The 57,671-nt window shown below is 53.3% G+C and carries 48 protein-coding genes, 1 tRNA gene and 1 other RNA gene (1 of these 50 cut by a window edge); 37 read left to right on the forward strand and 13 right to left on the reverse strand.

From position 1 onward, the window contains the following. Positions 1-88 precede the first annotated feature (88 nt). The 5 genes from arc to prcA all read left to right on the forward strand — a co-directional run bounded on the left by arc (position 89) and on the right by prcA (position 5,342). The gene (gene arc / locus C4318_02055) at positions 89-1,822 is read left to right on the forward strand and encodes a proteasome ATPase (GenBank protein MER3453928.1); all 1,734 of its coding nucleotides are present in this window, start codon (positions 89-91) and stop codon (positions 1,820-1,822) included. A gap of 59 nt (positions 1,823-1,881) precedes the next feature. Further along, a complete protein-coding gene (locus C4318_02060; GenBank protein ID MER3453929.1) occupies positions 1,882-3,363 on the forward strand; it encodes a proteasome accessory factor PafA2 in 1,482 nt (493 codons plus the stop codon). Positions 3,364-3,477: 114 nt separating this feature from the next. Further along, positions 3,478-3,672 carry a ubiquitin-like protein Pup gene (locus tag C4318_02065; GenBank protein MER3453930.1) on the forward strand — a complete coding sequence of 65 codons (195 nt, stop codon included), beginning with the start codon at positions 3,478-3,480 and terminating at the stop codon, positions 3,670-3,672. A gap of 133 nt (positions 3,673-3,805) precedes the next feature. Beyond that, entirely contained in the window at positions 3,806-4,627 is an 822-nt protein-coding gene (gene prcB / locus C4318_02070) for a proteasome subunit beta (protein MER3453931.1), read from the forward strand. 13 nt (positions 4,628-4,640) lie between these two features. Then, positions 4,641-5,342, forward strand: coding sequence for a proteasome subunit alpha (gene prcA / locus C4318_02075; protein ID MER3453932.1), 702 nt, complete (start codon positions 4,641-4,643; stop codon positions 5,340-5,342). A 15-nt stretch (positions 5,343-5,357) separates the two neighbouring features. Here the strand turns inward: prcA and C4318_02080 are convergent, their stop codons facing one another. Continuing rightward, a complete protein-coding gene (locus C4318_02080; protein ID MER3453933.1) occupies positions 5,358-5,732 on the reverse strand; it encodes a hypothetical protein in 375 nt (124 codons plus the stop codon). 66 nt (positions 5,733-5,798) lie between these two features. On the opposite strand from C4318_02080, the gene pafA reads away from it, so the two are divergent. The 3 genes from pafA to C4318_02095 all read left to right on the forward strand — a co-directional run bounded on the left by pafA (position 5,799) and on the right by C4318_02095 (position 10,899). After that, the gene (pafA, locus tag C4318_02085) at positions 5,799-7,154 is read left to right on the forward strand and encodes a Pup--protein ligase (GenBank protein MER3453934.1); all 1,356 of its coding nucleotides are present in this window, start codon (positions 5,799-5,801) and stop codon (positions 7,152-7,154) included. Positions 7,155-7,321: 167 nt separating this feature from the next. Next, the gene (locus C4318_02090) at positions 7,322-9,415 is read left to right on the forward strand and encodes a hypothetical protein (GenBank protein MER3453935.1); all 2,094 of its coding nucleotides are present in this window, start codon (positions 7,322-7,324) and stop codon (positions 9,413-9,415) included. Then, positions 9,412-10,899 carry a hypothetical protein gene (locus tag C4318_02095; protein MER3453936.1) on the forward strand — a complete coding sequence of 496 codons (1,488 nt, stop codon included), beginning with the start codon at positions 9,412-9,414 and terminating at the stop codon, positions 10,897-10,899. Before C4318_02090 ends, C4318_02095 begins: the two co-directional genes overlap by 4 nt. Positions 10,900-10,947: 48 nt before the next feature. Here C4318_02095 and C4318_02100 read toward each other — a convergent pair whose 3' ends face one another. Then, entirely contained in the window at positions 10,948-12,966 is a 2,019-nt protein-coding gene (locus tag C4318_02100) for a hypothetical protein (GenBank protein ID MER3453937.1), read from the reverse strand. A gap of 174 nt (positions 12,967-13,140) precedes the next feature. On the opposite strand from C4318_02100, the gene C4318_02105 reads away from it, so the two are divergent. The 11 genes from C4318_02105 (at position 13,141) to C4318_02155 (ending at position 25,451) form a co-directional block, all read left to right on the forward strand. Then, the gene (locus C4318_02105; protein MER3453938.1) at positions 13,141-13,455 is read left to right on the forward strand and encodes a hypothetical protein; all 315 of its coding nucleotides are present in this window, start codon (positions 13,141-13,143) and stop codon (positions 13,453-13,455) included. A gap of 34 nt (positions 13,456-13,489) precedes the next feature. Then, complete coding sequence (tatB, locus tag C4318_02110) at positions 13,490-13,765, forward strand: twin-arginine translocase subunit TatB (GenBank protein MER3453939.1); 276 nt, start codon at positions 13,490-13,492, stop codon at positions 13,763-13,765. A gap of 70 nt (positions 13,766-13,835) precedes the next feature. Beyond that, positions 13,836-14,603: a twin-arginine translocase subunit TatC gene (gene tatC, locus C4318_02115; protein MER3453940.1), complete on the forward strand. Its 768-nt coding sequence runs from the start codon at positions 13,836-13,838 to the stop codon at positions 14,601-14,603. Positions 14,604-14,802: 199 nt separating this feature from the next. Continuing rightward, entirely contained in the window at positions 14,803-15,864 is a 1,062-nt protein-coding gene (locus tag C4318_02120; GenBank protein MER3453941.1) for a hypothetical protein, read from the forward strand. A gap of 106 nt (positions 15,865-15,970) precedes the next feature. Beyond that, positions 15,971-17,917 (forward strand): hypothetical protein, encoded by a 1,947-nt coding sequence (locus C4318_02125; GenBank protein ID MER3453942.1) that lies wholly within the window; start codon positions 15,971-15,973, stop codon positions 17,915-17,917. A gap of 47 nt (positions 17,918-17,964) precedes the next feature. Then, positions 17,965-19,674: a thymidylate synthase gene (locus tag C4318_02130; GenBank protein ID MER3453943.1), complete on the forward strand. Its 1,710-nt coding sequence runs from the start codon at positions 17,965-17,967 to the stop codon at positions 19,672-19,674. A 364-nt stretch (positions 19,675-20,038) separates the two neighbouring features. Further along, entirely contained in the window at positions 20,039-20,371 is a 333-nt protein-coding gene (locus C4318_02135; GenBank protein ID MER3453944.1) for a dUTPase, read from the forward strand. Beyond that, positions 20,319-22,022: an apolipoprotein N-acyltransferase gene (gene lnt / locus C4318_02140; protein MER3453945.1), complete on the forward strand. Its 1,704-nt coding sequence runs from the start codon at positions 20,319-20,321 to the stop codon at positions 22,020-22,022. The genes C4318_02135 and lnt overlap by 53 nt, the downstream gene beginning before the upstream one ends. Then, positions 22,019-23,431, forward strand: coding sequence for a hypothetical protein (locus C4318_02145; GenBank protein ID MER3453946.1), 1,413 nt, complete (start codon positions 22,019-22,021; stop codon positions 23,429-23,431). The genes lnt and C4318_02145 overlap by 4 nt, the downstream gene beginning before the upstream one ends. Further along, positions 23,412-24,374 carry a hypothetical protein gene (locus C4318_02150; GenBank protein MER3453947.1) on the forward strand — a complete coding sequence of 321 codons (963 nt, stop codon included), beginning with the start codon at positions 23,412-23,414 and terminating at the stop codon, positions 24,372-24,374. The genes C4318_02145 and C4318_02150 overlap by 20 nt, the downstream gene beginning before the upstream one ends. A 6-nt stretch (positions 24,375-24,380) precedes the next feature. Continuing rightward, the gene (locus tag C4318_02155; GenBank protein ID MER3453948.1) at positions 24,381-25,451 is read left to right on the forward strand and encodes a hypothetical protein; all 1,071 of its coding nucleotides are present in this window, start codon (positions 24,381-24,383) and stop codon (positions 25,449-25,451) included. Between the two features lie 79 nt (positions 25,452-25,530). Here C4318_02155 and C4318_02160 read toward each other — a convergent pair whose 3' ends face one another. Continuing rightward, a complete protein-coding gene (locus C4318_02160; GenBank protein ID MER3453949.1) occupies positions 25,531-28,131 on the reverse strand; it encodes a hypothetical protein in 2,601 nt (866 codons plus the stop codon). A 136-nt stretch (positions 28,132-28,267) separates the two neighbouring features. Between C4318_02160 and C4318_02165 the strand changes: the two genes are divergently transcribed. Both C4318_02165 and C4318_02170 read left to right on the forward strand, forming a co-directional pair. Next, the gene (locus C4318_02165) at positions 28,268-28,867 is read left to right on the forward strand and encodes a hypothetical protein (GenBank protein MER3453950.1); all 600 of its coding nucleotides are present in this window, start codon (positions 28,268-28,270) and stop codon (positions 28,865-28,867) included. A 483-nt stretch (positions 28,868-29,350) separates the two neighbouring features. Then, positions 29,351-31,102, forward strand: coding sequence for a hypothetical protein (locus C4318_02170; protein ID MER3453951.1), 1,752 nt, complete (start codon positions 29,351-29,353; stop codon positions 31,100-31,102). 56 nt (positions 31,103-31,158) lie between these two features. Here the strand turns inward: C4318_02170 and C4318_02175 are convergent, their stop codons facing one another. Beyond that, positions 31,159-31,785, reverse strand: a complete 627-nt coding sequence (locus C4318_02175; protein MER3453952.1) for a hypothetical protein — start codon at positions 31,783-31,785, stop codon at positions 31,159-31,161. A gap of 63 nt (positions 31,786-31,848) precedes the next feature. Here C4318_02175 and C4318_02180 point away from each other — a divergent pair, with 63 nt between their 5' ends. Together C4318_02180 and C4318_02185 are read left to right on the forward strand one after the other, a co-directional pair. Further along, complete coding sequence (locus tag C4318_02180) at positions 31,849-32,127, forward strand: hypothetical protein (protein ID MER3453953.1); 279 nt, start codon at positions 31,849-31,851, stop codon at positions 32,125-32,127. Positions 32,128-32,312: 185 nt separating this feature from the next. Then, a complete protein-coding gene (locus C4318_02185) occupies positions 32,313-32,606 on the forward strand; it encodes a hypothetical protein (protein MER3453954.1) in 294 nt (97 codons plus the stop codon). 104 nt (positions 32,607-32,710) lie between these two features. On the opposite strand, the gene C4318_02190 is transcribed toward C4318_02185, so the two are convergent. After that, positions 32,711-33,007 (reverse strand): hypothetical protein, encoded by a 297-nt coding sequence (locus C4318_02190; GenBank protein ID MER3453955.1) that lies wholly within the window; start codon positions 33,005-33,007, stop codon positions 32,711-32,713. Between the two features lie 108 nt (positions 33,008-33,115). On the opposite strand from C4318_02190, the gene C4318_02195 reads away from it, so the two are divergent. The 4 genes from C4318_02195 (at position 33,116) to C4318_02210 (ending at position 35,722) form a co-directional block, all read left to right on the forward strand. Next, positions 33,116-33,190, forward strand: a tRNA-Val gene (locus tag C4318_02195). Between the two features lie 25 nt (positions 33,191-33,215). Beyond that, positions 33,216-34,622 carry a 3-isopropylmalate dehydratase large subunit gene (gene leuC / locus C4318_02200; protein ID MER3453956.1) on the forward strand — a complete coding sequence of 469 codons (1,407 nt, stop codon included), beginning with the start codon at positions 33,216-33,218 and terminating at the stop codon, positions 34,620-34,622. Further along, entirely contained in the window at positions 34,622-35,302 is a 681-nt protein-coding gene (gene leuD / locus C4318_02205) for a 3-isopropylmalate dehydratase small subunit (GenBank protein ID MER3453957.1), read from the forward strand. Before leuC ends, leuD begins: the two co-directional genes overlap by 1 nt. A 21-nt stretch (positions 35,303-35,323) precedes the next feature. Further along, positions 35,324-35,722, forward strand: coding sequence for a hypothetical protein (locus tag C4318_02210; GenBank protein MER3453958.1), 399 nt, complete (start codon positions 35,324-35,326; stop codon positions 35,720-35,722). On the opposite strand, the gene livF is transcribed toward C4318_02210, so the two are convergent. Genes livF through C4318_02230 form a run of 4 tightly spaced genes read right to left on the reverse strand, consistent with a single transcriptional unit; the run spans position 35,685 to position 41,297 of the window. Then, positions 35,685-36,647 (reverse strand): branched-chain amino acid ABC transporter ATP-binding protein, encoded by a 963-nt coding sequence (gene livF / locus C4318_02215; GenBank protein MER3453959.1) that lies wholly within the window; start codon positions 36,645-36,647, stop codon positions 35,685-35,687. The genes C4318_02210 and livF overlap by 38 nt on opposite strands. A gap of 17 nt (positions 36,648-36,664) precedes the next feature. Continuing rightward, positions 36,665-38,785 (reverse strand): hypothetical protein, encoded by a 2,121-nt coding sequence (locus tag C4318_02220; protein MER3453960.1) that lies wholly within the window; start codon positions 38,783-38,785, stop codon positions 36,665-36,667. A gap of 9 nt (positions 38,786-38,794) precedes the next feature. Continuing rightward, positions 38,795-39,697, reverse strand: coding sequence for a hypothetical protein (locus C4318_02225; protein MER3453961.1), 903 nt, complete (start codon positions 39,695-39,697; stop codon positions 38,795-38,797). Positions 39,698-39,737: 40 nt separating this feature from the next. Then, positions 39,738-41,297, reverse strand: a complete 1,560-nt coding sequence (locus tag C4318_02230) for a hypothetical protein (protein ID MER3453962.1) — start codon at positions 41,295-41,297, stop codon at positions 39,738-39,740. Between the two features lie 19 nt (positions 41,298-41,316). Between C4318_02230 and C4318_02235 the strand changes: the two genes are divergently transcribed. The 6 genes from C4318_02235 to C4318_02260 all read left to right on the forward strand — a co-directional run bounded on the left by C4318_02235 (position 41,317) and on the right by C4318_02260 (position 46,982). Continuing rightward, positions 41,317-41,514, forward strand: a complete 198-nt coding sequence (locus C4318_02235) for a hypothetical protein (protein MER3453963.1) — start codon at positions 41,317-41,319, stop codon at positions 41,512-41,514. Between the two features lie 367 nt (positions 41,515-41,881). Further along, entirely contained in the window at positions 41,882-43,144 is a 1,263-nt protein-coding gene (locus C4318_02240) for an acyl-CoA dehydrogenase (GenBank protein ID MER3453964.1), read from the forward strand. Between the two features lie 2 nt (positions 43,145-43,146). Further along, a complete protein-coding gene (locus C4318_02245) occupies positions 43,147-45,246 on the forward strand; it encodes a hypothetical protein (protein MER3453965.1) in 2,100 nt (699 codons plus the stop codon). 47 nt (positions 45,247-45,293) lie between these two features. After that, positions 45,294-46,019 carry a hypothetical protein gene (locus C4318_02250; GenBank protein ID MER3453966.1) on the forward strand — a complete coding sequence of 242 codons (726 nt, stop codon included), beginning with the start codon at positions 45,294-45,296 and terminating at the stop codon, positions 46,017-46,019. Next, entirely contained in the window at positions 46,016-46,492 is a 477-nt protein-coding gene (locus tag C4318_02255) for a ribonuclease H (GenBank protein ID MER3453967.1), read from the forward strand. The genes C4318_02250 and C4318_02255 overlap by 4 nt, the downstream gene beginning before the upstream one ends. 88 nt (positions 46,493-46,580) lie before the next feature. Continuing rightward, positions 46,581-46,982 carry a hypothetical protein gene (locus C4318_02260; GenBank protein ID MER3453968.1) on the forward strand — a complete coding sequence of 134 codons (402 nt, stop codon included), beginning with the start codon at positions 46,581-46,583 and terminating at the stop codon, positions 46,980-46,982. 121 nt (positions 46,983-47,103) lie between these two features. Here the strand turns inward: C4318_02260 and C4318_02265 are convergent, their stop codons facing one another. The 4 genes from C4318_02265 to C4318_02280 form a co-directional block, all read right to left on the reverse strand. After that, positions 47,104-48,048 (reverse strand): hypothetical protein, encoded by a 945-nt coding sequence (locus C4318_02265; GenBank protein ID MER3453969.1) that lies wholly within the window; start codon positions 48,046-48,048, stop codon positions 47,104-47,106. A gap of 136 nt (positions 48,049-48,184) precedes the next feature. Next, an RNA gene (gene rnpB, locus C4318_02270) (RNase P RNA component class A) lies at positions 48,185-48,600 on the reverse strand. A gap of 49 nt (positions 48,601-48,649) precedes the next feature. Then, positions 48,650-50,167, reverse strand: a complete 1,518-nt coding sequence (locus tag C4318_02275; protein MER3453970.1) for a hypothetical protein — start codon at positions 50,165-50,167, stop codon at positions 48,650-48,652. A 79-nt stretch (positions 50,168-50,246) separates the two neighbouring features. Continuing rightward, the gene (locus tag C4318_02280; GenBank protein ID MER3453971.1) at positions 50,247-52,028 is read right to left on the reverse strand and encodes a hypothetical protein; all 1,782 of its coding nucleotides are present in this window, start codon (positions 52,026-52,028) and stop codon (positions 50,247-50,249) included. A gap of 78 nt (positions 52,029-52,106) precedes the next feature. Between C4318_02280 and C4318_02285 the strand changes: the two genes are divergently transcribed. The 4 genes from C4318_02285 to C4318_02300 all read left to right on the forward strand — a co-directional run. Further along, positions 52,107-53,531, forward strand: a complete 1,425-nt coding sequence (locus C4318_02285; protein ID MER3453972.1) for a hypothetical protein — start codon at positions 52,107-52,109, stop codon at positions 53,529-53,531. A 58-nt stretch (positions 53,532-53,589) separates the two neighbouring features. Continuing rightward, on the forward strand, positions 53,590-55,092 hold the full coding sequence (locus tag C4318_02290; GenBank protein MER3453973.1) for a hypothetical protein: 1,503 nt from the start codon (positions 53,590-53,592) through the stop codon (positions 55,090-55,092). Between the two features lie 134 nt (positions 55,093-55,226). Next, positions 55,227-56,159 (forward strand): hypothetical protein, encoded by a 933-nt coding sequence (locus tag C4318_02295; GenBank protein ID MER3453974.1) that lies wholly within the window; start codon positions 55,227-55,229, stop codon positions 56,157-56,159. A 17-nt stretch (positions 56,160-56,176) separates the two neighbouring features. After that, positions 56,177-57,671, forward strand: the 5' portion of a protein-coding gene (locus C4318_02300; protein ID MER3453975.1) for a hypothetical protein. It continues 671 nt past the right edge of the window; 1,495 of the gene's 2,166 nt are visible here — the first part of the coding sequence; it begins with the start codon at positions 56,177-56,179; its stop codon lies off the right edge, out of view.

A 57,671-nucleotide genomic window follows, 5' to 3' on the forward strand; every position in this document is an offset into this window, starting at 1 on the left:
CGCCGGGATGCCATCTGCGAAGCATATAAGGAGGCGGTAGATGGCAGGGGACTCGGCCAATGCCCGCTAGGAGGCATATGGAGGGGCCATGAATCCTCCGGACGATTACAGAGATAACGAGTTCGGCGGAGTCCATGGCACCCGCGGATCGGGCGGGGCGCCACGGTCCGATGGGTATGACCCCGCGTACGCTAGGATTCGCGAGCTTGAGCGGCGGCTTTCTGAGCTCAAAAGAGAAGCATCGCTACAGGCCGAACAAAACGAGAAGCTTTCGAAAACACTAAGAGAAGCACGTGCTCAGATCGCCGCCCTCAAGGAAGAGCTTGACAAGCTCACCAGTCCACCCTCAAGCTACGGGATTTTCCTGGGATCTTCAGACGACAAGACGGCCGATGTTCACGTCGCGGGGCGGAAGTTCCGAGTCGGAGTTGGCCCTGGCATAGACGTCAAGAAGCTCGTAGCTGGCCAGGAGGTCCTTCTCAACGAGGCCATGAACCTGGTTGGAGCGAGGGCTCTAGAGCCTCAGGGCGAGGTTGTCACAGTGAAAGAGGTTCTACAAGACGGGCGCTTGCTGGTGCTCGGTACCGGCGATGAGGAGCGGGTGTTAGCGGTCTCGGGTTTTCTGGCCATGGAGCAGCTTCGCGCTGGGGACCTTGTACGAGTGGATACAAAGAGCGGGCTGGCCTTAGAGAGGATGAAGCGACCCGAGGTCGAAGAACTCATACTAGAAGAGGTACCTGACGTAACTTATGCAGACATAGGGGGCCTTAGCTCGCAAATCGAAGCCATTCAAGACGCTGTGGAGTTGCCTTTCCTATACCCGGACCTTTTCCAGCGTTACAATCTGCCTGCGCCCAAGGGAGTGTTACTTTACGGTCCTCCAGGTTGCGGCAAAACACTCATCGCCAAGGCGGTCGCCAACAGCCTCGCTAGGAAGGTTGCTGAGCGGACAGGTGCGCGCAACGCCAAGAGCTATTTCTTGAATATCAAAGGACCCGAGTTGTTGAACAAGTACGTCGGGGAGACCGAGCGCCAGATCCGGCTGATTTTTCAACGAGCTCGCGAGAAGAGCGCCGAAGGTGTCCCCGTAATCGTGTTCTTCGATGAGATGGACTCTTTGTTTCGTATGAGAGGTTCCGGGATCAGCTCTGACATTGAAAACACGATAGTTCCACAGCTGCTCTCTGAGATAGATGGTGTCGAGTCGTTGAAGAACGTGATCGTTGTGGGTGCTTCTAACAGAGAGGATCTTATTGATCCAGCGATCCTGCGCCCGGGTCGCCTCGATGTAAAAATCAAGATCGAGCGGCCTAACGAGGTAGCTGCCAAGGAGATCCTTGGCAAGTACTTGGACGAGAGCATACCGATTCACGCTAAAGAGCTAGAACAGGAGGGAGGCGACAAGGCTGCGGTGATAGCTCACATGATCGAGGCGACCGTGGCCGAGATGTATGCTGAGTCCGACGAGAACAGGTTTCTGGAGGTAACCTACGCCAACGGAGACAAAGAAACGTTGTACTTCAAGGATTTTGCCTCTGGAGCGATGATCGAAAACATTGTACGGCGCGCTAAAAAAGAGGCAATCAAGCGGCATATCGAGACTCGGGAAGAGGGATTGAGAACCGACGATCTTCTTCTAGCGATCCGCCAAGAGTTTCGGGAGCATGAGGACCTTCCCAATACGACCAATCCAGACGACTGGGCAAAGATTTCTGGGAAGAAGGGCGAGAGGATCGTTTACGTTCGCACGCTTGTCGGAGAAGGGGAGCCAGGCAAAGGCGGCCGTTCGATCGAGCGGATCAACACAGGTCAATACCTCTGAGTCCCGATGCGGCTGGGTTTCGGGATGGATTTTCTCCTTTAGCTCGTGGATGGTGATAGGTGGCACTTCCAAAAGTTTTCGGAGTAGAAACCGAGTATGGAATCATCGTGAAAGGCGACGAGCGGCTGAATCCGGTGGCCGCCTCCACCTTGGTGGTTTCTTCTTACAGAGATCTCCTCTCTAAGTCGGCCGAGTGGGACTTTGACGACGAACACCCCGAGCGAGATGCCCGAGGGTTCGTAATGCCTCCGGACAAAGCACCGACAGTCGAGCCGTCGCTCACCAATGTCGTCCTGCCCAACGGGGCCCGGCTATACGTTGACCATGCCCATCCCGAGTACTCGACTCCTGAGTGCTCCGATCCTCTCGAATTAGTAGCCCATGATGCCGCAGGTGTGTTGGTCATGAGAAAGGCTGTCGCGAGACTAGAAGCGACCATGGACGACGGCCAGACTCTGCGTCTATATAAGAACAATTCGGATGGCAAGGGAAACAGCTACGGATGCCACGAGAACTACCTTGTTTCTCGGGATGTCCCCTTCGAGGATCTAGCCGAGAAGCTCGTCCCCTACTTTGTGAGCAGGCAGGTTATCTGTGGCGCGGGAAAAGTGGGAGCCGAGAACGGTACAGAGGAGGCACATTTTCAGATCTCCCAGCGGGCCGATTTCTTTGAGGAGCTGATCGGCTTGGAGACGACTATTCGCAGGCCAATCATCAACACCCGGGATGAGCCACATGCAGATCCGTCGCTCTACCGGAGGCTTCATGTGATAGTGGGCGACGCAAACATGTCACAGTTTGCGAATTTCGTCAAAATTGGAGCGACGGCTCTCGTGATTTTGATGATCGAAGACGGGTTTATTCAGAAGGATTTATCTCTTGATGACCCGGTCTCTGCTCTTCGAGCCGTCAGTCGTGATCTCACATGTAGACGCCCGCTAAGGAGGTCGGACGGGACCACGATCACTCCCGTCGAGCTTCAGTGGAACTACTACGAGCTGGCGGAGAAGTGGCGTGAAGGTCACGACCATCCAGCCTGGACTCCTCGAGTTTTAGACGCGTGGCGCCAGGCTCTCGAAGGCCTGGAGTCCGACCCTTTTTCATTGTCTGATCGCCTCGACTGGGTGGCGAAGCTTCGAGTTATTGAGTCGTACCGAGAGAGTCGAGGTCTGGATTGGAAAGATTCCAAGGTGGCTATGATCGACTTGCAATACCACGACATACGGGAAGATCGTGGGATTTATTGGAAGCTAGAGCAGTCGGGCGCTATCAAGCGGATGGTTGGCGATGAAACAATAAAAGGCGCGGAGCTCAATCCCCCCGAGACCACGCGCGCTTATTTTAGAGGGCGAGCAATTCAGCACTTTGGGCGGGCGATTGTCTCTGCTAACTGGGATAGTGTGGTGGTCGACTCTGGGAAGGCCACTCTCAAGCGCATCCCAATGATGAATCCGCACAAAGGAACCAAGTCTGCCGTTGGGCAGCTTTTTCAGCAAGCCTCTGATGCCGAGCATCTCATAGAGCTGTTGTCGGAGGGATGACCAGAGACGGTCTGGGAGGGCTCCAGAGGGCGTATTTGCTCTAGAAAGTTCGGGGGCGGCTGTAGAATCAAGGTGCCGCTCGCCTTGCGAGTTATACGTGGGGAGGCCGTTAGCATGGACCGAGAACGCCAGCAAAAGAAGCTTTCCAAACCTCAGGGAGGCGGCAACGACCCAGACGCGGGGCTTGTCATTGACACAAAAGAAACCCTCAAAAAAGAGACCGACGAGCTTCTGGATGAGATTGATGAGCTTCTCGAGGAAAACGCAGAGGAGTTCGTCAGGAACTACATTCAAAAAGGCGGCGAGTAGTAACCGTTTTGCTCCAGTTAGCCTTGCGATCTTTCAGCAGTGTGTGCTCCATGGAAGGCGCTGCTGCGTTGCGTAAGCTAGACACTAAAAATCCGATCCCGTGAGCATCCGACGCGCGTACGACTTTGAAAAGCTGACCGCAGCGGATCCCGCCGCCAGCTTCGTCTCGTTCCTGCGCAGCTTGGACCATACGGGCTCAGGGGTCGGTTTCGCTCCAACCGTCGCAACCACGCTTGGCTCGCGCGTGAGTTCCTCCGGGAATTCTAAGCTTCTGGCAAGCGAGACACCATCTGTTCTCGCGGGCACCACTGTTCTCGCTCTGAGGTACAAGAGCGGCGTCGTTCTAGCCGGAGACAGGAGAGCGACCGAGGGCTCCTTTATCGCTCACCGGTACATTGAAAAAGTTCATCAAACCGACTCGCACTCCGCCGTGGCAGTCGCGGGAGCGGCAGGGCCTGCCCTCGAGATTGTGCGGCTGTTCCAGACTGAGCTTGAGCATTACGAGAAGGTTCAGGGGACGAGACTTTCCCTTCCTGGTCAGGCCAATCGGCTGGCAGCGCTAATTCGTGGCCATTTTGAGTTGGCGCTTCGAGGTCTCGTAGTTGTTCCCGTGTTCGCAGGATTCGATGATTCGACCCGAACCGGGCGCATATTCAAGTACGACGTGACAGGAGGTAGGTACGAGGAGCGGGAGTTCCACGCCGAGGGGTCGGGAGGCAAACTAGCCCGTAGCTTTATAAAACAGGGGTTTCGAGTTTCGATGAGCGCAGACGACGCGATAGAGGTCGCCTTAGCGGCTTTGTACGAGGCGGCGGACGAAGACGCCGGAACGGGTGGACCAGATCTTGCGCGCGGCATCTATCCCACGATTGCCACCATAGACGCAGGTGGCTTCAAACGACTAGAGGACTCGGACGTAGCCAAGCGATTCAAAGCAATAATCAAGAAGTCTTGAGCGAGGACGAAAGGTGACCTTTCCGTTTTACGTGTCGCCAGAGCAGCTAACCAAAGACAAGGCCGAGTTCGCTCGAAAAGGGATCGCTAGAGGACGATCCCTCGTGGCCTTAGGGTACAAGGACGGAATTCTGATCGCTGCTGAGAACCCTTCTCGTGCGCTTCGCAAGATAAGCGAGGTATACGACCGCATCGCTTTCGCGGCGGTAGGAAGGTACAACGAGTTCGAGGCTTTGCGAGTGATGGGAATACGACTGGCTGACATGACCGGGTACTCGAATTCTCGTGAGGATGTCAATGGACGGGCGTTGGCGAATGTTTACGCTCAGCAACTTGGAACAATATTTACGACCGAACCTAAACCATACGAAGTGGAATTGCTTCTCGCCGAAATCGGCGATACGCCCGACAAGGACAGCATCTATCACGTTCTATACGACGGCTCGCTGCAGGACGAAAAGGGATATGCCGTCATTGGCGGCAACGCAGAACTTGTCGCATCCGAGCTGGAGGAAAAATACCAAGACGGCCAGGATCTTCAAGGTGCACTGAGAATCGCAGCCCGAGCTCTTGACAAGGGGGATACTTCGCGCAAGCTCGATGGCTCCGATCTCGAGGTTGCAGTACTCGATAGGACGGTGAATACGCATAGGAAATTCAGGCGGCTTAGGCCAGACGAGATCGCGTCGCTATTGGGAGATGTGCTCTCTAAGTAGGAGAGAAACTAACGATCAGTCGGGTATTCGTGTCAAGAACACAGTGTACCTGGAGAAGTCCACGAAGTTTACAAGGTCCTCCTCTGCTTTTTTGGCCTCCGGCGACTGGATGGCAGTTTGGACGTCGGCCAGGGTTTCGAACCACATCTCGACTACTCCGTCGAATGGAGGTTCTCCCTCAGGCGCTACCAGTGCCTCGAACCACTCAAAACGCTTGACCCCGGGCACTGCTCGCGCCAGTGGCTGGTTGTGCTCGATCCAATACCCCATAAAGGCTTTGTGCGACAAGTCCTTTCGTCGGGGAAGCAGAAGTATTGCTTTATACAAGGTATCTCCTGAGTCCAAAGCTTCCAAGGGGATGCCTTGACGGCAGTTAGCATTATTTTGCAATTAGCACGATTAGCCGAAAGGCTTTAGAGATAGATCTGGTCTCGGATAGTTTCAAGAGAGGCCACCTTGGAGCGCCGAATCTTCGGCCTGGAAAATGAGTACGGAGTCACGTGTATGCTGCGGGGCCAGCGGCGGCTGAGCCCCGACGAGGTTGCGCGGTATTTGTTCAGACGAGTCGTGTCTTGGGGCCGCTCTTCTAACGTGTTTCTCGAGAATGGCTCCCGTCTTTATCTTGACGTTGGGTCTCACCCGGAGTACGCAACTCCCGAGTGCGACTCCATTTATGACCTGGTAGCCCACGACAAAGCCGGCGAGAGAATTCTCGAGCACCTACATGTAACTGCCGAAGCTCGCCTTTCGGAAGAGGGTGTGCGGGGCCAGATATTCATTTTCAAGAACAACACTGACTCTGCTGGAAACAGCTATGGGTGTCACGAAAATTATCTAATGAGCAGGCATGGCGAATTTCAGCGGTACGCAGACAGCTTGATTCCTTTTCTGGTTAGCAGGCAGATCTTTGCAGGGGCAGGAAAGGTTCTTCAGACTGCCAGGGGTGCCATCTATTGCATAAGCCAGCGAGCAGAACACATTTGGGAGGGAGTGTCTTCGGCCACGACTAGGAGTCGGCCGATAATCAACACTCGAGATGAACCACACGCAGACGCCGAACGGTACCGTCGTCTCCACGTCATCGTCGGTGACTCCAACATGTCTGAGTATGCGACGTTTCTGAAGGTTGCATCTACGAGCATCGTATTGCGGATGTTGGAAAACAACTTCCCGATGAGGGAATTGACCCTCGAGAACCCCATCAGAGCTATAAGAGAAATCAGTCACGATCTCACGCTGACTAAAAAGGTCCGATTGGCTAACGGGTGGGAAGCCACTGCACTTCAGATTCAGCAAGAGTACTTCGAGCGGGCGTCCCGCTTTATAGAACTAAAAGGAGGAGATCCGGCCGAAGAGCACGCGATGCAAATGTGGGAACACTGCCTTATCCAACTCGAAAACGATCCGTTGAAGTTGTCTAGAGAGGTCGACTGGGTTACGAAGTACAACATCATTTCTGATTACCGACGCAGGACCGGCATTCCTCTGTCTCATCCCCGGATATCCCTTTTGGATTTGGCTTACCATGATGTGAGTCGCAAGCGTGGTATCTACAACCTCTTAGCGCGTAAGGGGCTTGTTGATCGTCTGGTAGCAGACCACGACATTGATAACGCGGTCTTTGAGCCACCGCAGACAACACGTGCAAGGCTTAGGGGAGAATTCATCAGGCGGGCGAAGGAGCGCCGTAGGGACTTCACGGTCGACTGGGTACATCTCAAACTCAACGATCAGGCACAGCGAACGGTTCTTTGCAAGGATCCCTTCAGGTCACACGACGAACGTGTAGAGCGCCTTATCAACTCCCTCTGAATGTCGAGGGGTGTGTAGCGGTATAAAGAGAATGAGGCTTGAATTGAGCGTGCGTTCCCGATCTTTCGGCTATCGCCGCCTTGTTCAAATTGTCCTAGTTGATAGAGGTTTTTAGCAGCTTGCTTATTGCTGTGTGCTGCAGGGTCTAAAAGCTTGGAGGTACGCCGTTGGCGAACAAAGCTGAGCGCCTCCTCAACCTATTGGCGATTCTGAGGGAGACAGGCCGCCCACTTACGGCAGGGGAGATCCGGGAGCGGGTTCCTGGCTACCCCGACTCAGATACTGCGTTCAAGAGATCATTCGAACGTGACAAGGCTGCGTTGAGAGAAATCGGGATCGAGGTAGAGAGCGTGGCGGTGCCTTCCGCTCCGGAAGGAGTGGGATATAGGGCTAATGAACTACGAAAACGCCTCGAGGACCCTGCTTTTTCGCCGGAGGAAAAGGCTGCAATGGCTGTGGCTCTTGGAGCTATTTCGGTTCTAGGTGGAGAAGACTCGGACGGAAATGCCGATCTAGCTCATGACTTGGTATATGGCGCGGTAAAAATTGGGTTCCACCCAGAGCCCGAGGTGGCGGCCGAAGCAACGGCGTACCTGAGGGTGCCGGCTGAGCGTTTGTCGACTCTCGTTGAGGCGATGCTGGAGGAACGAGTCGTAGAGTTCGAGTACGAAAAGGCCGATGGGTCGGTGCGCAAGAGAAAAGTGGAGCCTCACGGTATCCGCTGCGTAAAAAAGAACTGGTATTTGGCTGCCAGAGAGTTGGGCGATGAAACGCTCAAGGCATTTCGAATCGACCGCATCCGCTCTCCCATAAAGAAGAGTTCTCAACAGAGACTATTCAAAGTACAAAGCACTGCTGAGGTAGATCGAGTATTGCGAGGAGCACCGTGGGAGATAGGTGGAGGAAAACGGCGTTGTGCAAAAGTTGCGGTCGAAGCATCTAGGGCTAGCCTGGCCCAGCGTATTTTGGGTACCGAGGCAGACAGTGAAGACGAGTCGGGTCGTCACGTATTTGAGGTCACCTATACCAACCCTGAGCCGCTTTTGGAAGCGGTGTGCGGATTCAGGGAACAAGCAGAGATTCTAAGTCCTTATGAATTGAGGTCGCAGATGAAAGACAGACTTCTCGCTTCAAAAGCACGACTGGAGGAGTCTTCAAAGAATCCCGCGGCCGATAAGGCCGTGGAGTTAGCCGCCTCTGTTAGCGCCAAGATTGCGGCTTCTAACGCTGAGGGGGTTCGGGCAGGTGGGTCGGGTAGTCGGAGTAGCAAGCCACGGGAGGAGGCTGCGAATAGGGCAAGACGCCTCGTGAACATAGTGCCATGGCTGATCCGACACCCTGGCGCCTCGATCGACGAGGTCGCCGGCGTGTTCAAGGTAGAAAAGGAGGCACTTATCAAAGACTTGACTATGGTGACGCTCACGGGAATCTACCCTTATCTTCCACACAACCTTGTCGATGTGTCGTGGAGCGACGGGCGCGTACTTGTACGATCGGCCGACTACCTGGAGAGCTTTGCGAACCTGACTAGCGAAGAGGCGGTCGTGCTGTACTCCGCTCTGAGAGCGGCAGCCAGACTTCCTGGTCTCTCGGACTCTGCCGAGTTGCACTCTGGCATCGAAAAGCTTGCTAAAGCATTAGGTATCGAAGATTCGGGAATGGACATTCTTCCTGAGCGAACTGCCGAAGAAGCATTGGAGCTTTTGAGAAAGGCCATCAGTGGGCGGGAGACCGTAGATCTCGAATATGTGTCTTATTCTTCTGAGATTGAGTCTAGAAGGAAGGTGGACCCACTCCGTCTGTTCGTCTACGAAGGAAGGTGGTACCTAGAGGCGTACTGCCACTTATCTCAAGAAGAACGGATTTTCAGAGTTTCTCGCATAACTAATGCACAGCTTACGGGAAAACAGTTCAAGGCCAGGGGCGTTTCGCCTTTGCGCGGGCAGAAAGGGTTTGGAGAAAGTGCCGGCGGTCGCGGTCCAGGAGATACGGGATGGAAGATAGAGGGGATCAATGTAGAGGTTGTCATGGCGCCCGAGGTGTCCTCCTGGTTCACGCGCGCCTACCCCCTGGAATATAGCGTCCAGCTAGACAACGGCTGGTCGCTAGTGAAATTCAAGGCATCGAGTCGCAATTGGGCGATCAGGGTTCTGTTCGGTATCGCCGACCGGATAGTGGTGCTTTCTCCGGATTATCTCCGCTTGGAGCTCATAGAGTCCGTAAATCGCGCCCTAGCTCTCTACGGTGCTTCTTCAAGATGAAACTTTACACCCTTTTTGAGAAGAGCCTGGATATCAAGGTTCTGTCGAGAGATAACAGGCGATATGAGTACTTATTCTTCGATGTTCCTACAGGACTGACCATCTTGGAGGTGTGCTACAGAGTCGACGGTGATGCACGCGTGGATCTGGGATTGTTTGAGGAGACGTCGTCTTCGAGTCGTCCCAAAATTTCCTCGTTTCGAGGCTGGAGTGGAAGTGACCGGCGCTGCGTGGTGGCAGGCCGAGAATTGTCGACTCCTGGGTATGTCTGTAGGCCCATTAATCAGGGCCGGTGGGCGATCGCACTTGGGTTTCCCGACGAAGGAAAAGAGGTCCACGTACACGTAGAGGTGCGGGCGTCGTCTTCGGAAGAAGTCATCGCCGGTCTGGATGCCCCTATTTTGAAAGGCGGAATAGCCGACCTGCCAGCGGACTTAGAAGCGGCGAGAGACGCGGTGCAGAAGATACCGGGAGTGCCGATTTATAGAGAACTGCCGGGCCACCGCTTAGGGATGTTGTGCGGGGACTTTCATACACACAGCTGGCACTCCGGTGATGCAAAAACACCTGTCGTCGAGATGGTCGCTGCTGCAGAAACCCGGCGTATGGACTTTTTGGCTATTACCGATCACAACACCAACGCGCACTGGGCAGAGATCGATGCTGTTCAGCCGTACACATCTGTTGCCCTCATCAAAGGACAGGAAGTAACTACTTACTACGGACACTTCAACGCGTTCCTCCCAGGAAGGCTTGTGGATTTCAGAATCGAAAACGACAAAGATCTCTCCGATGCTCTAGAGGAAATGGACCACTCCTCAGGACTCCTCTCAATCAACCACCCAAAAGCTATCGGACCCCAATGGAAGCTTTCGTATCACGAGAGGTTCGACGCACTTGAGGCATGGCAAGCCCCGTGGCTGTGGTTCAATAACGAGTCGACGCGGAAGTGGGAGGAACTCCTACGCTGCGGAAGGCGTATCACCGCCATCGGAGGATCGGATGTTCACGATCTCAGAGCGATGCCGGTTCACCAATATGGATGTCCCGCAACCTGGGTGTACTCGCCCAGTGATCGAAGCCCTAGTGGAATCTTGGAAGCTGTACGGAGGGGGGCGGTCTCGGTTACAGCTACACCGGACTCTGCGATCGTGGTGTTGGAGCGTCGAGTTGGCAATGATTCCTCCGAGGGATGGATACCTGCTATGGGTTGGGAGATATCTGCCGAAGAAAGCTTGAGAGCCCGAGTCCTAGGGGGGCTAGGTAGACTCGTGTTGCGCGTTGTAGGCCAGAACGGTCGTGCGAAAGAGTGGATTTGCGTAGACGGTGATGGGGAGTTCTTACTGGAGAACCCTGCAGAATTCGGAGAGTGGCTTCGCCTAGAAGCATGGGGGAAAGGTGTCTATATTCCCGGACCGTTCGGACTTTCCGAGTCAACTCTTGTGTCGTTTAGCAATCCTGTCTTTATAGCGATCGATCGATGATTCACTGAGACTGTTACAGCCACTGATACCAGGCGGCTCGGGGTGAAATTATCCGCTGGCTAATGGAATCGCAAAAGTGAAAGTCGAGCCCCGGCCTAGCTGACTTTCGACCCATATTTGCCCCCCATGAGCCTCTACTAGTTTTTTACAGATGTATAACCCAATGCCTGTGCCGCCATGGCTGCGGGTGCTTGTGGAGTCGATCTGGCCGAAGCGTTGAAACAGTTTTGGCACGTCTCCGGAGTAAATACCAATTCCTCGGTCCGTTACCGCAATATGGGCTGAGTCCTCCACCCGCTTTAGGGAAACGGAGACTGCGTCCTCCGAGTACTTCATGGCGTTGTCCACCAGGTGTGCCAGAATCTGTTCGATTTTGGTGCGATCCACAGATGCCGTCAGCTTGTTGTGCGGAGAATCAAAGACAATCGTTCTGGAGGGGTATTGACTGCGCAAGTTTTTGATCGTCTTTTTGAGGTAGTCGACGAGATCTACTGTTTCAAGGTACAGCGGAGGCCTCTGCTGCTCTATAGCCGACACGAATAAAAGATCTTCGATCAAACGTTCCAGGCGAAGAGTCGCAGTGTCGATCGCTTCGACAGATTCTCTACGCTTTGATTGGGGCAGTTTGTCTCCCTTGGAGATTAGTAGTCGCGTATACCCCTTTATCAACGTGAGGGGAGTTCTTAACTCGTGCCCAATCACCGATACGAAGTCGGCTTTCATCTGCTGCAACTCTCGTTGCTCTGTGATGTCATCCATCACCAAAAGTTTTCCCGTAACCTCGCCCGACTCTCCACGCAGTTGAACCGCACGGGCTTTAAACGTCCGAGGGTTTGGCTTCGATATCGTCACCTCAATTGTCCCGTTGCCAGAGAGCAGGAGGTCTTCTAGCTCTCTCGGGCGAATTCGTCCCCTAACTGGTGCCCCAATGTCGAACGGGCCTGCCAAACTGAACAACTCCTGTGCTGTAGCGTTGACCGCAATGAATCGGTCGTTGTTGTCCACGACTATGATTGGATTCCTTATCGAAAAGATGATCGAGGAGAGCTCTGCTCTTCGGTCCTCAAGCTCTTGATAGAGGAGGGCGTTGCGCAGAGCTAGTCCGGCTTGGTAAGCAAAGCTCGACAGTAACGGAATTTCCCCGCTTGCAGGGATGCGTGCAGGGGGTAGCAATGCCACCATCAGTCCGGCGTTTGACCCTTCTCCTCTTAGAGGAACGAGCAAGGGAACCATGCCGGTTCTAGAAAGTGGCTTGAAGACCGGGTCGTCTTGAGGCTTGAGCACTAGGCGGGGCGCGTTCTCTCCCAGAACCGAGCGAAACTCTTCTCGCTCCATCGTCTCGGCGACGAGCTCCTTCTGAACGCCCTCAAAGATGCCGAGCTGCAGAACTCCCGTTCTCGTGTCGAATAAGGCGATGAAACCACCTTTGGATCCAAACAGATCCGAAGACATCTTGAGAACGTTTGCGAGAAGCGCGTCGATTTTTAGCTCAGTAGTTAGTTCTTTGGAAGTCTCACTGAATAGGCGCAGCTCGCGATCCCGGGCCTCAAGCTCCGACCGAAGATTTGTGAGTCGAATGGCAATACTTACCTGGTCCGCGAAGAGTTGCGCGAATTGGAGGTCGGTTGGGTTGAGTTGGCGGTGCGAGAACGCTACGAGACTGCCAACGATAGTCGCCCCATCTCTTACAGGAACTCCCAATCCCGATTCGAAGGGTATGGGTCCCGCAGGGAAAAACGGGCTCAAAAGATCAGGTGTAGGCGCTAATACCGGCTGCCCTGTAGAGAGAAGCCTCGCAGCCATTACCGATGCATCGACAAATCCCGCAGGCCTGGCCTCGTGCCTGCCAGCTAGCCGCAGAGCACCCTCAGAAATGTCAGCCATCCAGAGCTGGACAGCCTGGGCTCCGATCCCCTCAGCAAGATCTGCTAGAAGCGTTTTAATGACCGACTCGGGCCTAGTGGTCGAAGACAGTGCGCGGGCGGCCCTCAGTACGGCGTCAAGAGGATTGCTCCGTCCGCCGCCGTTAGAATTCGGTTGGGGAGTCGCTCTCCCCGTCGATGTCATAAGCCGATACCTAGCCTGAGTTTCAAGTTGCCGACCCAATTCGGGTTGTCGGCATTTCCAAGTCTCCCCTTGAAGCCAAGAGAGTTGTTCTCAAAGTCGGAGCTATCTGCGAGAAACCGTATCATACATCCAGGGACGGTTAGACGCTTAGTACGACTTCGAAGGTGAGGTGTCATGCCTGTACTGGCTTGGATCGGAATTATCGTCAGTCTGCTTGTAGTGGTTCCCGTGTTGTACTTCCTGGGGCGTGCGGTGGTCACCATAGTTGTAGCTAGGCGAGAACTCGAGCGCCCCAATCCTGCGGCTGGGGTGGTCGAGATCGCGGGTCCAAAGAAGGCGAAGAGGCCCTCCGAAGGTGGTAGGTCTCGGAAAGCCTCCGAACAGCAGGCCATGGAAGAAGCGCTCAAAAAGCTTGCTACTAAGTCGCGTCGTCGAGAGAGCAATAGGGGAAGTGGCGACTCCGGGGAGGGGCAGGTGCCGGGGGAGTGACTAGACCCCTAAAGCTAGGGCATCGGCAGGGAAGATGTTGAACGTCGGACCATTAGAGATTTTGCTGATTGTGGTCATAGCGCTACTGGTTATCGGACCTGAAGACCTTCCCGATGCCGTACGCAAGGTTGGCCGTTTCTTCGCAGAACTGAGGCGCTATGGCGAAGAAGTACAAGAAGAGGTGCGTGCGATCATAGAAGATGCGGCTAGTGGATTAGAGGATGATCTAAAAGCCACAGAACCGAGTGGGGGCTCGGATCTCAAATTCGATTCAAAAAACTTACCAGATTCCGGGGGTACGGGTGGCTGAGAAAGCCGGCGACTCTGGTTCGGGACCACTCCGTTCAAGAATTGACCCAACCCTGGAAACAGATTCACACATGACTTCTAGCGTTTCTGAATTAGATGGTTATGAAGACATTGCTTCCCTAGAAGCAACTCGTATGCCCCTTGTCGAGCATCTCAAAGAGTTGCGAATCCGCCTTATTAGAGCGCTGGTAGCATTTGTCGTTGCTTCCTTAATTGGGTGGGTGTTTTTCATCCCAATTATGGATGTGCTGCTTGCGCCTCTTCGTACCGCACTTGGAGATCCAGAGCGTCCACTAATCGCGATTGGGATTTTCGATCCGGTTGGAATGCGCCTGAAGATATCGGCGTTCGCAGGGTTGATATTGGCATCTCCCGTGATTTTTTGGCAAATTTGGAGGTTTGTGGCACCAGGACTTACGCGGAAAGAACGAAAGACGACGATCACCATAGTCTCGGTTAGCAGCTTGCTGTTTGCGTTCGGAGTCGCTGTTGCTTACCTGACCGCTGTTCCTGCACTTGTTTTTCTGCTCAAAATAGCTGGAAACACTGTAGAGCCTTTCATAACAGCCGATCGCTACATTAGCTTCATGTTGGCAATGAGCTTTGGATTCGGTGCGGCATTTGAATTCCCTCTTGTTCTCATAGCTCTCGTAGCTTTGGGTGCAGTCAGTTCCAGGCAGTTATTAGGAGCATGGCGAGTTGTCGTTGTTGCTATCTCAGTGGTGGCTGCTGTAGCGACACCAGGGCAGGATCCATTTTCGTTTTTTGCACTCTTTGCCCCGATGTGTGTTTTATATTTACTTGCTGTAGCATTTGCCCGCTTTATATTAAAAAAGTAATAACTGTGACGAGGATATTGAAACGCCTCAAATGAAAAAGAAACGATGTGGACGTACATTGGGATGGACTAATTTATCAGCACAAAAACGCCGGCGCCGTTATTTGGTTTTGAGTGCAAGTTTGGGCATTGCGATACTGTTAAGTATTGCCGGGTACATTATGTTTTGGACGAATCACGATTCGAAGAGCATCGACCGTTTGGTTTATAAGAGGGTTTCAGAATGGTACAAGCAAGGCGATTCTTATCGAGGTAGTCTAGAACAGTTGATTGATGACGCTAACCGCGCACAGTTAAGTGGCGATTCAAGAGCTTTGGAAGAAACATCTCGAAAGGCGGATATCTTAGGACGTGAGATATCAAAGCTACGGGTAAGAATATCACAGGCCGGTGTTTTTGAAAATGAGGATTTGGATCATCTTAAAAACCAATCAATACAGGTAGTTTCCTATTTGGCTGAAGCAGCTGAAAATATACAAGCGCTTTCCGCAATTCCAGCCTTTTTACAAAATGATTTTATACTACAAGCTCGGCGTTTTTTAATTTTGGCTGATACTTCCAGAGTGTTCATCGAAATGTTATGGCAACAAGGCTTTGGTGTAAGCAATAAAAAACTGTTATCTCGGGCACCACTTATAGATGATAATAGTTTAGGAAAATGGAAATGGTCTGAACGATTCGCAGATGGTTTAGGAAAGAACTTAGATCCTTGGCCTTTAGATGGTGTTTCGGCTTCAGGAGCATATACTGAAGCAAAGGGGAATGCCGCTGGATGGGTAGAAGCAGAAAGAAGCGCGGCATACGCAGCCGAGATTACGGCGAGTATTTCGGCGGCATGTGCCGAGCTCGAGAGGTTTGCGCGAGTCGATATTCGAGTGGCGGATAAAGCGGTTTTTCGACGGGCATTGGAGGCGAACATTCTTTTTGCGAACGAGGTCGCAAAGTCGGCAGCGCCGGCAGACTCGGTTCTCACCTTTGCTGCGGCGTGGCGGGGTACTCGCGGTTACCACGAGGCGTTCATGTCCGGGATTGTTGCTGACTCGCTGGGAGAGTTGCGAAGTCGGTGGACATTCAAAGCATACAGATTGGCTATGCTGGCCGGAACTAGCTGGAATCAAGGTCTTGAAATTTCCCAATCGCGGGGCATCCCTTTTGGATACGTTCCCAGTTGCACTGGGCGGCTGGAGATTCTACTTCTTAGTCCATGGGACGTTCGACAGGACCTGACTACGGTGATTCCGGGACCTCGAGCGGAGGGCTGACATCTCGACCGAGGGACGAACAGAACAAAGCCAACGCTTTCTGGAGTGGTTTGAGAAGCAACTTTCTTTTCCTCTCGATGACTTTCAGAAGCAAGCCATCGAGCATTTGTGCCAATCTCGCTCGGTTCTGGTAGCCGCGCCGACAGGCTCGGGGAAAACCATCGTCGCGAAGTTCGCAATTCAACTGGCCCTTTCGCGAGGGTCCAAGGCTGTTTACACATCACCGCTCAAAGCTCTTTCGAATGAAAAGTTCAGGGAGCTTTGCGAGGAGCTGGGTCCAGAGCACGTGGGATTGCTCACAGGAGACGTGAGCATTCGACCAAGGGCCGAGGTGCTAGTGATGACCACCGAAGTCCTGAGAAACATGCTGTATCAGAACGACCCGGAGATCGACCTTATATCGCACGTCGTTCTTGACGAAATCCACTACTTGCAAGATCCTGCAAGGGGATCGACATGGGAAGAAGTGATTCTCATGCTGCCTCGGCACGTACGTATCGTGTGCTTGTCGGCCACCATTTCCAACACGGGTGAGTTTTTGGGATGGCTTCGGGCCGTTCGGGGAGATGTTCAGTGTGTATCGAGGTACGACCGGCCGGTTCCGCTAGAGGTGCTTTACTGTTACGAAGACTCTAGAACTGGGAAGGCTCGGCTTCGGCGACTTTGGGCAAGGGGTTCGAAGACCAGACCTAATCCTTCGTTAGCCAAGGCCTTGTCGGCTAGGCACGGTCGGAGGGATCGTTACGCCCTCGTTCCGCACCGACTCGATGTATTGGACGCCTTATACGAAGCGGGTTTGATGCCAACCATTTATTTCATATTTTCAAGGCAAGGGTGTGAGCGGGCTGTGCAAATGGTGGCATCGGAGGGCATTTCCTTGTTGGGGGAAAGCGAAAGAAGAGAAGTAGAGAAAGTGGCTCTGGAAAGAACAGCTGCGTTCAGCGATGCCGAGCTTTCCGTACTTGATTTCGGGAGATTTCTTGATGGATTGCTTCGTGGCGTAGCAGCACATCATGGGGGCATGCTTCATCAGTTCAAGGAAATCGTAGAGATGCTTTTTTCGAGGGGCCTGTTGCGGGTGGTTTTTGCAACAGAGACGCTGTCATTGGGAATCGATATGCCTGCTCGCTCGGTGGTTTTGGAGAGCTTTTATAAATTCGACGGCATTTCTCACAAGTTGCTCACGCCTAGCGAGTTTACTCAACTGTCGGGAAGAGCGGGCAGGCGAGGCAAGGACGAGATTGGTTATGCCGTCGTAGTCCACTCTCCTTGGCTCCCCCTAGAGCATGTCGCATCCACAGCCCGTTCGACCAAGTTCAAACTCGTGTCGAGCTTTAAGCCTGGTTACAACATGGTCGCGAACATGATCTTTAAGTACCCGACCAAGGCTGAAGCTGAAAAGATCCTAGGAAGTTCATATGCGGCTTACCAATCCAGACCCGGCGGCCGAAGAGGCGGCCACTTTTTTCCCTCGGCCAGCGAGCTTGTAGCAGAGTTTCGTCGCTACCGTGAAGTTTTGGCTCGCCTTGGGTACTTGCGGGGCGAGTGGCAGCTTGCGGAAAAAGGTGAAATATTGGCGGGAATATATACGGAACGAGATATCGCATTCGTCGAATGGTTGGCTAGGTCGGAGGCGGATCACCATGACATTCCTGTGCTCTCGGCTATTATCTCGGGGTTCGTAAGCGATGAAGTTGGACCAGATGAGAGGGTCGACTACAGGTATTTCCGAAACCGAAAATTACGGGAGGAAGCTTCAAAGGTAGAAGAAGTGGTGTCGGATGTAACCAAGGTAGAACAAGAAATATTTTTCGCGCAGAAAACGCCTCTCCCTGACTTCGCCTATGCTTTGGCTGCAATGCGCTGGGCAAAATCCAATGATCCGACCGCGTTGCTTGAAACATCCAAAGGCCCAGGTGACGTCGTGCGGCACCTTCGGCGCATCATCGACTTAGCTCGGCAAGCGCACGAGGCGACCCGGAAGCGAGAGTTCGAGCTTTTAGCGATTGCGCTTGATGTGGGAATTGTTTCCTCTGCCGTTCCGGGTGAGTAGACTTTGCGACGACCTTTGCAACAATGTGAGAAAGGTCGGCTAAGAGGGTGGAGACTTCGACTAGCCAAGAGGAATTCACTTCCGAGGAACGGGCTATCCTGTCCCGGTATTTTACGAACATCGATGGACCCGTTTTTGCCCTCGTAAACCTTCCCGAGGTGGTAAAAGGAGCTCTGTTCGCTCGATATTCCCGCTCGGAGAAAAGCCTGAAAAGGCTATTCCTCGATGAGTTCATCAACGATAGAGGTAGCGGAGAGCGTGCACTTCGCGAGTATCTGGAAGGGGGGGATTCAGGTCGAGGGGCCGGTTACAACCAAGTAGGCGATGCAAGAGCACGTGACCTGTATGACAGGATCTTTACCGAGTATGGGGACGACTCGGTCGCTCAACTAGGCGGTGCTCATCTGGGCTGTGAAAACGTGTCCAATATTGCCACCAAAATTTTAGAGCGGGGGCGACTCATGGCTTACCTAGAGCAGTCTACCCGCTACATCCGGTACGACACCCGCCACCGCGGAAAGTTCCGGTACAAGTGCCCCCCAGAGCTTGATCTGCCGGAGATGAAAGATGCGCGGGGGATCTTTGAAGAGGTTTGCAAGGGGCTGTTCGAGCTGTACGCAGAGCTATACACGAAATTGTACGAACATTTCGAGCATAAGTACCCCAAAAGAGCCGATGAGCCAGAGGGCGCCTATCGATCAGCCGTGAGGGCGAAGGTGTGCGACTCGCTCAGAGGACTGCTTCCTGCTGCCACACTCGCCAATGTTGGCGTCTTTGGAAGTGGACAAGCCTATGAGCGGCTTCTTCTACGACTGCTTTCCTCGCCGGTGAGCGAGGCAAGGATTTTGGGGAAGGAGATTCTTCACGAGCTAGAGAAGGTGATCCCTTCTTTCGTAAAGAGAGTCGAGATGGAAGGAAGGGGGGTCGACTGGCGGAGATATTTATCGGAGACTCGCGATAGAGTCGCGGGCGCGGCCGCATTGCTCATCTCTTCCCACGGATTGAACGGTTCCAAGCAGGGGCAGGATGCCGTAGACAGAACACTCTTATTGAGTTCTCAACGACCTACTGTCAATCTGGTGGACTTCGACCCTGAAGGTGAGCGAAAGATCGCAGCTGCAATTCTCTTTGACCACACCCCAGTATCCATGCATGAAGCTTTCCGAATTGCTCAGGGACTTGGCGCGGATGCCCTTGCGTTGCTCATAGCAGAGTATGTTGGCTCCCGGCGAAACCGTCGCCACCTCCCTGGACGGGCCTTTGAATCTACGTATTACACTTTCGAAGTCGTATCTGACTATGGCGCTTTTAGAGATCTACAAAGACACCGCATTCTTACCATTGAGTGGCAGCCACTCTCTTCCAACCTCGGATTTTCAATGCCTGATGTCATAGCCGAAATAGGAGAGGAGAACCGCTGGAAAAGTGCGATGGAGTCGGCAGCAGACGCGTACTCTTTCATCGAGTCAGCGTCTAGAGTGGCTGCCTCTTATGTACTTCCCATGGCGTTTCGGTTGCGCTACCGTATGCAGCTCAATGCTAGAGAGGCGATTCACCTCATAGAGCTCAGAACATCTTCACAGGCCCATCCGGAGTACCGGGCGGTCTGCAGCGATATGGCCGAGCTTATTGGTAGGAGAGCGGGGCACTGGAACGTTTATCGAGCAATGCAGTTCAAAGGCGGTGATTTTGAAGATCTTGAGCGCAGGGAAGCAGAGATGCGGGCAGCAACGCGAAGGAAAGCGGTCGGGGGATGAGGCGCGCTTGTTTTGGAATCCTATTGACTGGTCGCGTGTTTTGTCAGCGGCAGGAGAGGACACACCAGCTCGGCGAAGCTGGTAGACGTCCTCTTTGGTTCCAAGAATGTTTGTCAATCATTGGGACTACTGGAGCTGAAGTCGCCTTGGAGGAGGAAGTTTAGTGGCGCGTTCAAGGAAGTCCGCAGCATCCAATTTTGATGATGATCTCGGGGACGCACGTGAGGACGTTGATCCCGAAGGCGGCGAGCCCGGCGACCTGGAAATAGAAGAAGACCTTTCAGAAGAGGATTTAGAAAACCTTGAGTTTGACGATGATATCGAACTTGACGAGGAGGTTATTGACGAGGACATAGAGGCTGATATCGAGAGCCTTGATGTCAAAGAAGATCTTGAAGAAGAGGTTGAAGAGGAAGAGGAAGAAGAAGAGGTTGAAGAGGACGAGGATAGAGAGCCTACCCTTGACGAGATTCTCAAAGAACGAAGCGGATTAGTTGAAATCGAGGGCGAAGAAGGGGACGAAGAAGAGGGCGAAGAAGACGACGAAGAGGAAAACGACTCTCTCACACGGCGAGTACTGCTAGGCGAGAAAGCTGAAATTGCAGAGGACGAGTTCGTATGCAAGTCATGTTTTTTGGTAAAGCATCGGACACAGCTGGCCGACTCTCGACGCCAGTTGTGCAGAGACTGTATCTGAGACTGGATCTCATCTGAGGAACATACTCAAAGACGCGCTCGGGTCGGTAGGAATACAGTCTTCTTCCCTGAGCTACGGATCGCTCAGGTTCAGGTTTCTGGATTCACTATTTGCCAAATTAGTCGTAAGCGCTGTCGCCGGAGCAGCTGTGGGCTTCGCTCTAGTGTGGGGAGGGCGGTGGTGGCTGGGAAGCGTTATAGGAATCGGGGCACTTTACACCTCGGTTAGAGGAGCATCTCGTCTTCGAGCCATTTCAGTCGGCCTGGTGTCCGGGGCCGCAGTGTTCGGAATCTCGAGCGAGTGGTCTAGGCTGTTCGGTGCGCACGCCTATTTGTCTCTCGTGGCCGCTCTATCGCTTTTCTGGGTGGCGTGCGTCGTCGTAGCCTCTTTTGCCCGAAGCGAAGTGCAGTCGCTTCTTTTGGGACCGTCTGCGATTGTCCTAGCCGAGCTGTTTCGAACGAGGTTTCCCCTCGGGGGATACGGCCTTGCCACGGTGTCTAATACCCAAATAGACGGCCCCTTGTCAAGAGCAGCAGTGGTGGTAGGGTCTGCCGGTGTCTCGGGGCTTGCAGCTGCTCTAGGGATAGCAGTTGTCACTTTATTGACTAAAGCGCTAAGCAGTGGATTTTCGAGGATAAAAGGACGAAGCAAGGGGTTTGTCTCCTCTGTAGTGGTTTCACTGGGATGTGTGATCATCGCTTTAGGACCATTGTTTTTTCCCGAAAGCAAAGTAGGAAGCCGCGGCTCGGTCGACGAATTGAACGACAACAGTTCGAGCAGGAAGTTGCGCGTTGCAGTTGTTCAGGTTTATGACGAGAATCGACCGCTCAGCGACGACGAGGAAGCTCGGGGTGCATTACTGACGTGGTTGAAGACCGAGACCGAGAAGTCAGCTGTAGCCCGTCCCGAGCTTGTTGTATGGCCCGAAGCATCCCTTGGATCCCATTTACTAGAAGGGGAATCGATGGCTGCAAGGGCCGTGAGAGAAGCGACCTCCAAAACGGGTGCTAGCCTCATCGCAAACGGTCAACCCCTCGGTGGAAGTCTCGATCGCTTCGTAAACAGAAACTACTTTTTTTCGTACACGGGACGCCTCGAGATGGTGTCAGACAAAGAAAAACTTGTTCCGTTTGGTGAGTATGTTCCATGGAGGTCTGCGTTACAACCTCGCATACGCTCACTTGAGCGGATACCGATAGATGGTGAACCGGGCCAGTGGAGACTATTTCGTCTAGGCGAGATAGGAATCGGTTCGGTTATCTGCTTTGAGTCGACTTTCTCTTACTACATACGAGAACGAGTTCGCGCCGGGTCGGAGATAATCGTAGTAGAGACCAATAACCGGTCATTCGAGACATCGAGCTTGTCTCGGCAACACGTTTCGGCTAGCCGTATGCGGGCAATTGAAACCAGGCGATTCGTCGTGCACGCAGCACTGTCTGGGATCTCGGCGGTGATAAGACCCGACGGATCTATTCTGGAAAGTGCCGGACTCTTCGAGCGGAAAGTCCTGTTAGCAGACGTGGAGCCTTCAGGAGCATTGACACCGTATGTGCGATTCGGCGACTGGGCGCCTGGGGGTCTAGCGGCAGCCAGCATGATCCTCGGACTGGGCGCTCGGAAGCGGCTTCGTCCCGAGGCGAAGCTGTGATCGACCGCCGATTGGATACGCCAGGAGCAACATCTGCTGGCGGAAGCGAACCCGTAGGAGGCAGAGCGGCGATTGAGTTCACTGAGAGGTCGGGCCTAAGAGAGAGGAACACTTGGAAGCGGCTTTTGGGACCGATTTTTACCTCGGCTGCTTCTGCAGTTGTACACCTCGTTTTCTTTTTTGTTTACTTTGACGGAGCACTTAGATCGGGCGGAGACACACCTGTATACGAAGAGTTGTCCCGAGGCTTCTGGACTAGCCACGGCATGACGCTAGGGGGAACGCCCTCGGCAACATACCCCCCTGTTTATCCGGCCTTTTTAGCGGCGTTGGCTCCCGGGAGCCGCCCAGGGGCGCTGCTGGCTACAGCTCAGTTGCTCGTTTCGGCCAGCATAGCCGGCGCCGTGTATTCGATCGCCAGGTATTGGTTCGGCGGTCAAGCGCCGCTCTTTGCCGGGATTCTCTCAGTCGTAGCGCCGCAACTACCGTTCTGGGCTGGATTTGTACTAAGTGACACTTTAGGTATCGCTCTCGGGATATGGGGAGTCTGGGGAGTAGTGGCAGCCCTAGCGTGCGCAGCGACAGAGCGAAAGCGCAATTGGAAGACTGTTTTGTTGGCTGCTGTAGGGGGGATCTTAGTTGCCTTGGCAATCCTTACCCGTCCCCTCAACGCTCCCGCACTTCTGTTCACATCAGGGGGATTGTTTTGGACAGTTCGCAACGGGAGATATTGGCCAAAGTGGGATGCCTGGGACTCTGTCAATAGGGCTAAGCTCAGCATTGTGCGGCTGGGATTGGTCTTCTTTATCGCTATGTCGCTTCCGATAGCTGTTTGGACAACGAGAAATGCCATCGAAATGAAGGCCTTCATCCCGCTCTCGACCAGAGCAGGCTGGCAGCTCTGGCAAGGGGTTTTGTGGGATTTGCATGGTCGAGGCACTGTAGGAAAGGACGTATACTACCCAGACGAAGCCGGAGGAATGGGAGAAGTCGAGGCAGACAGGTATCTCATTCGACGATCGTTGTCAGAGATCCAAAGAAATCCGGCTAGATTCGCACGAAAGTTTTCCACAAAGGTAGCCTTTCTCTGGCTTCCCACTGCGCCGGGGCTGGGGCTAGGAATGCTCCTATCGGGGATGTACTTTTGGGTAGTAGCGGGGTTGACGGCTGTAGCGGTGTTTGCAACCCCTACTCACCGGGGTGTCGTGGCGTTTGGGTTAGGAGCCTTGGGTGTTACCGTGGCGGTAGGAGTTACTATTCTCGATCCCGACTATCGGTATAGACTTCCCCTTTTGGTGCTGCTACTAGCGCCGGCCGGTTGTGGTTTGGAAGTTCTGTGGGACAGGATGAGAAGACTATACTCGCTAGGCGCTGCGCGAGGAGTCCAACATGACAGAAACGCCTCCTAAGTCGAATTCTAGCCAAGACGATCGCATCGCCGGGAAATCTTCTGAATTTGCGGCAAGCGCTCAGGACGAGGGCAATGCTTCCGAGTCGAAAGTTAGGCTTTCACATTCATTAGCAGAAATTGCTCTCTATTTGCCGATCGGGTTGGCTTCGCTGGCCAGAGAGGCTGCAGAGCGACTGCTGGCAGAGGGAACAGTGCGGGGGGAGACCGAGGTACGCAGAGCTCGAAACGCGTTGGAGAACGAAATTGAAATAGCACGCTCTGTTGGAAGAGCCCGTGTTCGCCGCATACTTGAAGACTCGACCTCAAGGTTCGACCATCCGCCATTGAGTATTTTGGCGGAGACAGCACGTGCTGTGGCAGAGAAGGGTCGCCAGGTACTGCAGGAAGCCCAAGGGAAGGCGGAAGGTTCCGCGTTTTTAGGAATTATGCGAATTTCAGGGGGTACTGAAAAGGCGAGTCAAGGTGGGGGTCAGAGGGATCAACTTCGCGGAAAAGGGCTGGCCAGTTTGAAAACTGCTCAGCGAGCAGCGGCCTCCAAGGTGCTGAAGGCGAGGTTCAACGGCGTTGGGAACACCACTAATAGTGACAATGCAACTTCGGGTAGCACAGATGGTGAGGTTCTAAGAGTCACCTTCGCAGATGACTTCAACGAAGAAGAGGTTTCGCAGCCCTTGTCGACAGAAGTGGCGAGCGGCGACAGCGAATCTTTGTTTAACAGTACCGATTCTTCGACTAAACTCCCACCTCGACCCTCTTCTCTTACGGACTACGACTCTCTTTCGGCACAACAAATCGTTGCCAGGCTGGGAGGGCTCTCCGAGGAGGAGCTGAATGCCGTTTTAGAGTATGAGAAGTCCACAAAGTCTCGAGCAGCCGTAATTGAGCGTGTTTGCCAGGAGCTAGCTTCTAGAGGCTCAGGTGATTCGGGAAACTCAGCATAAAAAAGCATGAGAGTCTCCATACGCCTCGCGTCGAAGAGGGACCTCGACGCAATCAAAGATCTTTATCGTGTCGCAGTATCCGAGCAAGAGTGTTTGAAGCCCGGATGGGCCGTTCAGGCGGATTGGGGATCGCAAGCCTTCAAAGTAATCGAGGCCACGGTACTTCAGGGGGTTCTGGAAGGTTTTCCTGTTACGACATTTGTCTGCGACATCGATTCCGTAATAGTCGGATACGCTATCGCTAGTCTCGAGCCATTCCCTGGCGGGGTTTTGGACGGAAAATCCATGCGCCTCAGGCTGAGGCACCTCTTTGTCGACGAGGAAGCCCGCGGCGTAGGTGTGGGAGAAGTCCTGCTGGCAGCCGCGGCTAAGTGGGGGCGAGCTAGAGGGGCTGGGGTGTGTGAGGTTGAGGTGCTTCCCGGTCACCGTGCTGCGAAGAACTTCTGCGAAGCCCATGCCCTCAAAGCGCGAGCTATAACAATGAGTGGATTGATAGAAGAGGTTCTTGGGTGCATAGAACTCGACTCGGACGAAGCTTCTATGATCGACGCATGTGTGAGAACAGCTCTAGAGCGACCTGCACACGAAATCGTCGACCAAAGAAGTATTGCGGCAGGATGCGTAGTTGTGCAGGAGGGACGAGTACTTGTCGCCCGACGAAGCGAACGACCCTTTGAAGGATATTGGAGCATCCCGGGGGGGATCCCGGAGCCGGGCGAAACTCTCTTAGAGTGTGCACGTCGGGAGCTCGAAGAAGAAACCGGGATTCATGCTGAGATCATAGGAATCGCAGGCGTCGCTGAGCGATTCTGGGGGAGGAGTAACGATGGGCAGAAGCATTTCACTATAGTAAACTTTTTGGCTTTACCGGCAATGCTTTCAAGCGCGACTAGCCTGAAAACCAATTTGGATGCGGATACGGACGCAGCCTGGGTCTTGCCGGAATCGATACCGGAGCCATCTGTACCAGGAGTGGCCGAATTCTTAAGATTGATCAAACCGGCTGTTGAGGCGTCAATGAAACGCGAGCCGTTACCACCAGCAGTCTATTCTCCGCCGGCGGGCGGGGATTTTTAGGGGCGATCGCGAGCTTTCTGTCAGTAGAAACGAGACAAACGCAGAGAATTGCAAGGCGGTTACCGGTTTCGTACAGCACTCACGCTGGCGGAGTGCCGTTATATCCTGCCGATATAAAGCCGTCGCTCCATCCTTTGTACGAGAAATATTGAGGCCGCTCTACAACTATAGACTTGCTCGGATCCTGACTTATTATAAACACGGAAAACTCGCGGTTGTCGAATAGATCCAAAACCCTGATTGTAGACCGGTTATTTGCGGGAACGGTCACCACCTTTAGCATCGGATAATTCGATGGGAAAAGAAACAGAACATTTACAGCAACTGGCGTCGAATTGGGGTTTGCGATAGTGATGTATGGATGCGACGCTGAAGATAATGCATATCCTTCTGCAAACAGCGCCCATGGCGAGGGCGATATGCCTACGCCGACATCACCGCCATCCCACCCGCCTGGCCCAGAATAGTCATAGTACATTGGCCGGGCAGACATTATAGGTTGACTAGATGTGACCACGGTGCCGTGAGCAACGTTGGGACCGATCAGGTCATTGACTCTATAAGTGCGTCTGGAGGTAGCTGGTAGTGTGTCAGCTATAGTAATAGGAGTGCCGCTCTCCGGTAAGAAGTTAAGGGTTACCGAGACCGGACTTGTTTGAGGATTGCCTAAAGTGAGGTATTCTGTAAAACCGGGTCCTGTATATCCCTCTGCAAAATAAGCCTGAGTTTTCAACGCAATTTGGCCTGAATTTACCGACCCCCCTTTCATACCAGAGTAGTCGAAGTAAACCGGCTGCTCGACATGGATGAGTCCTCCGTTTGCATGTACATGAGTCGAAAACTCAGTTGATCCAACTACGTCTTTGGCAGAAAAGGTTGCTCTGGATCGAGCTCCAACAGGAAACTGTCTAGTGGTAGTAGAACCTCCGGGAAGCAAGTATTTAAAGTCAACTGTAATAGGCCACCAGTTAGGGTTGAACACCGTAAAAAACGTGTCAAACCCAGGCCCGGTATATCCCTCGGCAAAATAATAGTCACGAGCCAAGTTAGCCGCCCCAACGCCATCGTGGCCGCCTTGCTTAGAAAAATAATCGAAGTACATAGGACGTTCAGAAAAAAGATTAGCGCTGTTGGATAAAACATATGTGGAGTGTTGGACACCTGATCCCAAGAACGAAGTTACGTTTATCGTTCCCCTCGCGTTAGGAGGTACCGTAATCGGCCCCTGGTCAACCACGCCTCCGTCACTTTTTGCATAGCGAAGCATGACCTGAGCAGGAGAACTACCGGTATTGAGCAGGGTTATCCACTCGTCGAAAGGTGCAGCTGCGCTTCCAGTGAAGCCTTCTGCAAAGTACTGGCGAACGTGGAAAGGACGCCCGAACGGAGGTGTCCAGGACCAAGTAGCGGTTGTCTCCTCTGGAAGGCCGAGCGTGTAACCGCCAGCTACTATTACTTCCCGGCGGGAAGAGTCGTACACGACGAAATGTTCGTTGCGGGCACCGGCCCCCTTTCTGTCTTTATCGGTTTGAGAGCCGGGAACAACAACCTGGAGCCAGTCATCGCCCATGAACGCCCAAAGATCGCCGTAAGTACCGTTAATCGTCTCCAGGACACCGTTGTTGTCAGCGTCTATGGCCGAAACAGACTGACCGCCAAACAACACCGCAGGTGTGTCGTTGAACGAATCCGCCATCGCACCACCAAGTCGGGGGGGAGGACTGTGCCGCGTAGGAACTCGATGCCAGTTCGACCCGTCCCACGACCAGGTGTCCGACAGGACTGATTCTTGATCTTTTAGAGGTTTCTCCTCAAAGGATTCGCTGTGGTCAGTAAAGAAAAAGTTGGGTAGTGCGCCTCCGAAGGCGATGATCTGGGATCTTCCTACATCGGCGGCTCCAGCTGGTGCTAGCCTCGGAGGTAGAGGAGTCACCGGGTTCCGCTTAGACCACTCGCCGTTTTTATACACCCATGTCTCCGTAGACCCTCCGAGTTCAAAGTTGGTGGTGTCAATCGTCAAGCCTCCGAAAAGAACTATTTCTTGCCGTACGGGATCCCAGACCATCTTCCCCAGCATCAGTCCTGCCTTGGTACCGAAGTCGGGTGCGAATGGCGACTGTGCGGCGGTACCCCCGAGGCTCGGAGGGTTGGCCGATGAGGGCATTGTCCAGTTAGTACCATCCCACTCCCACGTATCGTAGAGCGGTCCGACCGCTTGCTGAAACCCACCGAACATCACGATCCTTTGGTTTATGGGATCGTAGGCCATCTGCGCGCGGGATCGTTTTGGTGGCTTTGTAGGAGGATTTAGCTTTGTCCAATTAGTGCCGTCCCAAACCCACGTTTCGTCGAGCTCGGCGAAGATGAACGTCGTTCCTCCGAAGGTGACAATTTGGCCTCTTGCAGCGTCGAAGGCAGCTGCTGAGTTCGAGTGGTCTATGGGATAGTCTCCGGCAAAACTTGGCGCACGCACTCGCTGCCAGCAATCGCACAGAATGGAGTCGCCGGCTTTAGCAGGGCTCCCTACTAGCAAAACAACGATGACGACGGCAACCGATGCCGCGGGAAGAGCGAGACGATTCGAACGAGATTCCCAGATTTCGGACGCGTCTGCGATCAGCCTGTTACCAAACCACGATCGGGCCAGACCTAATTCCGGCCTTCTTAGAGGTCTCGGCATTATTTTCCTCCAACCGATTAAGCAGTCCAAACATCATATACTGCTATATCAGAGTCCTCAGAGGCCCGCCCAGCAGTCTGGGCTACTCTTACCGGGCAGCGCGAGGCAAAAGGAAGTATAACCACAGGAGAGGACAATGGCAGTGGCTTCGCATACCCAGACCTCCGATACGGATCAACTTTTCCAGAGACTGTGCCGATCCCAGGAGCGGGATCTGAGGGAGCTGTTCAAGGCCGCAACAAAGCCCAACATCGAACTTCTAAATGGCTACGCCTTCAAGGGATTCAACGTCACCTCGGTCGCTAAGGTGCTGGGGTTCCAAAAGTTTGTCAAGTGCTTCTTCACTACTGAAGCCGGGGGACAGCTAGAGGGGTGCAACCTGTGGGTCAGCCCATTTAGTCCAGAAGGAGAGTGGATTTTACAGAAGAGAAAGCCTCATGGCTTCTATGTCGTAAAGACCGAGTGGGATCCAGTTTGGGGACCTTCTCAGAAGAACGCGCTCCGCATCGATTATGCTGCTTCAGTTCGGAATCATCGTCTGAATCCCGAGCGCGCTATCATCGATTATCTAGTCCAACCCGATCCGGAAAACCCTGATTGCTTTCTAGGAAAGGCGTTTTTGGGAAGCGATCGTTTGAAAGTTTTCTTTAGTTACTTCGTTCTTGCCAGATTGGACGACTCCGATCAGATTTTTGAGGAGAAGTTGTCATCGATTCCAATTGTGCGACGACGCTAAAGCTATACGAGGTGTCTGAGAGCTGATGTGGATCGTTGCGCTAGGCTTGCCGGCATTTTTCGAATATGGCCTGGGGACATTAGATCAAGGTGTGCATCTCGAAGCCCGATGTGGCCACATGCAACCACAAGGATACGGTGGCTGCTCTCCCGCCTCTTAACCGAACACTCATCCTGAATGACGGACAGCACCATTAGTGTGATCGCGGGAAAACAATATGTGCGCGTTGCAGTTTTCGTAAGTTTTAAGTGGCATTAGACGGATAGGCTTCAGCGATGATATCAAAGAAAATCTTGATTTTTTTCTCGGTGATCTCACCGAAAACCAAATTCCGTGTGGGGAAAAACCTGTATATGAAGCACGCGGCGAGTATCAAGAATTACTGAATAATAAGGCAACACTCGATTAGCGTGGCGATTGCCAAGCTAATCGAGCTTTTAGACTGCGGTGGATTGGCAAAGTGGTGACAGCATCACGCCAGTTATGAGCACAGCGGAAGAAGTAGCAGCCAGATCTACGTGGCGTTTGCTTTGTCCTCACTTCGCTGGCAGCGAGCGCTTGAGTAAAGCTATGAATGCGCTTCGACGGTGGCCGCACGGATTGGTAGGTGGGGCTGTGGCTGCAGTTACGCTTGCTCTGTATTCGGTGTTTCCGCCTAGCATCCGCGCAGTTGTCATTGACGAATGGGCCTATCTCAAAGCTGCTAAGCAGCTTGCCTCTTTAGGTGCCTATCGGCCGGATCCCACCGCTATCGCCCCAGACCTTGTACCTGTGGCCATAAGCGCGGCTCTGGGAAAGATAGCAGGACACGAGTTGTTGTGGCTCAGAGCTGCAAGCGCAGTGTCTTTTGTGGCAATGGGTGTCATTGCATACTTTTTAGCTGTCGAAGTAGGGACACCCAAGCGGTTTGCCATTGTTTGTGGAATTGTTTCTGCTGCTAATCCTATAGCGATGCCGCTTGCGGTTACGGGAATGAGCGACCTTCCTGCGGCAGCTTTTCTTTGGGCGGCAATTATTTTCGGCATCCGATATTTACGAAAACTCTCATTGAGCGCGGCTTTGTGGTGCAGCGTAGCGTCTCTCGCAGCAGCCTCCATTCGTCCTATTGGGATTGTCCCCTTAGCTGTCCTGGTCGGGTACTCGATTCTGGCCATCGGTAGGAACAAGAGAAATTGGACAGGCGCGGTTGTGGGTGCCGTAGCTGTCGGAATTTTCCTAGTTGGTGTATCGCAATATGCCGAGGACACAGTTTCAACGGTCCATTACTTATATGAGGCGTCGCTTGCGCCGGCAAGAGTCTGGGCAAAAATGATTGTTTTGTACCCAACCCAAGTGGGTCTTTATTTATCTCTTGTGGCAGCTCCACTATCGGCTGGTGTATTGGTTGGAAATTTTCGAAAAATGCGAATTGTGATTGGGGCTGTTGTCGGGGGAGCGATTGGTGGGTTTGCGGCAACAGTTACCTCTCCAGGCACTTTGAGGTTTCCCTACATGTCATGGGGATCTGTAATTGCGGCAAACGGAGTTGGAGGAGGAGACAGACCTTTTCTGCCGGGAGGATTATTGGTTGCAATCTCGTCTGTTGTGGGGGCATCTGCTGGGGTGCTCTTGGTAGCGGTTGCAATGCGCACTAGGAAAGCGAAGCGGTCTGAGCGACTTTTCTCATGGCAGGGACTTCGCGCTATATCTTCTCGTGAAGCGGTAACTGCATCTTTATACCTGGCAGTAGTTGTGTTGTGCTTAGCAGTTGTTAATGGAGTGATGGGCTTTGCATTCGAGGATGCCAGGACCGGATACGATCGCTATTTAATACCGCTATTCGGGCCAGCTCTTGCTCTCATTGCGCACCGCTTGAGCTCGTTGAAAAATGAATGGACTGTCTGGGCTGTGGCATGTGTATTGGTGGTGGCGCTGACAACGATAGGGGTGCAGGACTGGGCCGCTCAGAGAAGAACCGCCTGGGCGGAGCTTGAGTCATTGACTCTAAGTGGTGTTCCAGCTACTAAGATTGATGGAGGATTCGAATGGAGCGCTGATCATCAGCCTGCAGAGTACGCCCCAGCCTTCGACCCGAAATCTTATGTTCCATGGTATATACGGGAATTTGCGCCTTATACAGATCGGGAGTATGTGCTGTCGGGATCAGTACTGGATGGCTATCAGGTAGTAAAAACGATCCGATGGAAAAGCTGGTTTAGAGAAGGAAAGTTGTATCTTCAGGTCCGTTTACCATGATTTCTAAGATCTGTCGCCTACAGAACAAAATAGTAATACAAGTTGCATGATTAGTCTTATGAAAGAAGCGTGAGCCAGAATTCGGCGTGTTCAGCATCGATTTCTTGTATAGCAGTCTCTAATTCCACAAGCTTAAATGGCGGAATTTCGATCCCCAAGGTAGTTGTGACTCCCTGCTGGTCGCGAGTGCCAGCGATTTGTTGGGCCTCTGCGGTGAGTCTTGCTAGTACGTCTACTAGCACAGCTAGAAAGGTCTCGAGGTTCTTTCCTGCGGATTCTTCTTCCCATTCGTTGCCGACCCGTGAAAGGGCTACTACTGGGGCGTCCTGTGACTCCGATGGGATCCCAGCTCGAACACATAAAAGCGTCCGACCAGCTCGGGCGAACGGTATGAGTTCGGGCGGTAGGGATTCTTCGACACGAACGTCCGCTATATCTTGCAAGGGGATAAAGTCGAGATCTTCTCCAGCCAGTGGAACCGTGAGAGATACTGGGTCGGACTCCGAGTACATTACGCTGATTGAAGAGGGAAGGCCTCCCGGAACAACGTGTGCTAGTGAGATCAGTTTGTCTCTGTCGCCAACACGGACTTCGGGAGTAGTGCCCTCAAAGACTGCAACGATCTGGGCGACTCGCCGAAGGAGCTCTCCAGCGCGGGACAGCGATTGAGGGCCGTCTGACACTTATACACTCCTCAATATCATCGAAGCTCCTACTCTAGCGGAGCAGGGGACCGCAAATTAATTTTGTTCGCCGTATTGCAATGCCTCAAAAAACTGTGTAAAATTCTTAGTTCGAGACTGACGAATGCTGCACAGGTGTCGAAGGGCAGAGCCGTAATGGCGCCAGGAGAACCAAACAGCTTACTCACAGATTATAAGGTTGGGTGCGACATCATGTCCGTGTACGAGTACGTACGCACGGCCGGTGTAGAGCACGCCCATGCTCTCAAGGGCTGGCTAGCAGCAATTACGGCGGGAGTCATGCCGAGACCGGCCCGGATCTTGGAGGAGACGGAAGCCTGATTAGAGGTCTAGAAGTCAGCCGAGATCCGAGCCGCCGAAAAAGGCGGCTCGATTAGTTTTGGGGCCAATATGGACCAGCTAAAACAGTAAAAGAGGCAGGCCAGTTGTTGAAGGGACGGTTTACGAAGGGCATGGACAAAGCTAAGAAGTTGTTGAGGTGAGTGAGGCAAGAGCGACGAGGAACAATGGCAGTAGCTTGGAAGGAAGAGCGGAAGTTCATAGCGGGAAAGTCTCTCTGTGACGATGGCGCGGGTGGTCTCACGGACTTGTTCTTTTCTGAGGAGATCCCCGATATCATTCAGGCCAAGGCAATCTGCCGCATGTGCGAGAACAGGGAGCCGTGTCTAGAAGGAGCGCTTGCACGCCGGGAGCCTTGGGGCGTCTGGGGCGGGGAATTGTTCATGAACGGCAAGATCGTCCCGAAGAAGCGGCCCCGAGGGCGACCTCCAAAGGACCCTGCAAAGCGAATAAGCGCGTGAAATCGCGAACGAGATATTTTATGGGTTGAATTGTCGGGCCGCAGGAAGATCTCACCTAAACACGAATCCAACCTAGAAGAACGCGGCTCGTAATTGAAAATTGGCTATATGTTCAGATATGAGCGACGCTCCGGCGGGGGATATATTCTGTTTCCGTTTTTCGAGTAGACCGAGATTGCATCGGTGGGGCATGACCAGGCAGCCTCGAGAACTCGAGAGCCGTCACCGAAATCGTTATTCGCAAGAATTGCCTTACCCTCCCCATCGAGGTAGAAAAGGTCGGGCGCGATTCCGCAGCAGTTTCCGGCACCAATGCAAAGATTGCGGTCAATGTCGATTCTTGCGACTGCGCCGGAGTCGTTTTCTCGAACTGTGTGGTGGATGCCTCTGGTAGGTTTCATTTGTTGAAAAGTTAGTGCCCGCATCCATGCGGGGATTCCGATATATGCGATAAGAAAGATATACCCGACAATAGCAATTCTGCGCGGCTAGTTTGGCCGCTTGCGCAAGGGGGTTTAGCTCAGTGGGAGAGCGCCTCCCTTACAAGGAGGAGGCCGTTGGTTCGAACCCAACAACCCCCACCAGCGAGCCAAGAGTTAGGAGGACATCTTGTCAGCACCTCGTACCCTATTCGACAAGGTCTGGGACTCGCACGTCGTTGCCTCTAAGGCTGACGGTCCGGACTTGCTGTACATCGATCTTCACCTTATACACGAGGTCACCTCGCCCCAAGCTTTCGAGGGCTTGCGAATTGCGGGGCGGAAAGTCCGACGTCCAGATCTCACACTGGCTACGGTAGATCACAACGTCCCGACAACTCCCAATCACCTTCCCCTTGAGGATCCAATCTCGAGAAGGCAGGTAGAAGTTTTGAGGCAAAACTGCCAGGAATTTGCGATTGAGTTTTTCGACATTGACAGTCCTTTTCAGGGAATTGTGCATGTGGTTGGACCGGAGCAGGGGCTGACTCAACCCGGGATGACGATAGTATGCGGGGACAGCCACACTTCCACACACGGGGCATTTGGCTGTGTTGCGTTTGGAATAGGTACGTCCGAGGTAGAGCACGTGCTAGCTACACAGTGTTTGTGGCAGTCTCGACCCAAGCAAATGGCTATTGAGTACAAGGGAAAGCTTCCAAGCGGGGTAACGGCTAAAGATCTAATACTCGGTACTATCGCCAGGCTAGGGGTAGACGGAGGAACCGGGTATGCGGTCGAGTACAGAGGCGAGCCAATTCGATCGCTCTCTATGGAAGGACGAATGACGGTATGCAACATGTCGATTGAAATGGGCGCGCGTTGTGGACTCGTTGCTCCAGACGAGGCTACGTTCCAATTCATCAAGGGTAGAAGATTTGCCCCGAAGGGTTCCGAGTTTGAGGCGGCTGTTGAAAGGTGGCGAGGATTACACAGCGACGACGGTGCATCTTTCGACAAGATTGTCGAGATTGAAGTGTCCGAATTTGAACCATACGTCACTTGGGGAACGACCCCCGCGATGGCGGCCCCCGTGTCGGGGAGAATCCCTGATCCGGATGACTTCGACAACGATTCGCAGCGCAACGCCGCAAAGAGAGCTCTTGAATACATGGGGCTTGCTCCGGGTACACGGATAACAGACATTCAGATTGACCGAGTTTTCATTGGATCGTGTACCAATGCTCGTCTCGAAGATCTGCGGGCTGCGGCCAACATTGTGAAGGGACGGAAGGTAGCTCCGGGAGTAAGAGCCATGGTAGTTCCCGGCTCGACTTCCGTGAGACTAGAGGCCGAGAGAGAGGGTATAGATGAAATCTTCAAGTCGGCTGGATTCGAGTGGCGAGAAGCAGGATGCTCAATGTGTCTGGGTATGAACCCAGATATCTTGGCTCCAGCGGAGAGAGCGGCATCCACGTCGAACAGAAACTTCGAAGGCAGGCAAGGGCCGGGAGGCAGGACTCACCTTGTAGGTCCTGAGATGGCTGCTGCGGCCGCCATCGCCGGGCGGTTCGTCGACGTGAGGGAGTTCGTGTAATGAGGCCAATCTCTGTCGTTAAGGGGCGTATGGCGCCTCTATACCGGCCCGATATCGATACCGATCAGATCATTCCAAAGCAATTTTTGAAGCGAATTGAGCGAACTGGGTTTGGACCGTTTCTTTTCTACGATTGGGCGCACCTTGAAAACGGGGAGCCAAACCCAGATTTCGTTCTCAACCGGGAAGAGTATCGAGGGGCGAAGGTGCTACTCGCAGGGGCCAATTTCGGATGCGGTTCGTCGAGAGAGCATGCTGTGTGGGCAATTCAAGATCACGGGTTCGAGGCGATTATCGCTCCGTCGTTTGCGGACATTTTTTTCAACAACTGCTCAAAAGTTGGGTTGGTATGCGTCTGTGTCGAACACGAGATCGTAGAGGAACTCGTGGGTGTTGCTGAGCGAAACCCTTCGTCTGAGGTGATCATAAACGTTGAATCCCAAACCATTTCTTGGAATGAGGGAGGCTCTGAAGTCCGAACGGTTCGTTTTGAGATGGACCATTTTGTGCGGGAGCGCTTGCTAAACGGATGGGACGACATCGCTATGACGGAGAGACTCATGGACCAGATAGCGCGATTTGAGGAGGCGAGGCCCGAGTTTTATCCATCGATAAGGCCTGGAGCCGGAGCATCTCTTACGCTGTCGCTCAAGGGCGTGCGACGCGAACATCCCGAGTGATAAATGCGTTAGGAATTCAGGGTGAAATTTGGAAGGAGGTCTCAAATTCCACTTTTCGGACACAAGCAGGCGCCCACCGCAGAAGCTCGGCTTCGAGTTTTAGAATCGCTTCGGAAAGGACCTGTAACGGGAGAAGTCATAGAAGCATCCTTTGCTGAACAGGATCGTTCTGGCCTAAGATATGATTCCCAGAATTTCCGGATTGAAGACGTCCTCAAAGCCCTTCAACGAGAAGGAAAGATTGAATTCGCAGTGCGGGATGGTACTCGAATTTATTACTTAACCGGAGACGGCCTGTTGGAGATTGTAGGGTCTGAAGAACAAAACACCTCAAGCACCTCAACGAAAGTTGTTCGGATAGTGCTAGAGGAAATTCTCACGGCTACGAAGTCTTGGAGCGGCCGAGATACGCTTCCATGACTGCTCCCGATGTCCTAAGCTCGTTTACTGTCCCCCACGCAACCACCCGTCCTTGATCCAGGACGTAACCACGCTCAGCGATCCTGAGGGCGTGAGTTGCCAATTGCTCCACTATGAGGATCGTCAGACCCTCTCGAGCTAACTGATCGAGACCGTCAAAGAGCATGTCAATCGCCACAGGCGACAGTCCGAGCGATGGCTCATCGAGCATCAAAAACGATGGCCGAGACATGAGGGCTCTGCCGACGGCGAGCATCTGCTGTTCGCCGCCCGAAAGATTACCTGCAAGTTGCCTGCGTCGTTCACCTAACACCGGCCAACGGCCGTAAACCGCTTCCAAATCGGCTTTTATTCCATGTTTATCTTTGCGGGAATATGCGCCCAGAAGCAGATTGGCTTCCACCGTCTGGTCATAGAAGACCTTGCGGCCTTGTGGAATTAGCGTTATGCCTTTGCGGACAATCCTGTCGGCGTCCATGACGTGTAAGGGGAAACCGCGAAAAACGATTTTTCCTTCTCTTACCGGAACGATTCCGGCAATCGCTTTGAGGGTCGTAGATTTACCCGAGCCGTTAGACCCCAGGATACAAACCCGCTCTCTTTCCCAAACTGCCACAGAAACCTTGTCGAGGACTTGGACAGGGCCGAAAAAAACAGAGATTGAGTCGACAACTAGGGCAGGCGGCTCCAGATGCTCTCTCGGCGGGCGTGATCCTGCGAAATGAACACCTTGTCCCGGGGCAGCATATGGTGTGGCCACAGGAGAGAACGGCACAGACGCCCCGACACGATACGCTCCATCCGGCGTTGTCTGCGCCGCAGGATATGGGTTCACTGTCGCATTTTGGTCTTGGCGGCCAGATCCAGTTTGGTTAGTAGGGTCCCAATAGGGGAGATCGGGTCGGGGCGGATACTGAGTGCTCATATCGACTGCGATTTCCCTTATGACGGATTCATGGTAGAAGAAGCCCGACTGTACGCTTCGCCGAGATAAACACGTTGCACATGAGGATCTTCCCTTACCTCATCGAAGGTCCCTCTGGCAATAACCCGGCCTTCGTCAAGAACTGTTACTTCGTGAGCGAGATCAGAGATGACTGCTTGATGGTGCTCGATTATTAGAAGCGTGGTCCCCGTGGAATTGAGCTTGCTCAAGGCAGTCACCATTAGCTCAATCCAGCGAGGATTGAGCCCTGTCGACGGCTCGTCGACTAGTAAAACCGTAGGGTTGGAAGCTGCAGCCCGTGCAAGCTCGATCATTTTTTGTTGACCGTAAGAGCACACTCCTGCTTTCCGAAAGGTCAAGTATGTTAGACCCCATTCTTCCAGGATCTCCAATGCTCTTCCGTGGATTCTGATTTCGTCTTTAACGCACGAGGGAGTGTGCAAAAGCTGCGCGAGAGTACCTGCAGTCGGCGGGACTGCTGCTGCAATATTCCAAATAACGGGCAACTCTGGGAACAACTGAATGTTCTGAAATGTTCTGGCGAGCCCAGCTTGATACCGCTTGTGCGGGGGCTGGGACGTGACATCTGCTCCATTGAGGATGATGCGCCCAGAATCTGGCTTTGTACGTCCGGCGATAATATCGAGGCAAGTCGTTTTGCCGGATCCGTTGGGTCCCATGATGGCATGGACCGTGCCCTGGAAAATTCTGAGGCTAACGTTGTCAACAGCAACCACGCCACCGTAGCGTTTGTAAATACTGTCGACTATCAAGACGAACCCACCTGGCTGGGCTAACGGCGGATCTACGGCCACTGAGTATGAGGGAGCCGAAACCGTTGGTGCCGGAGTAGCCGTTCTGTCATAACCCCGTAAGATCGGGTCGAAAGAGGCGGGCTGGATCATGGCACTTGAAGCGGCACCGCCAATCGTCTCTGTCGGGTTCCGAGGGTTGGGCTCTGGTCCCTCGAGAAGCGGCATCTTTTTAGGACTACGCGAGAGTACCGTATACGTCTCGTATGGTCGGGGAAGTAGTCTTATCAGCCGGGTCTCGGCCAGAGATCCGGCTATCCCTCTTGGCAAGAACCACACGACACCTAGGAGAATCGCTGCCAGTGCTAGGTTTTCGGCTTGCTCCAGGCGCTCTGCAAGAAGTTGAAGAATAAAAATGAGTCCTGCGCCCACAAAAGGTCCAGAAATTGCCGTCCCCAGGCCACCTATTACAAGAACGAAAAGGAATCTTACCGATATCACTGGATCGTATGTGCTTGGATTTATCAGCTGATCGATGTAGTTGTACAGCGCTCCAGCTAATCCCGCTGTTGTGGCAGCAAAGACGAAAGCTCCGAGTTTGGTTTTGTACACCGAAATTCCGATCGACGCTGCTCCGTCCTCGGAGCCTGCTACGGCCATCGTTGCTCTTCCAAGGTATGACCATGTGAAAGAACGCGTCGCCCAAAGGATCGCCACGGTGAGAAAGAGCGCTAAAAAGTAGAGCTGCTGGTCGGGTTCTATTGGAAGCTGCGAGATTGTTACAGTTGGCGGGTATACGGTGGCTAGATTTGGCGCCACCTGACGCAGCGAGTCAGTGGCCTTGAAGACGATGAGACCAAACGCCATTGTCGCAAGAGCAAGGTAAGCTCCTCTGATTCGTAGCGCAGGAGCACCTACTATCAGACCAGATACGCCTCCCGCAATCACTCCGATCACGAGTCCGACTATGGCAGGAAGATGTACTTGGGTGGTGAGCCAGGCAGCTGCATAACCGCCGACAGCATAGAGTGCCGCGTGACCGAGCGAGACTTGCCCGGCGTGCCCTACCAACACATTCAGCCCGCAGGCGATGATGAGGGCCACAAGTACTAAGGTGAGGCGGCGCAGGTAGTAGGGATCCTTGGAGAACGCAATGCCAACTCCGATCGCTGCTATGAGAGCCGAGATGCTGAGCACAGCGCGACGTCTCGTGGGATTTACGAACCGGGTCTGGAATTCTTCCTCGAAAACGTCGGTCCATGCGGTTCGGGAAGTCGCCTCAGGGCGGCGGAATCGTCTCCACGGACTAATGCCGCCCTGAGTTCGCTGTTGTCCCGGCATCGGTGGCATTTGAGGGTAAGACATTCCGAAGCCTCAGCGCGCCTCTCTGATAGCGGTTCCGAACAATCCTTGTGGTCTAAAGACCAAAACCAAGATAAATAGGAGAAATACAAACGGATCGGGGAACTTGGCTAAGTTTGAATTGAAGATCCCTAAGATTTGAGGAAGAGCAGCCTCGAAAATTCCAAGAAGTATACCGCCTGCCATTGCGCCTCTTGCCGAGTCGATGCCCCCCAATACTGAGGACACGAATCCCTTTACTCCAAGATCAAATCCCATGTTGATGTTGGCAAAAGCAAGGGGAGCCACGAGATATCCACCTATAGCCGCCAGGATCGAGGCGAGAAGAAAAGCCCACCTAACAGTCCGACGAGGGCTTATCCCCATTAGAGATGCAGTGTCTCGATCGACAGCCACAGCCTTCATGGCACGACCGAACTTGGTTTTGTTGTAGAGCAAATCGACCACTAGCATGAGACCGAAAGCAATCGCAATCGTAAATGCTTGTCTCTGAGATACGAGCGATCCTAAACCAGGTATTCCGACGTCGTTGGGGAACGGGCTAGGGTATGGCCGGTCTTCTGCTGGCCACACGTATGGTGCCCCGAACTGAATGATGGTGGCTATGGCGACCGTTGCCAAGATCCAACCGATGGAGCCTTTGTGCTTGAGTGTTGGCCGCACGGCGAGCTCCACAAAAAGACCGAGGAGCATCGCAACGAGCAGTCCTACAAGCCATGCAAACGGTAAGGGCATTGGGCGAAGAGGATTCTGATTGAGGGTGAGCGAGGTAAACACAGCAACCATCAGAATCTGTCCCTGAGCGAAGTTCAATATGTTGGTAGTGCGATAAACGAGCGTAATACCTAAGGCCACGAGCGCATAGACTGCTCCTCGAGAGAGCCCAATAGCTAAAAGCTGAACGACAGTCCTCATCCGCTAGAAAGTCCCTGCCGGTAGTATCCCTTCGCTTTATTTACCGCACCAGATCAGGGGCTGACGTAGGACCCGCATTGCCGCCTCTTCCAAGTGGGTCCACTTGGCGAGCTGCATTTTCAGCGAGCTCTCTTGCGCGTCCTGGGTCGGTAGCCACTGCCTTTAGCGTATTTTTCAAATCGTTGAACTGCTTTTCGCCCAGTCTCGCTCGAAAATCGCTTTCGTATCGGTCGAAACATCCGAGTACTTCGCCAACGAGGGCTTGGATCAGCCGGGTTGGCTCCCTGCCAACTTGCTCCAACCGTGCCTGGGTCATAGCCTCTTCGATATCTCGGCGGCACCACTCGTAAGCCTTCGGGGCTCTGGCGTCCCAGTCGAAGAGAACGTGGCCATCAGTGAATCGAGCGATCCATGTCTCGGTAGGCGGATCGGATGTGGCGATATGACTTGTCTGAGACCAACGCACCTGATAGCCAAGCGCGTCAAAGCGTTGACCGCTTTCCAAAACATCACGAATCGCAGTGCCGTCCGTGGACTGCACCCTGTCTATGGCAAGTCCTAAATAACGGATTCCCTTGTACGCATTTAGCTCCAACACAGGCCAGTCCGGAGCTGACTTGCCGTTGATAACAAAAAAGTTGAAGCCGTAGCGCAGGTAGAACCTGAAAAGCCAGATGATCTCTTGAATATTGAGGGGAAGGTCATTTGGAGCATGAGGTGCCACCATGATCGTGTCATTGGAATCGGGACCCAGCACGTTCCGATACGTATTTATATAAAGGCCTGGAGGGCCACCGATCTTTGGTTTGTATCCAATGCGCTTCATGGACTCGACTGCTCTAGCTGCGTCCGAGCCTATACCCCAGATGATTACGGCGTCTGCCCCAGAGTCTCTAAGCCGGGTTGCCTGAATGGTCATATCTTGGTCGCCAACCGCAAAGGACTGTACCGTTGTCGGCTCTATTTTTCGCTCGGAAAACGCTTGTTGGAGCTCTTTCAAACCTTCAGATCCGTAAAGGTCCGTTGCATGCAGAACCCCGATCCGAGAGACGCCTTGTTGATCGAGAAAGAAGTTGATGAGTGTCTTGCCGTAATCTCGTTTTTGGACGTCGGCAAAGAGAAATGGGGCTTTCTCTGCGCTGAATTCCTCAATAGGAACTGTCTGTGCTGGAAGCATTACGGGCACTCTGTTCCTGTTTATCGTGTCGAGAGCCCTAGGCGAGAGTATTCCTTCCGCGTTGTCGGCTATGATCGCCGTGACCTTGTCTTTTTTTATGAGTTTCTCGACGCAGGTGACTTCCTTTTCCGATCGTCGCTCAGTGTCGCAGGCCACGATATCAATTGTTTTTCCGCCCGCGATTCCTCCCTGCTCTGCCACTTCCTGCGCGAAAAATGCCGTTGCTTTGTCGTAAGCGGCTCCAAAGTACGCCAATGGACCGTTGAAAGCCGCCATGATTCCTATCTTGATGCGGCTAGGATCGTTTGCCTTGGCGCAAGCACTGGCGAGCGCGGCTACTACGAGAAGTAACACGAGGGGGACTGCAGGTCGCTTGCGTGTTATGTTGTTGGTCCCCGAATTACAGCAAACCACTCGGCGCATCAGAGGCCTCTCCTTTTAATTGACACTCGATTGTCTCGGTGGCTGTGCAGAAAAGCTCAGATATGGCGATCACGCTCTATGCATAGTCACCTCGTCTCTTGGCGACTTGGATTTCAAGCCTTCCTTGAGAAGAATAAACTTTGCCATTGAACATGCTGCTGTGCAAAACGCGTGTGTGGGCTCTCGGATCGAGGCCCAGAGGGGTCCTACGAGTTAGCGAAATCGGCTAGCGTGCTTGTTCCAAGCCCTCGTATACAATGCACGACGCACGACGCACGACGCTAACCTGTGAGCATTTCGCTGTTCCGCCAGAGCTGCCAGTTACGGCTGAGCCCCAAGCTCTATTTGCACCTTCTGTGTGATAGAAATAGGGCTGTGGGATGGTGAGAAACGTCGAGCATCGCAGAGGTGCTTCCTGGACACCTCAGCTCGGGGCTTAGAGTTTGCGGTGGTGGAGATGTGCATACGATTGTAAAAGTTAGTGTGCAGGGAGTTACTGGTAGGCAGAGGACTTGGTTCAGACAGGTGAGTGCTCGCTCCCTCGTTGTTTTGTAGACCCTAGAAGGCAATGGGAGGCATAACGTATGAGTGACAATGCAGACAGCGTTATTGCTGAAGCTCTCCAAGTTTCGCAGCAAGGGCCTGGCGCAATTTCGTTCGAACTCAACGACGAGCAGAAGCAGCTACGTGACTGGGTTCACGAATTCGCAGAGAAAGAAGTCCGCCCTGTGGCGCAAGAATGGGACGAGCGCGAAGAGACACCTTGGCCGGTAATCGAGAAGGCAGCGGAAATAGGGCTTTACTCGTACGAATTCGTGGTCCGCGCCTTCGCGGATCCTACGGGACTCACATTGCCGGTAGTGTCTGAGGAATTGTTTTGGGGGTGCGCTGGGATAGGTTTATCTATCTTTGGTACCCAGCTGGCTGTGGCTGGTATCTACGCAAACGGGACCCCCGAACAGATTGTTAAGTGGGTGCCTGCCTGCTACGGTCAGCCAGGAGACGTGAAGCTGGGGGCATGGTGCATGACCGAACCAAACGCTGGCTCCGATGTCGCCTCGCTTCGCACCACCGCCAGAAAAGAGGGCAACGAGTGGATCATAAATGGCCAGAAGATTTTTATAACGAACGGTGGGATAGCCGATGTCCATGTTGTGGTCGCTACAGTCGAGCCAGAGCTAAAGCACAGGGGTCAGGCCACATTTATTGTGGAAAAGGGAACCCCCGGTCTGTCGCAAGGAAAAAAAGAAAAAAAGATGGGAATTCGGGCTAGCCACACGGCCGAGGTGATTTTTGATAACGTTCGGATTCCTGAAGAAAACCTGCTCGGTGGAGAAGACCGGCTCATGAAGCGATTGGAGAAAGCTAGGAAAGGAGAGCGGACTGGCGGATCCGGCATGCTCCAAACCCTCGAGATGAGTCGACCGATCATTGGGGCTCAGGCAATTGGTATTGCCCGTGCAGCTTACGAGTTCGCGCTTGAATATGCCAAGGAGCGAGAGCAGTTCGGGCGAAAGATCATCGAGAATCAGGCAATTGCCTTCAAGCTGGCTGACATGAAAACGGAAATCGATGCGGCTAGATTGCTGGTTTGGAGGGGGGCATGGCTCGGGAGAAACGGTAAGTATGAAAACGCCGAAGGTTCCATGGCCAAGCTAAAAGCGAGCGAGGTAGCAGTCAAGGTAACTGAAGAAGCTATTCAAATTCTTGGCGGGTATGGCTATATACGAGACTTCCCGGTAGAGAAGTGGCATCGCGACGCAAAGATATACACTATTTTCGAAGGCACTAGCGAAATTCAAAGGCTTGTGATCTCACGAGCGATCTCAGGGATGCATATAGAATAAGAATGCTGCGCCGAGTTTTAAAGGGGCTTGTTCTATTTACACTTCTTATTTCCTTAGTCCCTATCTCGGGTGCAGTACTGGCACAGGCCCCTAAGCTCGGCCCGTTCATTAGCTATACCGCACCGTGGGATGCTAGGGGAAACATTGGCTTAGAGCCACTTGCTGTCAACTCCAAGATGCTGGCGCGGGATGGTACCCAAATTGCCATCCTACATGCTGAAGAAAATCGTGAGCCGGTTGAACTAACCCGCGTCGCACCGATTATGGTGGGTGCGACTTTAGCGGCTGAGGACCGAAGGTTTTTTGAGCACTCTGGTATAGATTTAAAATCGTTGGCCCGGGCAATGATAGTTAACGTATCACGGGGCTCAGTTCAGCAAGGTGGCTCTACGATAACCCAGCAGGTAATTAAAAACTCGCTTCTAAATCCGGAGCGCACTGTAGCAAGAAAACTCAAAGAAATATTTTTGGCTCAACAACTAGAGAATCAACTCCCTAAAGAAAAGATATTAGAACGATATCTGAACAGCGTTTACTTCGGAAATGGCGCGTACGGGGTGGCCGCAGCAGCCTCTGCTTACTTCAACAAATCTCCCAAAGACCTGACGATTTCTGAGGCTGCAATGCTTGCTGGTTTGATAAGGTCCCCGCAGGGATACGATCCAATAACGAATCCATCACAGGCAAAGATCCGTCGCCGAGAAGTACTCTTGGAAATGGAGCGTCTCGGATACATATCCTCCGAAGAACGCCAATTTGCGGATGCTCAATCGTTACCGACTCGTCTATATATCAAGCCTCAAATCACTGAAGGTCCCGGTGACTACTTTGCTGAGTGGGTAAAGCAGATATTGTTGCGCGAGCCAATATTGGGGGATACTCCCAGCGAGCGGTATAACGCATTGTTCAAGGGAGGTCTCACCATCGAGACAACGTTGGATATGAGGCTTCAGACCGCTGCGGAAGATGCGATTGCCGCTCACGGGCCAAAGAGCCCGCAGTTTACTGCTGCGCTTGCGTCACTAGAGGTGGGAAGTGGGGCGGTCAGAGCTATTGCAGCAGGGAGAGATTTTCAGGAATACAAGTACAACCTTGCCACTCAGAGCGTGCGAAGCACTGGATCTTCGTTCAAAGTTTTTACTCTTGTAGCCGTGCTCAGTAAACGAATTCCACCGACCGAGACTGTCAACGGAAGCAGTCCTTGCAATCTAAAGATTCCGGGCGGCGGTGTTTGGAAAGCTAAAAACTATGCTGGAGAGGGGGGAGGAGTGATGTCCATTCGGGAAGCGACTGCAAAATCAGTGAACTGCGCCTTTGCTCGGCTGATTTTGGATGTCGGTGTCGATGCCGTAGTAGATGCTGCGAAGAAAATGGGTTTACCGGGTGATATCAAGAGAGTTCCCTCCATTACTCTGGGGACGCAAGAAGAGGCCCCTGTCGACATGGCCGGCGCTTTCGCGACACTCCCAACTGGAGGAGTGCGATACAGGCCGTATTACATTCAGCGGATTCTTGGCCGTGACGGAAGAGTCATATACGAGGCCAATCCTAAAGGGGATCAGACGCTAGATCGATGCGTGGCGCTCACAGCGGTCGATGTTCTGAAGTCTGTGGTTACATCCGGTACTGGACGTAGGGCTGCTATAGGGCGTCAGCCCGTTGCGGGCAAGACGGGGACAGGTGAGCAGTACAGGGACGCGTGGTTCGTTGGATTCACTCCGTATTTATCCACCGGCGTTTGGGTTGGTTCGCCCGACGCGGAGCTCTCTATGTACAACGTAAACGGCTTTGCATCTGTCGCAGGTGGAACCATACCAGCTGGAATTTTTTCTGCGTTTATGTCAATGGCTCATGAAGGCTTGGAGCCTAAGGACTTTGAAGCTCCGAATTGCCGAATTCAAGGAGGCAAGCTCGGGACGGAGGCTAAGGGGGGCACAGAAACTCCCAGCGGAGCTGGGGAGGGCGGAGGATTGAGCACGCCAGTGCCGACGCCACTCAGTCCAAGCCCTTCTGTTTCGACTGCTCCTTCTACGACACCGTCCTCGCCACCGTCCCCGAGCCCGATACCATCTGCAACTGGCCCCGCTCCATCACCTACTTAGGGATGACTGGTGTGGCAGCAGGATCTAACTAAAAAGGTCGCATCGTAGTGGATGAGTCCACCGCGAACCGCCTTCTCGAATTGCAGCGAGTAGACGCGTTGATTGACTCTCTTGGTCTTAGACTCGAAAGGAGCTCCACTCTAGAGGAACTTAGGTGCCTCGAAAAGAGTGTGAAAAAGCTAGAGCAAGATTTCGCAGAGCACATGCGTGAGGTGTCGGAGCTCCAGCGATACGAGTCGAAACTCGACACAGAAATTGGCGTTATAGAACAGAAGGCTGAGGAAATAAAAGCTCAGCTTTTTGGGGGAGAGATTCGGTCCAGTCGGGAACTGACGGCGCTCCAGCGCGAGCTAAAGAATCTCGAGGAGAAGAAAGCATCGCTAGAGGGGAAGCTTTTAGAGACATTGCTTCAGCTGGATGAGTTCAGATCTACTACGCCAGAGCTAGAAAAAGATCTACAGTTGGCTCGTGAGAAACTCCACGGTCTTCGTGATGCCTGGGAGAAGGAGTCATCCAAGATCCAAGAAGAAATAGCCTCGCTTCAACGTCAAAGAGAGCTCATGGCATTGTCAATACCAATAACTGTGATCGAGTCCTACGAAAGACTGAGAGCTCATATGGGGGGCGTCGCTGTCGCTCGCGTCGACGGCATCAAGTGCACAGGGTGTAACGTCGACCTTTCCAAAGCCGCCCTGGAAGAGTTAGCAAAAGCTGAGGAGGAACTCCCTCGCTGCGAGAATTGTGGGCGCATAATTGTGACAGTGTCTCCATGATGACAGATACTGCCAAGAGTAACAAAGCCGAGGCGGTACTTTACTGTGATGGGGGAGCGAGGGGTAATCCCGGTCCAGCAGCTGCTGCATTCGTACTGCGGGAGGGAAGTGGAGAAAATCCGGGAGCTGTGCTGGCAAGTGACGGCGTTTTTCTTGGCATAGCCACCAATAACGAGGCAGAGTATAGAGCGGTGGCCTTAGGACTAAAGTCCGCGTTGAAACAGGGCATTAGACGCCTCGAAATCAGGGTAGATTCAGAGCTGATCGCGCGGCAGCTAACAGGCCAATACCGTGTTAGAAATCCACGGTTGAAGGTCCTTTTCGATGAAACGAGCAATCTTCTCCAAGAGCTCTCCTGGTGGAAAGTAGTTCACGTCAGGAGGGACGCAAATCAGGAAGCAGATGCACTCGTCAATGCCGCAATAGATTCGGCAATAGTTCGCAAGAATATTGACCGTGAGTATGAATTTTGATATAAGATGCCAATATAAGGGTTAGGGATCGACTGACAGTATCAGTACTTCCGCAGCGTTCCCGTCCCAATCAGGAAGGAGCTATTCAATGCCTAGAAGGAAACTGACGGACAAGGAAAAAGCCGCGATAAAAAAGGGTCGCGAGGAGACTGAGGCGGTGAAAGCATACTTGGATTCTTTAGGGACGCGCCAGGGAAGAAGGGTAGACCCGAAGGCGTTGGAGCGAAAGCTGGCAAAAGCAAAGCAAGAGCTTAGCGCTGCACGGAATTCTTTACGGAGGGTGGAGCTGACGGAAAAAGTTCTACAGCTCGAGAAGGCCGTACAGGAAGCTCGGAAGTCCGGTGGCGACGGCGAAGATTTTGAAAAGAAATTCATTCAATATGCCGCTTCGTTCGCAAAGCGAAAGGGGATTTCCTACAAGGCTTTTCGGCAAATGGGCGTTCCTCCGTCTGTTTTAGCGAAAGCGGGAATCAAAAGAACACGGGGCTAGGCCTCTTTGTTGTCACGTTTGCGTGCTGTTTATTATTCTCAGCGCGCGGCAGAGAGCAATCCGGTTGCGCAGCCTACTGCGCTACGGTGTTTTTAGGGCAAGAGTCTTGTGGTCTAGCCTTTTAGCCTTCGGTGGCACTCTCAACAGAGCCCCGTTCTTTGTCTGGAATCACTAGGGAAAGCAAGATGCCGAGGGCTATTGAAACTCCCACAACGCCGAGGGACACCTGGGCTGGTATTGTCACTTGTGCATGTAAGAGCATTTTTATCCCCACCCAGACCAGTATCCCGGCGATGGCGTAGTTCAGATACCGGAAGCGCTCAACGATCTCTCCCAAGAAAAAATACAAGGCTCTCAAGCCGAGGATCGCAAACAAATTCGATGAGTACACAATGAAGGTATTGCGGGTTATAGCCAGGATAGCGGGAACGGAGTCTATTGCGAAGATGATATCCGATGTCTCAATGGTGATAACTGCAAGTAGCAGGGGAGTTGCAACTAGGCGCCTATTTTCTCGATATACGAGCCTCTGGTCTTTTAGGTAACTAGTAACTGGAACAATTCGTTTGGCGATTCGCACGACCAGATTTTTCTCTGGGTGAATCTCTTCGTCGTGCTTTTTGAGCAGTCTAGCCGCCGTCACCAGCAAGATTACTCCAAAAACGTACACCATCCAGTCGAGCCTCTGTAGCAGGTACGAGCCCGCAAAAATAAAAATTGCTCGAAACACAACGGCCCCAAGAATCCCGATGAAAAGCAGACGGCTCTGGAACTTTCTCTCGACGGAGAAGTAGCGAAATATGGCTAGAAAAACGAAAAGGTTGTCGACACTGAGGGATTTCTCGATTAGAAAGCCAGTGAAGTACTCGAGTGCGCCTTGACGCCCGAAGTGGTAGTAAACATATATTCCGAAGGCGAGACCCGCGCCCACCCACAATGCGCTTTGTCGAGCCGCGCTGCCCAAAGAAGTTTCTCCATGGTGTCGCCTTAGCGAAATAAGGTCAGCGGTTAACAAAGCTATCGCCAACCCGGCAAATACGGCCCACGCTTGCACGTCACCGTTCATAAAGATTCTTCCGACTCTTGTCTGCTACGAAACAGCTATCAAGCGGCAATAAGAGTTGTAACAGTGTCGCGTACTTGGTAGTGGTGACTTGAGAATACGTATCGCTCATTACAGAACGTTAGCGAACGAAGAAAGGGGAGCGAGTGGACCGGTAAGCGGGATTCTGTATCCGCAGCGAATGCTCCCAGAAATAAGGGACACGTCGCTTTGCGGCGGCGACAATCTCTCTGGGATGCCGGTTTCCCGACACCTCTTGCAGCCTACCCGGAAAGGTGGTCTTATAGACCGTCGGACGGGCCACCCTCTGACCTTTCCTGCTTGGCCTTGCTGCCGGCGGGGCTTGCCTGGCCGGCTCGGTCACCCGAGCCGCCGGTGGGCTCTTACCCCACCGTTTCACCCTTGCTCGAGCCCCTGGAAACCAGGAGTCGGGCGGTCTGATTTCTGTGGCGCTTTCCTCGGGTCGCCCCGACTGGGTGTTACCCAGCGCCGTACCCTGAGCAGTCCCGACTTTCCTCGACGCCTTCTCGGCGCCGCTGCCGCCTGGCCCACTCGCTCCGTTTTCAATGTGCCACTTCTTTACAAGCAGAGTATGTACCATTAACTATCCCGGTTCTGCTGAAACGTCCTTAGATGGTGATTTGCGGTAGAGCCTCATAAAGAGGCTCGACGCTGAGCGAGATCGCTCCGTCACTACCTTTCCTATCCAGGTGCCGAGAGCTGCTGTGGCCAGCACGGGAAGCCCCACGAACACCACTACGAGTGGTAAAGCAGCAGGCTGAGCACCTTGGAACACCAACCAGTACGAGGCCACGAGCACCGCCGATAATGCGAGAGCGTGGGATGCGTACCTACGACGTGCCAGAACTCCAGCAACTATCCCTCCCGTCAAAACACCGAGCAAGTTTGCCGAGATCAGGGATGCTGTAAGAAACGACGAAAGGGTCTTAGGCCCAGTAAAAGCCACGATTCCCGGGGATATTTCCGAAAGAAAAGTAGGTGACGACGACGTCGCCACGAAGCCTACGGGCTGGGCCGTCGGGGTGGAGGTCTCGGTTGAAGCCGGTAGAGCAAATGTAGCTATCCCTCCGGGTCGATCGGTCCCTGCTGCGAATCGCCCGTGACCGACGCATGCGAGCGCCCGCGGTTTCCCTGACGAAGTGACAAAAGCGGCGTTCTCAGGTTTCGCAGGGTTTATTACCGCTATTCGGGATGCGTCCGCATCGGCAGCAATAAGCCAACCTTCGCATTCCTCCAGCTTTTCGGGAACAAAAGGAATATTTAGGGATTCCCTTTTGGTCGCCGTAAAAACGTCGACGATCTCGAGTTGCCGCTGGTTTTCGCGCGCGACGAACAGCCATCCGCCGAAAAAGGCGAGGCTTCTGGGCCGTTCACCTACGGACACCTCCTTTGTCGAGTAGGACACAAGGTCAATGAGAGTTATCGACCCGCTTTCGAAATTGGCAACGGCTGCGATCCGGTAATCGTCGGAGAATCTCACGGCCACAGGACGCCTACCTGCAGATACAGATCGGGTGACCTCTAATTGCAAAAGGTCCAATAACCAAATGTCGGAGGATGTGTTGTCGACAATTGCGGCGATACCCAAGGAAGGAGATGTCGATAAAACGACCGGGCCGGCATCTATGGGGATGTCTTTTCGCAGGACGAAGGAGAGAGAAGTAGCTTTACGCGGTGTGTTATCAGGGGAGTTTTCAGTGAGGTCAGGAGAATAGGAAATGGTGTCGAAGACACGAATGATGCGATTCGATGGAATTGCAACGAGCACTTGACCGGCCGACAACCCCTGGGCGAGGCCTGCAGAGAAGGGTGGGAGTTGAACCTTTGCTACTTCGAACCCGTCGTCAGTTACTGCCGTATCTACCGCTGCCAGCTCCGAGCGCGTGAGCCTCGGCCCTACCAAATAAGACGGGATCAGTACGAGGATTAGTGCTGTTGCAGCGCCAATGAAAACTGCCCGCCATACTAGCGGCTGAGACTCCGATTCACCGTGTTCGATATCTTGAGATTCGGCGTCCCGGCGGTCTTGCGGGCTCGCCACTTGCTCGTAATCGAGCGACGCAGGCGTCTTTTTGACACGTTTTTTTTTAGGAGCATTCATCTCGTGATAGTGGGTCTAGTTTTCATCCGCTGGAATCTCGGTTGTGTTGACAGCTTTGAACGGTCAGCTCCGAAACTTTTTAGCGTACTGCCCGATCGAGGATCTTAAGCATCGTGTTGAGGCGCTCGGAGAGGTTGTTTATTTCTTGAACTGCCCAGCCCTTTCTGTGTTCACCCGGTAGGTATGCGAGACCGATCTCGGATGCATAAGGTGCAAGAGCTAGGGCCGTGATTAGATCGTCGCTACCCAGGCGCGTACGGCGAAAGAGTACATCCTCGATCCTAGCCGCTGACTCGTGCCGGATAGCGTAGAGGATTTGCCCCTTGAAGCACCAGGTTGCTCCAGCATCAAGGGCCTCCTCGGGTTGCGCATTTACTTGTGCGTTGTACCTCATTACCCTCAGGCCTTCGCTTCCATACCGCCGCCAGAGCCATCTCAAGGCGCGTAACGGCACACTTTGCCCAAGATAAAACTTGTCCGAGCGCGCGTTGCGGATAAACCACTCGAAAGAACAAGCACCCCAGAGCGGAATGTTGGCAGTCTTCGACGGCGGCAAGGATTGGCCCAAAATCTGCTCCCCTACGATGTCTACGGCTTCTTGAGCCATCTTCCTGTATGCGGTGAACTTCCCCCCGGTTACTGTAAGCGAGCGATTTCTTCCTACGGCGAAAACGTGTCGCCTGGATATGTCGGAGGTAGTAGGGGGAGTATTTCGCGACGAGCCGAAGCTGTCATTTCGCCGGTTGCGACTACCCCCACCTAGGAGAGAACTTTTCGATACGAGAGGCCGCAGTCCAGCATAAGCGCCCGTTACAAAGCCAGGTTCGAGGGAGGCTGAGCTCCAGTGCCGGTAAGCCTCAGCTATGTAGCGAATCTCGCTCTCTGTAGGAGACGGATCGTATAAAGGCCCGTTGTGAGGTGTGTCAGTGGTCCCCACTATCACCTTCGATGCTGTTGGAATGACAAAGATGAATCGCTGATCCATCTCTACCGGCAGTAGTACAGCTGCCTTCCCGGGGTAAGCAGACCTTCTTAGGATGATATGAGCTCCTCTTGCCGGCACCAGTGGAAGGTGGATTCCAAAACCCAACCGAGAGGAGACTTCGTCTGCAAACACCCCAGTCGCATTGACAATTGCTCGTGCGGTAACTACCACCTCTCGCTTCGTGAGGTGATCTCGGACTAAGACTTGCACGGTCGAGCGGGTTTGCTCGGCTCTAACTGCCTCACAGTAATTCAAAGCTAAAGCTCCGAAGGACACCGCAGTTTGCAAAACAGCCATGCAAGTGCGCACATCGTCGTTTATGGCATCCCAGTAAACGATTCCTCCCTCGTACGCGGACGAATCGATTCCCGGAATCAAGCCTGAAAGCTCGAAATTGTCGAGATGCCGATGGCGGCACGAGAACACCGATGCGCCCAACGCGTCGTATATCGCAAGTCCTGCCCGCACCAAATGGCGCTTCCGGTAAAAAAAACTGTCACGAAAAATAGGAATTACAAAAGGAGCGGACCACACCAAGTGTGGAGCAATCCGCAATAGCGTAGATCTCTCCCGGAGTGAGCTCGCTACGACGCCAAAATCAAACTGCTCCAGATAGCGAAGTCCGCCGTGAATAAGTCTAGATGAGCGACTAGACGTACCTGACCCAAAGTCGTGTTTTTCGACTAGTAACGCGGAGAGGCCGCGGGTAACGGCATCTAGCAACACGCCTGCCCCGGTAATGCCTCCTCCGATCACCACCAGGTCAAAGCAACCTTGGCTTGCGACATCTAAATACCGATCTCTTGAAGCTACGGAAAAATCCAGCGGCGAGAGGCCTCCTGTTTCGACAGCCAGCGGTATAAAAAATCGTTTCATCAAGCAGGTGCTAAAGAATAGGTCCGGGATTGAGTGGTTCTTAGGGAAGCATCGCGTGAAAGTAGGGTATAGACGGTTATGGATCTTGACAGAAGGGATTTTTTGAAAACTGTCGGCGCTTTTGGGGCAGGATTCTCTCTTCTAGGATGCGGCCTCTTTCGGTCCAAGGGTAGCACTACGGAGGTATTGCAAGTCGGAGCCATTGGCCTGTTTCCGGGCGATAGACGAAAGTACAAAGGTGAGCTCCCCGAGGATGCGTTGCGCGCTGCAGTGGGAAGACTCAATGCTCTCGGCGGTATCTTAGGGCGACAGGTGGCGTTTCGGGGGGCACATGCTGGAACTGTGGACGAAGCTTTCGAGGGTTTCATGCGGCTCGTGGCCGATCCGACTGTAGTAGGAATAATCCTTGCCACACCATTAGCAGCAGACACGATAGCTGACGAGGCGGGGCGGCTCGGGGTACCGATAATATCTGCCACCGTGGATTTTACGTTGTCGGGAGGTCTCTATCCTGAGGATGCTCAGCGGGAGACGTTGTTTCAGTTCGCTATACCCACACAGTGGTCGCTCCAAGTTCTTCTTGATTACTGCAGGTTCGACAGGGGGTACTCTACGGTAGGTGCCATCTATGACGAGATTTCCTTTCCTGGTTTTGGCGAGGTCCTGGCAAATCTCGCGTCCGCGTCGGGTGTTAGAGTCGCCTGGTCGGAGGAGTTCGGGCGCGGTGGGGTTTCGCTCAGTGATCAGCTTTCCGCAGCTGCAAGCGCAGCTCCCCAAGCGTTGTACCTGTGGGGATTCCCCGAGGCAGCTGCGAAAACTGCTGTAGCGCTTGCAGAGCTGGGTTTGGCATACGAGTCCACACCGAAAGCAAAATCAAGCTCAGCAGGGAGCTGGCATCCGCACCTAATGGGGTCTCCGGAGGCTATGAGCGAACGAGATTGGGCCACAGCTGCTGGCTCTGCTGCGAGGCCTGGAACCGTTTCGGTCGGTGATATCGGAGGATTTAGAAAGGGCCCGGAGTGGTTACCAGAGATCTGGGGGCGAGATCATGTACTGGGGTGGGAAAAAAAAGATAAGGCTCGGCGCGGCTTGCGGTCGGTCGTCGATTCAACCTATGTGTTATTAGAAGCGGCCCGGCGTGCGGGGAAACCAGATCGCGAAGCCGTGTTATCCACGCTCGGTCAGCGAGACCAGTACCAGTTTGCCTCGGTTGCGTTTGAGCTTGGTGGAGACAAGCGAGTGGCTTTGGAGCCGGACGACCTGTGTGTAATGGTCTTGGAGGACGGGAAGCCGGCGCCCGCAAATCCTCCATATGAACTCGGCACGGAGTGGAGTGAAGGGTTGATGGAAGAGAGGGACATGACGGTCTTGGTCAGGCCCAGACTCGAGGCCAATCTTCGGCGGGCTGGCCAGATTGTAACGGGGATGCTGAGCAACGGGTACGGCACTCAGTGCTCCAAGCTGGCGCCCGGAAGGTTGAGCCCGGCTTGTTCGGTCCACTAAAAAGCCGCGGGATTCGCTAAGCTATTCCGGTGAGAGTAGTAGAGAGGGAAGTGAACTCGTGAACGAGAGCCAGCTGTACGACTTTCTGTTGCGGCAAAAGAACCCGGAGATTTCGAGACGCTACTTCTTCAAATGGCTAGTAAAAAAGGGAGTCGGGGGAATGACGGCCCTAACCCTAGCAAATCTCGCTTTCAATTCGTGCACCGTGGGCAAGTTCAATGAAGAAGGGCTAATAAAAACAGCAGGGGGCAGCAAGGACACCCTACTCGTAGGCGTTGTAGGCGCGTTCAGTGGACTCGGAGCGTTCGTGGGCCGACTCACAGAACGGGGTCTCAATGCGGCAGTTGCAGAGATTAACAAGAGAGGAGGTATTGGGGGGCGAAAAGTCGACTGGCTCCGAGGAGACGGCGGTACTGACGTTGCTCAAGCTAGGCAGAAGTTTACAGAGTTCGCCCAGGATCCGAGAGTCGTTGGCATTCTGTTTGCAACTCCTTTAGGGTTGAACGAGTCGCTCAGGGACATAAAAAAGGGAAACATCCCCACGATTCTTACCTTTACAGACCTCTTCAGTACGGGAAGATTGTGGCCTCAAGATCGCAATTCACCTAGATCAGTGTTTCAGTATTTTTTGCCGGGTCGCTGGATTCTAGAGGGGCTAGGACGTTATTCCAAGCTGGATCGAGGCTATTCGCGAGTTGGATTGATGTACGTGTCGCTTCTAGCCGGTGACTTCGAGGCTCTCGCCAGAGAATCTGCGCAGAAGTTTGGATTGCAGATCGTAGGAGTAGAAACATACGGCATCAATGCTACAGAGGTAGGTCCTCAGCTTCAGCGCCTCAAAGCAACGGGTTGCGAAGCTCTATGGGTATTCGGGCTTCCCAGCGACACTGCAAACATCGTCAAAGGTTTGGCAGCTCTGGGTGCCAAATACAAGGACACCCCGACAGCAAAGAGTGGTGAGTGGAAGCCTCACCTGATGGGAGACCCTGCCGGCATGGGTGAACGACAGTGGGCAGTCTTAGCAGGTGACGCAGCGGCAACCGGCTCTATGACCGTTTGGCACATTGGTGGCCTAATCTATCTCCCACAATTCAAGATCGCGCAGTGGGTCTTGGAGTACACCGGGGAGACGGCAACGGGAGGCGAAGAGTCTCCGGCTGACAGCTTGTATGCGATAGTCAAAGCGGTAGGGGATGCAGGTTCAACAGACCGAGACAAGGTCGTGGCCGCACTCGAAAACGGGGAGGAGCGCGCCTTCAGTGGCTTCCCGTTTTCCTTCAGCCCCAACGACCACCTGGCGAGGAAACCCGAGGATGTAATAATGATCACACTGGAGCGGGATACTCCTGAGCCTACAGATCCTCCTTACTCACTCGGTCGCGAATGGCAAGAGGGACTTCGCGGCATAGCCTTCAACCCCACGCACTTAGTGCGACCTACCTTGGAGGAGAATCGGAAACGGCACCCGAAGGTGGTTGCAGAGATTCTTGAGCTGGGCTACGGCACTCAGTGTACGAAAGAGCCTAATGGAACCCTTTCCAATCGTTGCAAGGTTCATTGATCGATGCGGTATTCGGCGCGGGGGGTTGGCGGTCCAGCGAAGAACGGTTCGCATTTAGTAATCTTTTGCATACAGCGTCTTCGCGGGGAATTTCGCTTGTTGGAGTTAGCGGAGTAAGTCTCTGGGGGTAGCGCGTGGCAACTAAGATTTCGCAGCTGATCATCTCCTCGCTAGTAGCCGGTTCGGTGCTTGCCCTTGTCGCGTTTGGGTACAACCTCGTTTACTCCACCACGCGGATCATAAACTTTGCTCAGTCCGGCACCGTGGTCCTTGGCGGATATCTAGTATGGAAGGTTTGCGGTATGACCGGACCTTGTGGGGCGGATGCGGACCCTGGTGCAAGGCTCTGGTTGGCCGTGCTCGTATCTGTTGGGCTGTCAGCTGTCATAGGAGTCGTAGTCTGGGCTGTAACTATCCTGCCGCTAGGTAGGTTTGATCCGATGACCAACATCGGCTGGGTGCTGACGACATTTTCCGCGTACATCGTTATACAAGCATCAGTGGCGCGATTTATCTCCTCGGAGCCCCAGCCGCTTCCGCCTCTTCTGAGGTCCCTTTTTGGCCTGCGAGACACTACGATATTTGGGGCAAGTTTTAACCCTTCTAGAGCTCTCATCATCGTCGGGACGCTACTGCTTATGGGATCCTTGGAGCTTATGTACACGCGCACGATGATTGGACGGGCTTTCAGGGCGGTGGCGGAAGAGCGTATGGCGGCATCGCTCATGGGAGTGAACGGCAATTTCGTGATTGCGTTGAGCTTTGCTTTGGCCGGAATGACTGGCTCATTTGGTGCCGCATTGTTCGCTCCCATTCAGGGATTGAACTTTCAGACGGCATTGCTCTTGGGAATCGAGGGATTCGTAGCTGCAGTGATGGGAGGCTTGGGGAGTACCAAAGGAGCGATTCTCGGAGGCTACAGCATTGCGTTTTTGAAGACAGTTTTAATAACTGTGTTTCCGCGAGCCGGATCGTACGAACAACTGGTTGTTTTGGGATTATTCATCGCTGTACTTCTAATCAAGCCAACTGGCTTTTTCGGTGAGCCAGCTGTAGAGAAAGTTTGAGCCGCTGAGGTCTAGATATGGAGCAGCAGCCATACCAAACCACTGGACAGCCCGCCGAAGGTGCCCCCTTTCCTCCTGATAACCTAGTACCTTCACGTGCCCCAGAGCCACATGCACCACCATCAATTCCCGAAGATAAGGGCGTGCGATCCAGGCGTCCTATAAAGCTGGAGCGACCGGATCGATGGTTTCCCGGCAAAGGGAGTTTTTATAAATATCAGAAAAAGCCCTATGTTTTCTTCCCTGAAAGCTATAGAGGCTCCGTTATTGCTTTCATTATCTTCACGTTGGTCCTAATGGGCACACCGCAAATTGTCGGCTTACTTTTCGGCACACGTCGCGGGATTTTGTGGTTTGATGTGTTGAACAACACGCTAGTCATTGCCATTGCTGCAATCGGGCTCGGTGTTTTAGCCGGTTACACTGGGCTCATTTCCCTTGGTCACGCGGGGTTTTTTGGGGTCGGTGCTTATGCTATGGCCGTTGGCATCGACTTCTTTCACAACCCGTGGGTAGCTCTGGTCTTTGCTTTGGTTATTTCGTGTATCGCGGGATTATTGCTTTCTGTAGGAGCCGCTCATTTACGGGGTTTTTATTTCACAGTGATGTCATTAGCATTTGTGGCTTTCCTTCCGCAGCTTGTGTTTCTACTGAGGAAATGGACTTTTGATCCAACCGGAGGTCCCGGAGGTACGCAGGCCACGGGAGCATTCGACACTAAAACAGTCAAAACTGTGTTCTTTCCTCCCCCTGCAACACTCGACGTCACTGATAACTTCTATAATCGTTTGGCTTTCTATAGACTCGCCGTTATCGCTCTATTGATTGCCCTATTTGCGTCTGTGATTATTACTCGGTCCTGGATGGGATGTGCCTTCAAAGCCATTAGAGAATCCGAGATTGGGGCTCGAGCGAGCGGCGTCGCTGTGAGGCGCTTCAAAATTGCCTCCATTGCGATTTCCGCTACTATCGTTGGCCTGGCGGGCGCTCTTCACTCTCAAGATCCGCAGTTCGGCCAGGTGCTGACAACCGGATCAGTGATTGACATTCAGTTTTCTTTCCGTCTTCTGATCATGATTTTGGTTGGTGGATTTGGAACTATTGCCGGCCCGATAGTGGGAGCCATTTTTTTCGGGACCGGATTGGTGCTTCCGAGCTTGTTGAGGGGTGCAGCAGAAGGAGCGACCAAAGCCGGCGCTGCGGCCACGGGCGGGGGGGCTTCTTATATAGCTCAACTTACACCTGCAGCTACCGGTATTGCGCTAGTAGCGCTACTTCCTGGAGGAGCTACCCAGGCTCTTGGTCGGTATAGAGAGGTACAGAGGCGGAAGAAAGTTCAGAGGGGGAAGAAAGTTTACGTGCCACCCACGCCCGAGATGCCTGAAGCATATAAGTTCCCTATTCCAGGCGAAATTGCGCGCGTACGAAATTACGAGCCCCTGCTCGAAGTCCGCGATGTTTCCAAGTACTTTGGCGGACTGAGGGCTCTAGCGAACGTAGACTTTACGATTT

Source organism: Acidimicrobiia bacterium, assembly GCA_040289475.1.
In the GTDB taxonomy this organism is placed as follows: Bacteria; Actinomycetota; Acidimicrobiia; order ATN3; family PSLF01; genus PSLF01.

Bases quoted from the DNA above. Each gene is read 5' to 3' on its own strand.
- arc (MER3453928.1), top strand. From the start codon at position 89: ATGAATCCTCCGGACGATTACAGAGATAACGAGTTCGGCGGAGTCCAT.
- C4318_02065 (MER3453930.1), top strand. From the start codon at position 3,478: ATGGACCGAGAACGCCAGCAAAAGAAGCTTTCCAAACCTCAGGGAGGC.
- C4318_02095 (MER3453936.1), top strand. From the start codon at position 9,412: ATGAAACTTTACACCCTTTTTGAGAAGAGCCTGGATATCAAGGTTCTG.
- C4318_02100 (MER3453937.1), bottom strand. From the start codon at position 12,966: ATGACATCGACGGGGAGAGCGACTCCCCAACCGAATTCTAACGGCGGC.
- C4318_02105 (MER3453938.1), top strand. From the start codon at position 13,141: ATGCCTGTACTGGCTTGGATCGGAATTATCGTCAGTCTGCTTGTAGTG.
- tatB (MER3453939.1), top strand. From the start codon at position 13,490: ATGTTGAACGTCGGACCATTAGAGATTTTGCTGATTGTGGTCATAGCG.
- tatC (MER3453940.1), top strand. From the start codon at position 13,836: ATGACTTCTAGCGTTTCTGAATTAGATGGTTATGAAGACATTGCTTCC.
- C4318_02150 (MER3453947.1), top strand. From the start codon at position 23,412: ATGACAGAAACGCCTCCTAAGTCGAATTCTAGCCAAGACGATCGCATC.
- C4318_02155 (MER3453948.1), top strand. From the start codon at position 24,381: ATGAGAGTCTCCATACGCCTCGCGTCGAAGAGGGACCTCGACGCAATC.
- C4318_02160 (MER3453949.1), bottom strand. From the start codon at position 28,131: ATGCCGAGACCTCTAAGAAGGCCGGAATTAGGTCTGGCCCGATCGTGG.
- C4318_02165 (MER3453950.1), top strand. From the start codon at position 28,268: ATGGCAGTGGCTTCGCATACCCAGACCTCCGATACGGATCAACTTTTC.
- C4318_02170 (MER3453951.1), top strand. From the start codon at position 29,351: ATGAGCACAGCGGAAGAAGTAGCAGCCAGATCTACGTGGCGTTTGCTT.
- C4318_02185 (MER3453954.1), top strand. From the start codon at position 32,313: ATGGCAGTAGCTTGGAAGGAAGAGCGGAAGTTCATAGCGGGAAAGTCT.
- C4318_02190 (MER3453955.1), bottom strand. From the start codon at position 33,007: ATGAAACCTACCAGAGGCATCCACCACACAGTTCGAGAAAACGACTCC.
- leuD (MER3453957.1), top strand. From the start codon at position 34,622: ATGAGGCCAATCTCTGTCGTTAAGGGGCGTATGGCGCCTCTATACCGG.
- livF (MER3453959.1), bottom strand. From the start codon at position 36,647: ATGAGCACTCAGTATCCGCCCCGACCCGATCTCCCCTATTGGGACCCT.
- C4318_02220 (MER3453960.1), bottom strand. From the start codon at position 38,785: ATGTCTTACCCTCAAATGCCACCGATGCCGGGACAACAGCGAACTCAG.
- C4318_02225 (MER3453961.1), bottom strand. From the start codon at position 39,697: ATGAGGACTGTCGTTCAGCTTTTAGCTATTGGGCTCTCTCGAGGAGCA.
- C4318_02230 (MER3453962.1), bottom strand. From the start codon at position 41,297: ATGCGCCGAGTGGTTTGCTGTAATTCGGGGACCAACAACATAACACGC.
- C4318_02240 (MER3453964.1), top strand. From the start codon at position 41,882: ATGAGTGACAATGCAGACAGCGTTATTGCTGAAGCTCTCCAAGTTTCG.
- C4318_02245 (MER3453965.1), top strand. From the start codon at position 43,147: ATGCTGCGCCGAGTTTTAAAGGGGCTTGTTCTATTTACACTTCTTATT.
- C4318_02255 (MER3453967.1), top strand. From the start codon at position 46,016: ATGATGACAGATACTGCCAAGAGTAACAAAGCCGAGGCGGTACTTTAC.
- C4318_02260 (MER3453968.1), top strand. From the start codon at position 46,581: ATGCCTAGAAGGAAACTGACGGACAAGGAAAAAGCCGCGATAAAAAAG.
- C4318_02265 (MER3453969.1), bottom strand. From the start codon at position 48,048: ATGAACGGTGACGTGCAAGCGTGGGCCGTATTTGCCGGGTTGGCGATA.
- C4318_02275 (MER3453970.1), bottom strand. From the start codon at position 50,167: ATGAATGCTCCTAAAAAAAAACGTGTCAAAAAGACGCCTGCGTCGCTC.
- C4318_02280 (MER3453971.1), bottom strand. From the start codon at position 52,028: ATGAAACGATTTTTTATACCGCTGGCTGTCGAAACAGGAGGCCTCTCG.
- C4318_02285 (MER3453972.1), top strand. From the start codon at position 52,107: ATGGATCTTGACAGAAGGGATTTTTTGAAAACTGTCGGCGCTTTTGGG.